Here is a 55,155-nt window from a genome sequence, read left to right as displayed (position 1 = left end):
GGGGACGATGCCGAAGATCTCGGACGCGAACATCGCACCGGTGCGGGCGAAGCCGGACTGCACCTCGTCGGCGATGAAGACGACGCCGTTCGCGTGGCACCACTCGACCAGCGCCGGGAGGAAGCCGTCGGCGGGGACGATGAAGCCGCCCTCACCCTGGATGGGTTCGATGATGACCGCCGCGAGGTTCTCGGCACCGACCTGCTTCTCCATGACGGAGATGGCCTTGGCCGCCGCCTCGGGGCCGGACAGGCCGTCACGGTACGGGTAGGACAGCGGCGCGCGGTACACCTCGGCGGCGAACGGACCGAAGCCGCTCTTGTACGGCATGTGCTTCGCCGTCAGCGCCATCGTGAGGTTGGTGCGGCCGTGGTAGGCGTGATCGAACGCGACGACCGCGTGACGGCCGGTGTGCTTGCGGGCGATCTTGATCGCGTTCTCGACCGCTTCGGCGCCGGAGTTGAACAGCGCGCTCTTCTTCGCGTGGTCGCCGGGGGTGAGGCGGTTGAGGGCCTCCGCCACCGAGACGTACGAGTCGTAGGGCGAGACCATGAAGCACGTGTGGGTGAACGCGGCGACCTGCTCCTGCACGGCGGCGACGACGGCCGGGTGAGAGTTGCCGACCGAGGTCACGGCGATGCCGGAACCGAGGTCGATGAGCGAGTTGCCGTCGGCATCCACGACCACTCCCCCGCCCGCCGCGACGGCGTGGATGGGGACGGTGTGCCCGACACCAGCCGAGACCGCGGCGGCCTTGCGGTCGAGGAGCTCCTGCGAGCGGGGGCCGGGGATGCTCGTGACCAGGCGGCGCTCCTGCGGGAGCGAGGGTCCGCCGACGGGGGGCGCGGTGACGGTGTGCGGTGCGGTCATGTCCGCGAGCGTAGGGAAGGCGGCCGCGGCCCGATACCCTCCGTGCTGTACATTTCCCCTACCCGGCTGTACAAAACGTACAGCGGATTCCGCGGGAGCCCCATGGATGCCACCGACACCCCCACCCTCGGCGCGCTACTGCGTCGCCCCGACCTGCACCTGCGCCTCGAGAACGGCGCGCCCGACGACCTCGCGCGGCCGGTGCGGTGGGTGCACAGCAGCGACCTCGCCGACCCCACGCCGTTCCTCTCCGAGGGGCAGGTGCTCCTGACCACGGGCACGCAGTTCCAGGGGCGGGGGGCGACGTCCGCCGTCGACTACGTCCAGCGACTCACTGCGCGGGGCGTCGCGGGCCTCGGGTTCGGCACGGAGGTGGTGCGCGACGGCATCCCTCCCGAACTCGCCACCGCCTGCCGCGACGCCGGTCTCCCGCTGTTCGAGGTGCCGTACCGCACGCCGTTCATCGCGGTCGCCCGCGCCAACGCCGAGGCGATCGCCGCCGAGGCGTACGCCCGCCGCACGTGGGCGCTGTCGGCGCAGCGCGCGATCGCCCTCGCGGCGCTGCGCCCCGACGGGCTCGGCGCGACGCTCGCGGAACTCGCGCGACAGCTCGGCACGTGGGTGGGACTGTACGACGCGGCCGGTGAACTCACCCGCGAGCATCCCAGCGGCGACCTGGATGCCGCGACCTCGGCGTCGCTCGGCACCGAGGTGGCCACGGTCCTGCGCCGGGGCGCACGGGCGGCCTCGGCGCTGCGCATCGCCGACCGCCCGTTCACGCTGCAGACGCTGGGCCGCGGCGGACACCTGCGCGGCGTCATCGCGATCGCGGCCGGTGAACTCGACCAGGAGGGTCGGGGCGTCGTCACCGCCGTCATCGCGATGGCCGGCCTCGCGTTCGAGCAGCACCAGGGACTCAGCCGGGCCCGCGGCGCGTTGCGGGCGGGGCTCCTGCAGTCGCTCCTCACCGACGATCCGACGCTCGCGCGCCGCATCGCGCGCGACGCGTGGGGACCGCTGCCGACGGCGCCCGTCGTGGTCGCCCTCACCGACGCCGCGGCCACGCGCAGCGGGGGCCTCGCGGAACTCCTCGAGCTGCGCGCGGAGGAGCGCCGCGGCGCGGTGTTCTTCGGCCGCGCGGACGACGGCGTCGTGATCGTGGTGCCGGCCGACGAGCGGCAGGCGATCCAGGAAGCGGCGGAGCGCTTCGGCGCCCGGATCGGGGTGTCCGAACCCACCGGGTACGACCGCTTCGCCGCCGCGGTGGAGCAGGCCCGCGTCGCCCGGGATCGCGGGCGCGATGCCGTGACGACGTTCGGCGAGGTCGCGGCATCCGGAGTCCTGTCCGCGCTCGGGCCCGACGCCCCGACGCTCGCGGCCGCCGAACTCGCCCCCCTCACCTCCCACGACGCGGCCGAGGGGTCGCGCCTCGTCGAGACGCTCCGCGCGTGGCTCGACCACGACTGCTCGCACGAGCTCACCGCGCAAGCGCTCGGCGTGCATCGGCACACCGTGCGCACGCGCCTGGCCCTCGCCGAACGTCTGCTCGACCGCGACCTGTCGTCGTTCGCCACGCGCGCCGAGCTGTGGGCCGCGTTGCGGGTGCAGCCGGCCTGAGTCCTGGCATCCGGCACAACCTCAGTGATCAGCGCAGCGTCAGCCGGATCGGAGCGGATGCCGATGAGGTCGTGCGGATCGCGGAGCGAACGCCCCCACACGCGCGTCACTTCGGGGCGTGGGCCTCCAGGAACTCGTACACCTCGGTCGTGTCGACGCCGGGGAACGCCCCCGTCGGCAGCGTCGCGAGCAGGGTCCGGGGCGTGCGGACGTTGGGCCAGGCGTTGTCGCGCCACGACGCCTCGAGGTCCGCGGGCGGACGGCGGCAGCACACCTCGACCGCGTGCCGCGAGACTCCGCGGTGGGGGGTGTCGCGCCCGCGGAACCACTTGGTGTCGTCGAACCGCACGCCCACACTCACCGAGTGCGCGCCCTCGCTCGACTGCTCCACACGGGCGGTGCACCAGTACGTGCCGTTGCCGGTGTCGGTGTACTGGTAGTACGGGTTGAAGCGGTCGTCCTCGTCGAAGACGACGCGGCTCGTCCAGCGGCGGCAGCACATCTGCCCCTCGATCGACCCCAGCCGATCCGTCGGGAAGTTCACGTCGTCGTTCTCGTACGCCTTCGTGATCGTCCCCGATTCGTGCACCTTCAAGAAGTGCACCGGGATGCCGAGGTGCACCGTCGCGAGATTCGTGAAACGGTGCGCGGCCGTCTCGTACGACACCGAGTACGTGTCGCGGAGGTCCTCGATGCTGAGGACGCGGCGGGCCTTGGCCTCGGTGAGCGCGGCTACCGCGTGCGCTTCGGGGATGAGGAGGGCACCGGTGAGGTAGTTCGTCTCGACGCGCTGGCGGAGGAATTCGCCGTAGCTCTTCGGCTCGGTGTGCCCGAGCATGCGGCTCGACAGCGCCTGGAGCACCGACGCCCGCGGGTCGCCCTTCGCCACCCGCGTCGACAGGTAGAGCCGACCGTTCTTCACGTCGGCGATGCTGCGCGTGGTCTGCGGCAGGTCGGGCACGTAGTGCAGCGAGAAGCCCAGGTACGCGGCGATGTCGCTCGCGGCGCGCTGCGTGAGCGGACCGTCGGGGTGGTCGACGGCGGCGCGGATCTCGGATGCCGTGCGCTCGAGCTCCGGGAAGTGGTTGTCCTGCGTGCGCATGAGGCGGCGGAGCGCGACGTTCGCCCGGCGCGCCTCCTCGGGGGTGGCGGACCGCTCGTCGCGGAGGCGCTCGATCTCGGCCTGCAGCGCGAGCATCGCGGCGAGCGCCTCATCGGGCACGGTCTTTCCGACGCGGAACGGCGTGATGCCGAGGGCCTGGAACGTCGACCCGCGCATGGCGCGCTCGACGGCGACCTCGAGGGAGGCGCGCGCGTCGAGGGGCTCGGCATCCAGGAGAGCGTCCAGACCCGTGCCGAGCGCGCGGGCGATCGCCTGCAGGAGCGTGAGCTTCGCCTCGCGCCGGCCGGTCTCGATCATCGACATCTGGCTGGGCGCGCGGCCGACCGCGGCGGCGAGTTCGTCGAGCGTCATCCCGCGCGCCGTCCGCAACTGCCGGATGCGTTTGCCGATCGTGAGCGTGTCCACGCCCTCATCGTCGGATGCCGCGGCGGGGGCGGTGAGGGAGACTCCGGTGTCCATGTCGGGATGATCTCACCGAAACGGAAGAACGGCAAAACTTCACAGCAGGTTTCTCGGTTCGGGTGGTGATTCTTCGCGGACAGTGGTCTCCACGGGCACCGATGCCCGGCACCCGAAGGAGGACGACATGACGATCCAGGCCACCCCCGCCCAGCCGCCCCTGCGCCCCGGCGACCAGACCGAGACCGCCGATGAGATCCGCGCCGCGTGGGAGAACGACCCGCGGTGGGACGGCATCGAGCGCACGTACACGGCCGAGGACGTCGTCCGACTCCGCGGCAGCGTCCGCGAGGAGTCCACGCTCGCCCGCCGTGGTGCGGAGAACCTCTGGAACCTCCTCCACACCGAGGAGTACATCCGGGCCCTCGGCGCCTACACCGGCGGTCAGGCCGTCCAGCAGGTGCGCGCGGGTCTGAAGGCCATCTACCTCTCGGGCTGGCAGGTCGCCGCGGACGGCAACCTCGCGGGTCAGACCTACCCCGACCAGAGCCTCTACCCCGCCAACTCGGTGCCGGCGGTGGTCCGTCGCATCAACAACGCGCTGCTCCGGCAGGACCAGATCGAGCGCGCCGAGGGAGACATCACCCAGGACTGGCTCGCGCCGATCGTCGCCGACGCCGAGGCCGGCTTCGGCGGCCCGCTCAACGCCTACGAACTGGCGCAGTCGCTGATTCAGGCGGGGGCCGCCGGCATCCACTGGGAGGACCAGCTCGCGAGCGAGAAGAAGTGCGGCCACCTCGGCGGCAAGGTGCTCGTGCCGACGCAGCAGCACATCCGGACGCTCAACGCCGCCCGGCTCGCCGCCGACGTCGCGGGCGTGCCGACCGTGATCATCGCGCGCACCGACGCGTTGGCCGCCGACCTGCTCACGAGCGACGTCGACCCGCGCGACGCGGAGTTCCTCACCGGCGAGCGCACCAGCGAGGGCTTCTACCGGGTGCGTCCGGGACTGGATGCCGTCATCTCGCGCGGTCTCGCGTTCGCCCCGTACGCCGACCTGCTCTGGGTCGAGACGGGTGAGCCCGACATCGAGCTCGCCCGTGCTTTCGCCGAGGCGATCCACGCCCGTTACCCGGGCAAGCTGCTCGCCTACAACTGCTCGCCGAGCTTCAACTGGAAGCGTCACCTCGACGACGCGCAGATCGCCACGTTCCAGGCCGACCTGGCCGCGATGGGATACGCGTTCCAGTTCATCACCCTCGCGGGCTTCCACGCCGTGAACCACTCGATGTTCGACCTCGCCCGCGGCTACGCCGAACGCGCCATGAGCGCGTACGTCGAGCTGCAGGAGGCCGAGTTCGCCGCCGAAGCCAACGGGTACACCGCCACGCGCCACCAGCGTGAGGCGGGCACCGGCTACTTCGACGTCGTCTCGACCGCGCTCAACCCCGACAGCGCCACGCTCGCCCTCGCCGGCTCCACCGAGACCGCGCAGTTCCACTGACACCCCTCTTCGCCTCTCGAGTGTCCAAGACACCGAGGCTCACACGAAAGCCACGATCATGACCCTCATCGAACCCCCACCCACCACCGACCGACGCGGCCCCGAGGCCGCGGCATCCACCCCCGCTCCGCACCTGCGGATCGAGCGCCCGCTCGAGGGCCGCGACCGGGAGATCCTCACGCCCGCCGCGCTCGCCTTCCTCACCGAGCTGCACGACCGCTTCGGTCGTCGGCGTCACGACCGGCTCGCCGCGCGGGAACGCCGCCGCTTCGAGATCGGCAACGGCGACGACCCGCACTTCCGGTCCGAGACGGCGCACATCCGCGAAGACCCGTCGTGGCGCGTCGCCGGCGCCGGTCCCGGCCTCGAGGACCGCCGCGTCGAGATCACGGGTCCGACCGACCCGAAGATGACGATCAACGCGCTGAACTCCGGCGCGCGGGTCTGGCTGGCCGACCAGGAGGATGCCACCTCCCCGACGTGGCGCAACGTCATCGGCGGCCAGCTCTCGCTGTTCGACGCGATCCGCGGGCAGCTGAGCTACACCAGCCCCGAGGGGAAGGAATACCGCGTCACCGCCGAGCGCACGCCCACCATCGTGATGCGCCCGCGCGGCTGGCACCTGCCCGAGAAGCACATCACCGTGATCGATCGCGCGGGCCGCGAGCTGCCGGCATCCGGTTCCCTCGTGGATTACGGGCTGTACGTCTTCCACAACGCGCACGCGCTCATCGCGGCGGGGCGCGGACCGTACTTCTACCTGCCGAAGATCGAGTCCGCCGACGAGGCGCGGCTCTGGGACGACGTCTTCTCGTTCACCGAGGAGCGCCTGGGTCTCGCCCACGGCACGATCCGCGCGACGGTGCTCATCGAGACGCTCCCGGCGGCGTTCGAGATGGAGGAGATCCTCTTCGCCCTCCGCGACCACTGCGCGGGTCTCAACGCCGGCCGCTGGGATTACATCTTCTCGATCATCAAGACCTACCGCGGGCGCGGGGCGCGGTTCGTGCTCCCCGACCGGAGCGAGGTCACCATGACGGTGCCGTTCATGCGGGCGTACACCGAACTGCTCGTGCGCACGTGCCACAAGCGCGGCGCGTACGCGATCGGCGGCATGAGCGCGTTCATCCCCAACCGCCGCAAGCCCGAGGTGACCGAGGCCGCGTTCGAGAAGGTCGCCGCCGACAAGCGGCGCGAGGCCGGCGACGGCTTCGACGGCACGTGGGTGGCCCACCCCGACCTGATCCCGGTGGCCCGCGCGGAGTTCGACGCCGTGCTCGGCGACCGCGAGAACCAGATCGAGCGACTGCGCGAGGACGTCGAGGTGCGCCCCGCGCAGCTGCTCGACCTGCGGATCGGCCTGCCGATCACCGCGGGCGGGGTGCGCGGGAACGTTTCGGTGGCGATCCGCTACATCGAGGCCTGGCTGCGGGGCCTGGGGGCCGTCGCGATCGACGACCTCATGGAGGACGCCGCGACCGCCGAGATCTCGCGCTCGCAGATCTGGCAGTGGATCCATCAGGACCGTTCCACCGCCGACGGCACGCGCATCACGCGCGAGTACGTCGAGGGGCTGCTCGGCGACGTGCTCGCCGAGACGCCCCGCGTCGAGGGCGACCGTTTCGACGACGCCGCCGAGGTGTTCCGCGAGGTGGCGCTGCGCGAGGAGTTCCCCGCGTTCCTCACGCTGCCGGCGTACGCGAAGTACCTCGACTGACGGGGTGCGGAGGGCCGGGGCCGTGTCGCCCCGGCCCTTCGTGCGCGTCAGGACGCCGCGGACCGGAAGCGGCGCGGCTTCCCCTCCCCCAGCTCGACGAGACGCTCGACGCGCTCGATCTCCAGGGGCTGACCGAGCGTCGCCGTGAGCGCACGGGCGATCGCCTCGGCATCCCCTCCCGCGATGCGCACCGCGACGCTCCCGTCCGCGCGCTGTTCGACCGTCCAGCCGAGGGCCCCGTGGCTCTGCAGCTGCTGCGTCAGGTCGACCGAGGGCACGCGCGTGCCGGCCGCCGTGACGAAGTCGACGTGCTCGCGCCCCTCGAGGTCGGCGATCCCGACCCCGCCGTCCGGCAGCGTGACGAGGCGCCCGACGTCGCCGGTCCGGTAACGGACGAGAGGAAGCAGCGGGTTCTCGCCCGCGGTGACGGTGATCTCGCCGCGCTCCCCCTCCGGCACCGGCCGCCCGGAGGGGTCGAGCACCTCGACGAGGACGCGCCGATCGAGCACGCGGAAGGGACCGTCGTCGGTGCGCGCGGCGATCGGACGCGTCTCGTGCAGGCCGTACACGTCGATCACCGGGCACGCGAACGCGGCCTCCAGCGCGGCGCGGAGGGGAGCCGACAGCTCCATCGCGCCGGAGAAGAGCGCGAGCGGCCGGACGACATCCCGCAGGTCGCCGTCGAGCAGCTCGGCGAGGCTCGTCGGATTCCCCGTGATCACCTGCGGATCGGCGTCGCGCAGGAACCTCCGCCGGTGGGACGCCTCCCGCCACGCCCCGGCATCCAGGTTCACGCGGGCCATCGCGCGCTGCGCGAAGCCGCTCACGATCGAGACGTATGTGAACGCCTGCCGCTGCTGCAGGACCCACAGGAGCGCGAGCCGTTCGCCGTCCGGATGCCAGTCGGCCCCGGCCTCGCGCGCGAGCCGGACCAGCAGATGAAAGCCCCGCGCGACCTCCTCGACATCGTCCGGGATCACCAGTGCCGCCCCGGTCGACCCCGAGCTCGTGCCGTGCAGCATCCGATCCAGGTCGGCATCCAGAGGCACGAAGGCCGAGACATCGGCGACGAGATCGGCGCGCGAGACGGTCGGGAAGTCGGACAGGGATGCCAGCCTCCCCCGGCCGCGGTAGAACGGCAGTCGACGCGCGATGTCGAGGTGCGCCTCGAGCCAGCCGTCGAGCGGGAGCGGGTCGCGCGTGCGGGCCACGGCGGCGGCGTCGAGCCGGTCGCCCGTCGCGTGGACCCACCGCGGGGCGGCGGGGTGCGTACGCCACCGCTCGAGACGCCGTGCGCCGTCGGCATCCAGGGTCGGCCAGCGTTCCGCGTCGGTGAGGACCGCCGACGACCCGGGTGCGTACTCGCCGAGCGCGAGCGGGTCGTCCGGGTCACTCACTGGAGTACCTCGCCGACGCCTCGCGCGACCGCGCCTCGGCGAGACGGCGCGCGATCTCCTCGCGGTGCCGGTGGGCGGCGTACGCCTCGGCGAGCGCGGCGCTCCGGCGGAGGGAGTCACGCGCGTCGAGGAGGGCGCGCGCGGTGTCGGCGTCCTCCCCGGCGGGGAGGAACCCCGCCCAGAGGAGGAAGGTGCGGGCCGCTTCCTCGCGACGTTCGGCGTCCGAGAGCCAGTCGAGCGGGTCGGTGACCGCGGCGAGGCGAAGGGCGAGCGCATCGACGGCACGGAGGGCGATGCCCGTGGACAGGGGCGGGTCGAACGGGGCGACGAGGTCCTCGCTCGCGAGCACCCACAGCCCGATGGCCGCGGCGAGACGCACGCGCGGATCCTCGGCGTGGGCGACCGCGGCCGGAGCGCGCCCGGCGATGTCTCCCGCGAGCGCGGCGATCGACACGCCCTCGTCGAGGAACGGCCGCGGCACGCTCGACAGCCGGGCGCCGATCTCGTCGACCGACGGGCCGGGGCGCGCGGCCGCCCACGCGGCGTCCTCGGTCGGGGCGAGCGCCGCCCAGGCCCGCAGCAGGTCGTCCGACTCAGCCACCCAGCACCTCCGCCAGTCGCGCGCAGACGGCCGGGGCATCGTCCATGTGTTCGATGTAGAGCACGTCGTAGCCGGCCGCGTCGGCGAGCTCCGCGACCCGGTGCTGCCCGTCGAGCACGACGAGCGTCGCCGTCGTGAGGGTCCCGCGCACGCGCGCCGCGACGTCGGCGCGCTCGGGATCGCCGTCGCCGAACAGAGACGTGAGCCCGTCGTCCGAGAGCACGACGAGGTGGCGGCGGTCGGCGGCATCCGGGGTCGACAGCCCCGCGTAGCGGCGCTCCAGGAGGTCGAGGGGGAAGGTCGTCCCGCCGCTGTAGAAATAGGCCAGCTCGGTGACCACGCGCGCGGGGTCGCGGGTGAAGTCCTCGGCCCCGGCGACCTGCCCGGGACCGGAGAAGCTCGTCACCCGCACACGCCCTCCCCCGCGGAGCACCGACAGCGCGAGGATCGTGCCCGCGAGCACGGCCGGTGAGCCCGAACGCGGATACGGCATCGATCCGGAGCTGTCGATGTACAGGTCGACCGCGAGGCCCGTGCGCACCGGTGGCGGGTCGTCGACGAGGAACGAGCGGCGCCGCGTCGTCACGCCCGGCACGACCACCCCCGCCGCCTGGAGGCTCGCGGGCCAGTCGACGTCGGCGAGGTCGTCGCCGACCTCCCACGTCTCGAGGGGGCCGGGGAGATCGGGGACGGTCGGTTTCGGCGCCCGCTGCGTGAACGGACGGACCCACCGGCTGGCCTCGGCGCGGTACCACGCGGCCAGGACCTCGTCCGGATTCGCGTCCCGGTACAGCTCGAGCGTGCGCGAGATGCCGAGGGTCTGTCCGCGGCCATCGCTCGGACCACCGGCATCGCCCGGGCGCGACGGCAGGGCCTCCTTCAGCCGCCGGTCGGCGAACACGCGACCCAGCTCCCCCGCGGACGCCGGGGCGGTGTCGGCGGCGCACGCGATCGGGACGCCCGTCATCTCGTCGTCGGCGCGGGGATCGACGAGATACGGCGCGACGATGACGCCGAACCGCAGCGCCCCGGACACGGCATCCCCCGCGAAGGTCCGCACGAGCGCGGCGAGCGAGTCGGCATCCAGGGCCGGGCGCGTGAGGGTCGCGGCCGCCAGTTCGTCGGCCACCCGCTGTGCGTCGCGACGCCGCTCGCGCAGCTTCCGTTCGGCCTCGCGGTGCCTCTCCGGGGTCTGCTCGATCGGGATCTCGGGCTCGGGCGCGGGGGGCGCGGCCAGCGGCGGCGGCTGCGGATCGCAGAGCGTGCCCGCGGCGAGGTTCCACAGCAGCTCGTACGTGCGGAGGTAGACCCACCACAGCCGGCTCGGCGAGTCGCGGGACGCGCGATACAGCGCGCGGGACAGGCGTACGATCCCGGGCTCGCCGGGTCCGTCGCGACGGCGCTGCAGGACCGCGACCCGGGAGTTCACGAGGAGATCGGTCCACAGGTTCGACAGCAGCGACAGATCCGCATCGCGGATCGCGTACGCGCCCGCGGCGTGCAGCGCCCGGGCGAGCTGATGACGGATCTTCAGCGCATCCAGGCGCGTGCTCGGCGCGAGGACGTGGTGGCCGAGCTCGTGCGCGAACACGCTCTCCCACTCGTCGGCACCGCCGAAGGCCGTGACCATGTCGGGGTCCACGGTGATCGACGGCGGGAAGCTGAACCACGCCGGCGCCCCCTGCACCGATCCCGCGCCGGGGTCGAGGACGGCGTCGTGCATACGCACGCCCCACAGCTCCTGCGCGGACTCCCACGCGGCCCGCTCGAGCGACGTCATCGCGCTCATGCCGCGTCCGCCACGTGGATCCAGGCGAGGTAGGAGTCCGGGAAGGTGACGAGGGATGCCGGTCCCCCGAGGCCCTCCTCGGGCTCGTCGACCGCGCGGAGCGGGGTCAACCGCGACCCCCACACGTCGGCGTCGATCCGCCACCACCGCTCGCCCGTGCGCACCGCGAAGGCACCGGCCGGGCCGAGGGGACGGCCGTCCGTCGGGGGCTGCGTCCAGGCTCCACCGAGACCCGCGAAGCCGCCCACCGCGCAGACGTACCCGCGCTGCTCGGCGCGGCCCGGCCACCAGAACCGGTCGGTGCGCTGATGCTCGAGGAAGGGCTCCACGTCCGTGGCATCCATCCCGAGGGTGGCGGCGATCGCGTCCGCGGCCGCGGGCATCGCCGCGGCGATCCGCGACAGCGCGTCCTCGCGCAGGCCCAGGACCCCCGCGCGCCACCCGGCGATGCCCGCGAGATGCTTCGGATCGAGGGCGCTCGAGCCGGCTGCCGCCTGCCCCGCGCCGAACTCGGCGCGGAACCGGTCGGCGGAGCCCCCGGCGGCGGCGACGTTCCGGGCGGCGAGCCCGAGGTCGAGGCCGTCCACGGGCTCCGGTGATCCGACCGGGACCGTGCGGTCCGCGAGGTGTCCGGGCCGACGGATCATGGCCGCCGCTCGACCCACCGGACGTACGCGGTGTAGCGCTGGTGCAGGTACTTCAGCGCCATGAGGTCGTCGAAGTCGCGCCCGTACAGCTTGCCGGTGCCCGCCATCGTGCGCAGCAGCGACTCGATGGCCGTGATGCGACGCCCCGCCTCGAGCGCGGTCACGCCGTCGAGTCCGGCATCCGCCTGCGCGAGGAGCGCCCCGACCGGGTCGTCCTTCCCGCGCCCGAGCGCGTCGTACTGTCGGCACGACTCGGCGAACAGGTCGGTGAGCCAGCTCAGCACGTCCGTGCTCAACTCGCGCTCGGCCCCCACGTCGAAGCGCGGGTGCGTCGGGTTGGGCAGCAGTTTCCCGCGCAGGACGAAGGGCAGGACGGCGGCGACGTCGGCGACCGACACCGCTTCCCGGCCGCGGAACCACGCGATCGCCTTGGCATAGACGACGAGGGTCTGCAGCGCCCGCACCGACAGACCGTTGAGCGTCTGCGCGCCGGGGTCGCTCATGAGGTCGGCACCGGAGTTCGCCTCGATGGCCTCGGCGACCCTGCCGCCGCCCGTGGTCACGGTGTCCTTCGTGCGGTACTCGAACCGGCGACCGCCGCCCTGCACGAACTCGAAGTGGCTGAGGAAGAACTCCAGGCGCCGCCGTACGTCGGCAGGAACGGGGACCGCGCGGATCGCCGCGCGCATCGCGGTCTGCTCCTCGGCCGCGAACACGAGCTCGGACGGGACGTGCTCCTCGGGCTTCTCGCCCGCCTCCACGCGGGCGACCAGCTCGTCGAAGAAGCGGCTGTTGAAGCCGGCGGCCGGCACCGTGACGTCCATGCGGTCGCGCAGCGCCTGGATCACGGGGAACGTGCCGCCGCCCGCGTCGTCGTTCGCGGTGAAGAACCAGCTCTCGACACCGCTCGCGGGTGCGGTGCGGCGCATCTGGTCGTGGCTCTCGACGTACCCCTCCGCGACCATGGTCAGCAGCGCCGACTGCGTCTTCGTCGGGATCCGGTTGTATTCGTCGACGATCTTCACCGGCCGCGTGAGCCACTCGCGCCACGCGATGCCGATGTCCGAGAGCCGCTCGGCGCTCATGAGGTCGCGCGGGAGCGGGATGCCGACGAGGTCGCTGATCGTGAGCTGCGGCTGGCCCTGCTGCACACCGCGGCGCACCTCGTCGGGGCTCGAGCCCGCGAGCACCCCCATGAGGACGGCGACGGTGGTCTTCCCGCGTCCCGGTCCGCCGATGAGGAGGCACTTGCCGCCGACGGCGAAGGTCAGCAGCGGCAGCAGCACGTTCGACGAGTACGACGGCTCACTCGGCAGCGTCAGCTCGGCCCCGGCATCCCCCAGTGTGAACGACAGCGCCGGGCCGGAGGAGAACTCGACGTCGTAGTAGGGCGAGATGACGGCCCGGTTGACGATCCAGTAGTACGTCTGACGCAGCTTCTCGTCGAGAGGGACCGCGGAGTCGTCGGTCTCGGCCCGGAACAGGTCGTCCGCGGTGAGCGGGGCGACCCCGTCCTCCGGATGCGGCGTGGTGGGGGCTTCCGAGAGCTTGTGCCAGCGGTCCGACATCGCGCCAGCCTAACCCGCGGCCCGGCGCCGCAGAGCCTCTTGCTCGGCCAGGGGCCGACCCTCTAGGGGAGCCTCGAACGCGGTCCACCGGGCGACGGCCGCACGCACCTCGGGCAGCGCGGCGGCGAGCCTCTCCGCCACCGACCCGCGCACCTCGAGCCACGGCACGGGCTGCGCCGCGAGCACCGCGCGGAAGCGCTCCTGCATGTCGGCGCGGATGTGCTCACCGTCGCGCATGCCGTCCTGCACGAAGGGGATCTCGTCACCGGTCAGCACATACAGGGCCGGGCGGTGCACGGCCGCGCGCGCGTGGATGCGGTCGGCGACCGTGCCCACGTACCGCTCGTGCCACAGCGCCGTGGCCAGCACGTCCGTGTCGCACACGAGCACCGGGACGGGCACCCGCCGCAGCGCGTCGCGCTCCCACTCGATCTGCCGATCGACGATGAGGTCGAACTCGTCGCTCCGCCACGGCGCGTCGAGACCGCCCTCGCGCGTCACGCTGATCTCGCGGCCGTACTCCGGCACCCACAGCGTTCCGAGCTCGGCGGCGAGCGCCTCCGCCAGCGTCGTCGAGCCGGTCGACTCCGCGCCGAGCACGACGATGCGCGCGGCGAGGTCCGCCCGTGTCGCGGGCGACAGCTCCGACCAGTGACCGGCGAGATCGCCACGGATCGCGGTGCCCGACACCGGGTTCACGACCCGACCCGGGTCGATCTGCACCCACTCGGCATGAAGCCTCCGGGCGAGTTCCGCGCCGTAGTCGTCGGAGGTGAACACCGCGTCGACGGGTTCGTCGAGAAGACCGCGGATCGTCGCGGTGTGCGCGTCCCACGCGGTCTCGGAACCGAAATCGACGGGGGTGTCGTCGACGAGATCGACCACGCGCACGGTCGGGTGCCCCTCGCGGATCCACGCGGCGCGTCGTTCGAGTGGAATGGATTCGACGGATGCCGCGATGACCTCGACCGTGACACGCTCGCACGCCCGCACGGCGGAGCGGATCAGGTGAGCGTGCCCGGCGTGCAGTGGGTAGAACTTCCCCACCACCACCCCGTGGCGGAACCGCCGCTCAGACACGTGCATCCGCGGGCGCCGCGGTCGCCGTCCCCTCGCGCAGCACGCGATGCCAGCCGCGCCACCCGCCGATGCACAGCACGACGAACAGGGCGTAGAGGGCGGCGATGATCCACAGTCCGGTCGCGATCGACAGGGCCACGAAGGCGATGTCGACGGCGATCCACACCGCCCAGTTCTCGATCCACTTGCGGTTCAGCATGTACTGCGCGACCAGGCTCGCCGCCGTCGTGCCGGCGTCGGCGAGCGCGACCTGCGAGTCGGTGAACGTCGCCAGGAGCCACGTCAGGACGGCCATCCCGACGACTCCCGCGACGATCAGCCACGGGACGGCCCGCCGGGGCGTCCGGGCGACGTAGTCGCGGTCGTGCTCGACCCCGCGCGTCCACCGGATCCAGCCGTGGACGCCGAGCGCGAGGTAGACGAGCTGCAGTCCCGCCGACGCGTACAGTCCCGCCGGCACGAACACGACGAGGAAGACGGCGTTGTTGGCGATGCCGATGGGGTAGGTCCAGACATTTCGTCGGGCGGCGAGGAGCACGCACGCGGCCCCCGTCGCGAACCCGAGGATCTGCATCCATTCGGTCAGGATCCACTCGATCACCCGTCGAGCCTACGTGGACGCCGTCGACGTCCGGCGCCTCACTCCCTGCCCGGGTCGCGCGGGGCGAACCGCCGGAGGCTCGCGCGCGAGGTCAGTCGCGCCGCGGCGAGCGACCCGGCGACGGCGAGGAAGATCGGCAGCAACAGGTCGAAGCCCGTGCCGGTGAACTCGATCACGAGCACGATCGCGGTGAACGGCGCGCGCATGTTCGAGGCGAGGAACGCCGCCGCGGCCACGATCGCGAGGCCCGTGGCATCCGCTCCCGGCCACACGAACGCCCAGCCCGCGGCGGCCGCCGCGCCCAGGCTCGCGCCGATCGCGACGGACGGCTGCAGCGTGCCGCCGACCGCGCCGGAACCGAGCGACACCACCGTCGCGGCGTACTTCAGCGCGGCGAGGGCGAGCAGCAGCAGCGCAGGCTGGCTGAGGTCGAAGCCGGCCGTCGCAAGTGCCCGGCCGTTGCCGAGGATCAACGGGAACACGGTGCCGAGCGCACCGACCGCGGCGAAGGTCAACGGCAGCGCGACGAGGAGCTTCCACCCCGTCGGGCGGACCTTCGCCAGGAGCGACGTCACGGCCCCGAAGCTCGTCGCGCCCCACCCCATCAGCGGTCCGATGAGGATCGCCGCCACGATGAGCGACGCGTTCACGTCGAGGGATGCCACGTGGTACAGCGAGTCGTCGCCGACCAGCGGCCGCGCGACGAGGGTCGCGATGGCGCTCACGGCGAGCGCGACGACCGCGGCGCCGACGCTGAACTGCGCGAGGAGGATCTCGATCGCGAAGAGCGCGCCGCCCAGCGGCACGTTGTACACCGCGGCGAGACCCGCGCCCGCGGCGGCGGCGATGAGGATGCGTCCCCAGCGCGCGTCGAGGCGGAACCACCGCACGATCTTCGATCCGGCCATCGCGGAGAGTTCGCGCGGGGCGACCTCCTTGCCGATCGAGGCGCCGAGGGCGACGGAGGTGACCTGGATCACGGTGTCGGCGAGCGTCTCCCACCAGGGCATGTGCGCGCCCGCGACGCCCTGCTCGACCGTCGCGATCCTGCGACCGAAACGGCGCAGCAGGTACCAGCCGAGCGCCGCGACGACACCCGCGCCGCCCACGGTCGCGATCGGCAGCCACCACACCGACGGGTACGCCAGACCGTCGAGGAACGGGCCTTCGTCGTGTCCCCAGACGAGGTGCTCGATCGTGTGCACGATCCAGACGAGCAGCAGCACGGCCAGGCCGGTGCTCACCCCGACGATCGCGGTGGCGAGCCCGATCCGGAGCAGGATGCCGAGCCCCCGACGATGCACGCGCGTCCGGTCCGGGGCCCCTGCTGTCACGACGCCACGCTAACGCACCGGCGACAGCCCGCCCGCCACGCGCTACCGTGACCGCATGGCCTCTGTCTCCCCGGCGGGTCGTCGCGCGAGCGACGGCTTCGGCATCGTCTCGATCATCCTCGCGGCGTTCATCCTGCTGCCCGCGCTGATGATCTTCCTCATCGGGCTCGCCCCGGGCATGAACGCGATCTGGTGGCTCGGCATCGTGCTGCTCCCGATCATGGCGTTCCTCGGGCTGGTCATCGTGATCGTGGGGACGATCGGCATCGTCCTCCGTGTCCGGGCGGGCCGCCGGCCCACCCTCTCGATCATCGGCGCGGCCCTCGGCATCCTTCTGGTCCTGCCCGTGCTCTGGGTGCTGTTCTCCACGGCGGTCTGACCCGGCGCCTCCCGCACCCCGTGAGACGCCCCGGGGCCTCCGGCATCCCGGGCGCGCCGAGTAGGCTCGGTGCCGTGACCGACCGCGCTCCGCTCTCCCGCAAGCTCTCCGCCATCGCCGAATCCGCGACCCTGAAGGTCGACGCCAAGGCCAAGGCCCTCAAGGCCGCCGGCCGCCCCGTCATCTCCTACGCCGCCGGTGAGCCCGACTTCGCGACCCCGCAGTTCGTCGTGGATGCCGCGGCCGAAGCGCTGCACAACCCCGCGAACTTCCGCTACACCCCCGCCGCCGGACTCCCGGTGCTGCGCGAGGCCATCGCCGCGAAGACGCTGCGGGACTCGGGCCTCGAGGTCGCGCCGTCGCAGATCATCGTGACCAACGGCGGCAAGCAGGCCGTCTACCAGGCGTTCCAGACGGTGGTGAACCCCGGCGACGAGGTGCTGCTCCCCGCCCCGTACTGGACGACCTACCCCGAGGCCATCGCCCTCGCCGACGGCGTGCCCGTCGAGGTGTTCGCGGGCGCCGACCAGGACTACAAGGTCACCGTCGCGCAGCTCGAGGCCGCCCGCACCGACAAGACCACCGTCCTGGTGTTCGTCTCCCCCTCGAACCCCACCGGCTCGGTCTACACGCCCGAGGAGACGGCGGAAATCGGCCGCTGGGCCCTCGAGCACGGGATCTGGGTCATCACCGACGAGATCTACCAGAACCTCACCTACGAGGGCGCCCGCGCGGTGTCGATCGTCGAGGCCGTGCCCGAGCTCGCCGGGCAGACGATCCTCGTCAACGGTGTGGCGAAGACGTACGCCATGACCGGATGGCGGGTCGGCTGGATGATCGGACCGGCGGATGCCATCAAGCTCGCCGGCAACCTGCAGTCGCACCTGTCCAGCAACGTCAACAACATCGCGCAGATCGCCGCGGCCGCGGCGCTGAACGGACCGCAGGACGAGGCCGAGCAGTTCCGCGAGGCGTTCGACCGGCGCCGCCGCCTGATCGTGTCGGAGCTGGCGAAGATCGACGGCGTCGAGGTGCCGAACCCGCTGGGCGCGTTCTACGTGTACCCCGACGTCCGCGGCCTGCTGAACCGCGAGTGGGACGGCGTCACCCCCACCACCTCGCTCGAGCTCGCCGACCTGATCCTCGAGAAGACCGAGGTCGCGGTCGTCCCCGGCGAGGCCTTCGGCCCGAGCGGCTACCTCCGCCTGTCGTACGCCCTCGGCGACGCCGAGCTCCTGGAGGGCGTCCAGCGCCTCCAGCGCCTGTTCTCCTAGGGTTCCCTCTCGCGTGAGGGGTCAATTTCTGTCGCTTCAAGGCGCTCCAAGCGACAGAGATTGACCCCTCACGCTGGCTAGAGCTCGACGTTCACCAGTACCGGCTCGGGCTGCAGCAGCAGGCCGAACTCGGACTGGACGCGATTCTGCACGAAACGGGCGAGCTCGGCGATCTCACCCGCCGTCGCGCGGCCGCGGTTGGTGAGCGCGAGCGTGTGCTTGGTGGAGAGGCCGGCGCGCGATCGCGGGAACCGGAAGCCGCGCGACAGTCCCGCGTGCTCGATGAGCCACGCCGCGCTGACCTTCACCTCGCGGCGTTCCGTCACCGGTGTCGGCACGACGCCGTCGAAGGCGGCGAGCGGGATCACGGTCACCGGGTCGATCGCGGGCCCCAGCGGCCACCGCGGGCACTCGGCGGGAAGCGTGCGCGCGAACGCCTCCGAGACGATCGCGTTCTGGAAGAACGACCCGGCGCTCCAGGTGTCGGGGTCCTCGGGGTCGAGCACCATGCCCTTGCTCGCGCGGGTCGCCAGCACGTGCTCGCGGATCCAGCGCAGCGACACCGCCGTGTCGGCATCCAGTCCCAGGGCTCCGCGCAGCTGGCCGCCCCCGATCGGACGGTCGCCGTCACCGACGCGCTGGAGTTCGAGGGTGACCGACAGGATCACGGCCGGGCGTTCGGGGACCGAGCCGTAGTGCTGCTTCAGCACGGAGGTGCGGAAGCCGAGCCCCAGATCGGATGCCGGGACGGTCGAGACCTCACCCGTGGACTCGTCGAGGAGCTCCACCTCGACCAGCGTCTGCACGACCTCCTGGCCGTACGCGCCGATGTTCTGCACCGGGGCGGCGCCGACCGTCCCCGGAATGCCGGACATCGCCTCGATGCCGGCGAGGCCGCGGGCCACCGTCTCGGCGACGAGCGCGTCCCAGTCATGGCCGGCCTGCACCCGAAGCCGAACGGTGTCGGGGCGGGAACCGGGCAGCTCCTCGATGCCGGACGTGCGCACGAGCACCACCGTGCCCTCGAACGGCTCGTCACCGACGAAGAGGTTCGAGCCGCCGCCGACGACGAGCCACGGCTCGCCCGCGCCCCACAGGTCGCGGAGCACCGACACCAGCTCGTCCGGTGTGCGGGCCTCGATGGTCCGCTCGGGCAGACCGCCGGTGCGGAGGGTCGTCAGCTCGGAGAGCGGGACGGGGGTGATGTCGGGCATCAGGCCAGCCGCACGCGCACCTGCGCCTTGCCGAGGACCGTGGTCCCCGCGTGCGTCACGGTGAGATCGATGCGGGCGGCCTCGTCGTCGACCGCGCCCACCTTGGCGCTGACGTGCAGGTCGGCTCCCTCGACGGGGTCGACGACCACGGGGCGCGTGAAGCGCACGCCGTACTCGAGGATGCGGCCGGTGTCGCCGAGCGCCTCGGCGAGCGTCCCGACCGCAATACCCATCGTGAGCATGCCGTGGGCGAGGACGCCCGGGAGCCCCACCTCGGCGGCGACGTCGTCGCGGTAGTGAATGGGGTTGAAGTCGCCCGAGGCACCGGCGTACCGCACGAGCGACTCGCGCGTGAGGTGCACGGAACGTTCGGCGACGACGTCTCCGACGGTGAACGCGGTCATGCGTCGGCCTCCCCGGCCAGCAGCACGCTGGTCGTCGTCACGACGTGGGCGCCGTCGGCATCCACGATCTCCGCCTCGCTCGCGATCATCGCGTTGGCACCGAGGGTCCGGATGCCGGTCACGGACAGCGTCGCGGTGAGTTCGTCGCCGGCCACGATCGGCCGGGAGTACCGGAAGCGCTGCTCGGCGTGGACGAGCCGCGAGAGCTCGATGCCCGACTCGGGGTCGCCGAGCAGCTGCTGGAACGTGAGGTCCTGTACGACCATCGCGAACGTCGGCGGCGCGACGACGTCGGCGTAGCCGAGCGCGCGGGCCGCCTCGGGGTCGGAGTGCTGCGGGGCGTCGGCGAAGACGGCGCGGGCGAACTCGCGCACCTTCTCTCGGCCGACGAGATACGGCGGGGTCGACGGGAAGACACGTCCGACCAGTTCGGGGTTCACGGGCACCCGGCCAGTCTACCGAGCGCTCCCCCGCCGCCTCAGCGCTGGTGGCGACCGCGGACGGCCTTCACGGCCATCTGCGTGGCGATGAAGACGAGGAAGATCGAGAAGAGGACGTTGCCGACGAACGGGTCGACGAGCTTCGCGAGCGAGGCGCCCAGCGCGGTGGTGGTGCACGCCGCGATGCCGACGCACGCGGCAGCGAGAAGGTCGACGTTGGAGCGACGGAGGTTTCCCACGGTCCCCGAGATGGCAGTGGGGATCATCATCAGCAGCGAGGTTCCGCGGGCGACGAGGTCGCTCGTCCCGAAGAGCAGCAGCAGCGCCGGCACGACGATGATCCCGCCGCCGACGCCCAGCAGACCCGCGAGGATGCCGGTGACCACACCCAGCGCGAGGAGGCTCGGCCCCGTGACCCAGGTCAGGGCGAGCTCGGCATCCCGGGAGGGGATGACGAAGTACAGGCTGACGATCACCGCGACGAGGAACGCGACGAACGCCCAGCGCAGCGCGGTCTGCGAGAGCTTCGGGAGCAGCCACGTGCCGATCTGCGCGCCGCCGACGGCGCCCGCGGCGAGGATCAGTGCGGGAATCCACGCGACGTGACCGTCGATCGCGTAGGTGATGACACCGACGGATGCCGTGGGCACGATCGCCGCGAGCGAGGTCCCGGCCGCGAACCGCTGGTCGAATCCGAGCAGCAGCACCAGCAGCGGCACGATCACCGTGCCGCCGCCGACCCCGAACAGACCGGACATGAGGCCCGCGAGGAGCCCCACGCCGACGCAGACGGCGGAGAAGCGGAACGAGCGGGGCGTGCGGGTGCGTTCGATCACGGGGCGGGGGTCCTTGCGACGGGGGCGGGCGGGCCGGCGCCCGCCGACGGACCAGTCTTCCACCTCGGCGGAGGCCGGGACGTCACGGCTGACCGGAGAAGAAAGCGGCCCCCGGTGGTCCGAAGCCGCGTCCACCGGGGGCCGTCGCCCTCACAGGTCAAGCGGAACGGTGACCCGAACACCGGTCTGCGACCACGATCGCGAGGGTGCGACAGGAGAGAAGTTATCCCCCATGTCCCCACCGTAGCTGCCGGTTGACACGAATATCTAGGGATGCTAACTAACTAACTGACTTTTCCTATTTTCGGAGGAATGCCGGCCAGGCCCTCGCCGTTCGATCCAGCATGACCACTGTGGGAATCATCGGAGCAGGAAACATCGGCCAGGCGCTCGCGCGGGGCTTCGTGAAGCACGGATACGACGTCGTGATCGCGAATTCCCGAGGTCCCGAGACGCTCGCGGACTTCGTCGCGGAGCTCGGCGACCATGCCCGTGCGGCGACCGCGCAGGAGGCGGCCGAGGCCGGCGACATCGCGGTCGTCACCGTGCCGCTCAAGGCGTACCGCGACGTCCCGGTCGACGCGCTCCGCGGCAAGACCGTCCTGGACACCAACAACTACTACTGGGAGCGCGACGGGCACATCGCCGAACTCGACGAGAAGCGCACGACCACCGCGCAGATGCTGCAGGAGCACCTGCCGGAGAGCACCGTCGTGAAGGCGTTCAACCACATCGGTGCGGCCGAGATCCTCACGACGGGGTCCCCGGCCGGCACGCCGAACCGTCGCGCCCTCGCGACGGCGAGCGACTCCGACGAAGGCATCGCGCTCATCACCGGCATCTACGACGCGTTCGGCTTCGACACCGTCACCATCGGACCGCTGGCCGACAGCTGGCGCATCGAGCGCGACACCCCCGGATACGGCATCCGCCAGAACCGCGAGGAGCTCGAGCAGAACCTCGCCGCCGCCCAGCGCTGACCCGCGCAGAAGAGCCCGGCCCCGTGACGACGGGGTCGGGCTCTTGTCGTTCCGCGTCAGAGGGCGGCGAGCGCCTGGTCGACGTCGGCCACGAGGTCGTCGGCCGACTCGATGCCCACCGACAGGCGCACGATCGTGTCGGGAACCGCGAGCTCGGTGCCGCGGACGGACGCGTGGGTCATGGCATCCGGGTAGTTGACGAGGGACTCGACGCCGCCGAGCGACTCGGCGAGCGTGAACAGCCGCGTCGATTCCGCGAAGCGGCGCGCGGCGGCGCCGTCGGCGAGCTCGAGCGACACGATGCCGCCGAACGCGCTCATCTGGGCTGCCGCGAGCGCGTGGCCCGGGTGGGACGGGAGTCCCGGGTAGTACACCTTCGCGACGCGGTCGTGGGTGAGCAGGTGCTCGGCGACGGCCTGCGCGTTGAAGCTGTGGCGCTGCATGCGGATGCCGAGCGTCTTGATGCCGCGGGTGGTGAGGTACGCGTCGAACGGCCCCGAGACGGCGCCGGCCGCGAACTGCAGGAACTGCGTCTTCTCCGCGAGGTCGGCGTCGGCGAATGCGAGCGCCCCGCCGACGACGTCGGAGTGACCGCCGAGGTACTTCGTGGCCGAGTGCACGACGACGTCGGCACCGAGGGAGATCGGGCGCTGCAGCGCCGGGGAGGCGAACGTGTTGTCCACGACGACGATCGCGCCGGCCGCGTGGCCGAGGCGCGCGAGACCCGCGATGTCGGTGATCCGCAGCATCGGGTTGCTGGGCGTCTCGACCCAGACCATGCGCGGCGCGCGGTCCTGGATCGCGGATGCCACGGCATCCAGGTCGCTCATGTCGACCACGCGGAGCTTCACGCCCCACGGCCCGAGGACCCGCGCGAGCAGGCGGTAGGTGCCGCCGTACACGTCGTTGCCGAGCAGCACCTCGTCGCCGGGCACGAGCGCCGCGCGCAGCAGCGCGTCCTCCGCGGCGAGGCCGGACGCGAACGAGAGCGCGCGGGCGCCGCCCTCGAGCGCGGCGATCTGCGTCTCGAGCGCCGTACGCGTGGGGTTGCCGCTGCGGCCGTACTCGTACCCGCCGCGGAGGCCGCCGATGCCGTCCTGCGCGTAGGTCGTGGAGAGGTGCACGGGCGGAATCACCGCGCCGGTCGTCGGGTCGAAGGCCTGCCCGGCGTGAACGGCGAGGCTGTCGAAGCCGCGGGCGGCGTCGTGGGTGCTCATGCGGAGTGCTCCTGGGGGTTCGAAACGGGAAGAACGGATGCCACCGGCTCGACGGCGTAGCCGCGCGCCGTCATCCACTGGTCGTCGAAGATCTTGCTGAGGTAGCCGCGGCCGTGGTCGGGGAGCAGGACGACGACGACGGCGTCGGCGGGGAGGTCACGCGCGACGCGCAGCGCCCCGACGACGGCCATGCCGCTCGAGCCGCCGACGAGCAGCCCCTCCTCGCGGGCGAGACGGCGCGTCATCGCGAAGGACTCGGCATCCGACACGCGCTCGTACGCGTCGACCACGGTGGGGTCGAAGGCCGGCGGCCAGAAGTCCTCGCCGACGCCCTCGACGTCGTAGCCGTGGATGTCGTCGCCCGAGTAGATGGAGCCCACCGGGTCGACGCCGACGATGCGCACCGACGTGCCGGCGACCTCGCGCAGGTAGCGTCCGGTGCCGCTGATCGTGCCGCCCGTGCCGACGCCGGTGACGAAGTGCGTGAGGGCGCCCTCGGTGTCGCGCCAGATTTCGGGACCCGTGGTCTCGTAGTGGCTGCGCGGACCGTTGGGATTGGCGTACTGGTTGGGCTTGAACGCGCCCGGGATCTCCCGCACGAGACGATCGGAGACGCTGTAGTACGAGTTCGGATCGTCGGGCTCGACGTTCGTCGGGGTGACGACGACCTCGGCGCCGTAGGCGCGGAGAACCGCGCGCTTGTCCTCCGCGACCTTGTCGGGCACGACGAAGACGCAGCGGTACCCGCGCTGCTGCGCGACGAGCGCGAGGCCGACGCCGGTGTTGCCGCTGGTCGGCTCGACGATCGTGCCGCCCGGGCGGAGCGAGCCGTCGCGCTCGGCGGCGTCGATGATGTTGGCCGCGATGCGGTCCTTGGCGGAGCCGCCGGGGTTGAAGTACTCGATCTTCGCGAGGACCGTGGCGGCGATGCCGTCGGTCACGCGGTTCAGACGGACGAGGGGGGTGTTGCCGACGAGGTCGGCGACGCTCTGGGCGTAACGCACGTTGGAGTCCTGGGGGTCGATGCGCCCGAGGGCGCGGCTGACGGGGTCGTCGAAGAAGAACGCGGGGGCGTTCAGCGACAACAGCGACAGGTCAGCACGCGGTCAGCATACCCGACGATCCGAACGCCCGCGGACCCGGGGGTCACGCGACGGCGCCGAGGAACTCGTCGAAGCTCTGCGCCGGACGCCCGGTGACGGCCTCGACGTCGCCCGAGACGACGGCCATGGCGCCGCTCGCGATCGCGGTGTACGTGGTCACCCACGCCTCCACCTGCCAGGGCGGGGCGCCGTAGACCGCACGCGAGGCGTAGGCGTCGTCGAGCGTCTCGTCGACGTAGCGGACCGGGTGCCCGCGCACCGCCGAGATCTTCTGCGCCACCTCCTCCATCGACAGGGCCTCGGGTCCGGTGAGGTCGTACGTCCGGTCGGCGTGGGCGGCGGGGTCGAGGAGCACCGCGACCGCGGTGGCCGCCACGTCGGACCGCGACACCAGCGAGCAGCGTCCGTCGCCCGCGGGGCCGCGGATGACGCCGTCGTCGCCGGCGAAGAGCTCCATCATGTCCATGTAGAAGTTGTCGCGCAGGAACGTCCACGACATCCCCGAGGCGCGGATGACCTCCTCGGTCACGGCGTGGTCGCGACCGAGCGTGAACACCGCGTCGGGCGCAGCACCGAAGAACGACGTGTAGACGATCGAGCGCACGCCCGCGCGCGCGGCGGCATCCACGAACGTCCGATGGTGGTCCACTCGATCGGCGGACTCGGACGCCGAGACCATGAAGAGCGTCTCGACCCCCGTGAGCGCGGCGACCGCGGCATCCGCGTCCGAATACCCGGCGACGTGGACCTCGGCCCCCTCGAGCTCGGGGGCGCGAGACGCGTCCCGCACGAGGAGGCGCTGCGGAATGCCGCGCGCGGCGAGGTCACGCGCCACACGCCCTCCCACGGCACCGGTGGAACCGGTCACGGCGATCACGGGCTGCGCGGTCATGCATCCTCCGAGGGGCGAGAGTCGGTCCTCTCAGCGTATTGCGCCCCGGCCCGGGGCGGCCGCGAGAACGCTCAGGATCGCGGAGCGACCAGCCGGGCGACCCGGACCCGCACGGTGTCCGTCGGGGCGCCCGCTCCCGCCTGACGCACCGCCTCGGCGACGGCGGATGCCACGGCGGCACTGTCGTCGTCGCTCGAGACGCCGATGCAGACGGTGACGTCGCGCGCCCCCGCCTTCTCGTCGACAGCCGCGAGCGATCCCTCGACCTCCGCCATGCGCTCGTAGGCGCGCGCCACGACCGGGCGCGCGGAGTACGACTCGCGGACACCGGCGACCGCCGTCACGGCCAGATCGATGCGCGGGGCCAGTTCGGCAGCGGTCTCGGTCATCACTCGTCCTCCCGATCGATGTGCACGTCGCCCACGGTGACGTCTACGCGGCCGACCCTCAGGTCTCCATGCCGTTCGACCGCGGCGCGGATGCCGTCCCGCATGCGGTCCACGGCGTCCTGCATCGGGTAGCCGAACAGCACGCTCACGGTCACCCGCACGTCGAGCGGGGCCGTGGGCTCGGGCTGGTCGATGCGCACGCGCCCGACGAGGACCCCCTCGACCTCGTCACCGACGGTGCGGATGAGCTCGTAGAGCGCGCCCTCCGTCACGACCAGCTGCGTTCCGTCCTCGGTCCGGGCGAGCGGAATGTCGCGGCCGGCGCGGAACTCGCGCATCACCTCGCGCATGATCTCGTCGTACCAGGACTCCGCGAGCGGTTCCGCGGCCTGCGCGTCGACGATCTCGCGGGACAGTCGTCCCATTCGCTCCATGGATGCCATCAGGGCCTGGCACTCGGCATTGCGCTCGATCGCGGGGATCCGGGGGGTGCGCCCTCGATGGAGATAGGCGGAGAGATCCTCGAGCGAGTATCCCGAACCGCCCACGTCGTCGGTCTGGTCGACGTCCTCACTCATGCGATCACCTCCACTCCTGCATACGTTCCAACACGGTCTTGCGCGCCCGGGCGAGGCGGCCGCGGACCGTGGCCGCGGTCTCGCCGACCTCGGTCGCGATCTCGTCGTAGCTGTGGCCGCCGACCTCGCGGAGCACCCACACGACGCGCAGTTCTTCGGGGAGATCGGCCAAGACCTTCTTCAACGCGTCCATCTGCGACGATGCCACAACCGAGCGCTCGGGGTCATCCCCGACCGAGACCATCTCCTCGTCGATCTGCTCCGAGATCTTGCGCGACCGCATCCGATCGGTCACCTTGCGGGACACGATCGTGGTGAGCCAGCTGCGGACCTTCTCGGGATCGGCGAGGTCCGGAAGCCGCCGCCACGCCGTGATCAGGGCCTCCTGCACGCAGTCGTCGGCATCCGCGCGCGAACCGGTCAACTTCGTGGCGAACGCGACCAGGAACGGGGCGTGCCGCCGGACGAGGATGCCGAAGGCGATCTGATCACCGTCAGCCGCGCGCGACGCGAGGAACGCGTCGGTCGCGGAGGACAAAGAGGTCATGCCAGTTCCTGTCAGCATCAGCCGGGGCGAGATCGTGACGGTTCACGAACCCGGCTCGTCCCCAAAGCGAAGCACCCCGACTCGTGCGCGAACCGGCGCTTGACGGAATGACCTTCTCACGGCTAGATCCCCGACCGACGCGAGCCGGCAGACTTTCACCCCCGAACCGCCCCGCCGCTACCGAGCGCCGGTAACGTCGAGCGCACACCCCCGACCGAAGGACGCCCATGCGCATCGCCCTCACCGGATCATCCGGCAAACTCGGCACCGTCGTGGCGCGCGAACTGCGCGCGGCCGGACACGAGGTCATCGGCCTCGACGTCCGCGGCGAGCGCGGCCCGGGGTTCGTGCAGGTCGAACTCACCGACTACGGACAGGTCATCGACGCGCTCGCGGGCGTCAACGACCAGCACGACGGCGTCGACGCGCTCGTGCACCTCGGCGCGATCCCGGCACCGGGCCTCCGCTCCGATGTCGCGACCTTCCACAACAACATGGTCAGCACGTTCAACGTGTTCTGGGCCGCCGTCCGGCTCGGCATCCACCGCATCGTCTACGCCTCCAGCGAGACGGTGCTGGGCCTGCCGTTCGACATCGACCCGCCGTACATCCCCGTGGACGAGGAGTACGCGCCCCGCCCCGAGTCGGTGTACTCGCTGGTGAAGGTGCTCGAGGAGCACCTCGCCACCGAGCTCGTGCGCTGGCATCCCGAGCTGTCGATCACCGCGCTGCGATTCTCGAACGTGATGGTCCCCGAGGACTACGCCGAGTTCCCCTTCGACGCCGACGCCCGGACCCGCAAGTGGAACCTGTGGGGGTACATCGACGCACGCGACGGCGCGCAGGCGGTGCAGCGGGCGCTCGAGAACGCCCCGGCCGGCTTCGACCGCTTCATCATCGCCGCCGCCGACACCGTGATGACGCGGCCTGACGCAGAGTTGGTCGCCGAGGTCTTCCCCGACGTCGAGACGCGAGGCGACCTGAGCGGCACCGAGACCCTGCTCTCGATCGAGAAGGCGCGGCGCCTGCTCGGGTACGAGCCGCAGCACTCCTGGCGCGACCACCGCTGACGCGGTACCGCACCCCTGGCGCGATGTCGGGGGCTGAGCGTACGGTGATCCCACTCGGCCGGAGGAAGGTTCCGGCACACCGTGACGCAGTGGCATCCGATCCTCGCCGCCGTCGAGGGCCCCACCGGTACGTGGCGCATGGTCGACCCGCACGGGCACGAGTACGGACGCGTCGAGATCCGGCGCGTCCCGCCCGGCGACCGGGTCGTGTACAAGGCCGTGCACGGCGACGAGGTCATCGGGTGGGCGACGACGTTGCGACTCGCGTGCTTCAAGGTGCACATGGCGTTCCTGTCGTCGCTGCGTCCCGGCGGCGGACCCGCAGCGGACTGGGGAGAACTCACCGGGAATGGCCGTCGAGCGCTGGAATGAACTGCGCAAAGAATCGGAAAATTTCGTTTCCGGCCGATTGATAGTTCATTCAGTACATTTGTTCATGTTTCCGCCACCGTTCATTTCGCGCCGGACTCCCATTGATGCCACGATGGGCGAAGGAGGAAATGAATGGCACGCGCACGAACCATCACGCACGGATACCGTCTCGCAACCGGGTGGGAAAAGATCGACCGGCGTCCCCTGACGCCCGAGGCCGCCGCAGAGCTGCGATCCCACGGATACACGATGGTGATGGCCAAGCGGGGTCTTTTGAACTCCCGAGAGTTCTCGCTCTACCAGCCGCTTCCGCCGTACTGAAACAAATTATTCTGCCCCAAAAAGAATCTCGGCCAAGAAGTTAATCTCGCGAAGGAAATTGCTTTACCGGCGCCGTGCGAATACTCCACGGAAACCCGCAGTGGGAAGGCGCAGCGTCATCGTCGTTCCCCTGTCGGACGTCGTGGCGACGCGGGCGGAGCCGCCGTACCGCGCCACCGCATCCTGCACGAGAGACAACCCGATGCCGAAGCCGCTGCGGGAGGACCCTCCGCCGTCGACCACGTTCGCCGAACGCGCGAAGCGCTCGAACACCCGATCCGGGGCGATTCCCTGAATGCCGGGACCCTCGTCGGCGACGTCGATGCGCACGTCACGGCCCTCCCGCCGAACGGCCACGAGCACCATCCCGCCCGGGGGTGAATGCTTCACCGCGTTGTCGATCAGAGCGATCACCGCGCGCTGCAGACTCGCCGCGGGCATGGCCGCGAAGAGGTCGTGATCGTGGGGTCCGCTGACCAGATCCACCCCGCGATGACGCGCCAGGATGACCATGGTCGACACCGCGGATTCGACGACCTCGACGACCGCCGCGGGTTCGAACGCCGTGCCGGTGGGGATCTCGACCGATTCCAGGAGATCCCCCACGACACCGATCAGCGTGCGGGAATCCGCGCGGAGCCGGCCGACCACCTCCGCGTTGGGGTCCGCGGGGCCGAGGGAGCGCTCGAGCAGTTGGAGTCTGGCATCCAGGATCGCGAGAGGGGTCCGCAGCTCGTGGGAGGCATCCGCGACGAACTCTCGCTGGCGCCGGAGGGCGTCGACGAGCGGTCGCACGGCCCTGCGGGTGACGAGCCACCCGAGGATCCCCGCGGACGCGATCGCACACGCGCCGATTGCGACGGCGCCGAGCAGGATGTCGATGCCGTCGACATCGACGAGGGTGGTGTGCCGACCCGGGTGCAGCAGATCCGTCAGGCGAACCTGGGTCAACACCACGGAGAACGCCGCCACGATCACCGCCAGCACCAGCACCGAGACGGCCACCGTGATCGTGAGCGCCACGCGCCGGGCGGCCGTGCGGACGAGACGTGCATCGGCGTCGGCGGTACGGATCACAGCAGCCCCAACCGGTAGCCGCGTCCGCGGACCGTCTGCACGATCGCGGGGTCGGTCTTCTTGCGCAGGTAGTGGACGTACGTGTCGACCGCGCCGGGGGTGTCGTCGGGCGAGAAGACCTCGCGCAGGATGTCCTCGCGCGAGAAGGTCCGCTCGAGGTGGACGGCCAGGAGCCGCAGCAGAGCGTTCTCGCGCTCCGTGAGGATGATGCGGCCGTCGTACGGCGAGTACACCGCGCGAGACTCGGGGTAGAACTCCCACTCCCCCACGCGCACGAACGGCCCCTCGCCGTTGCTGACCCGGCGGATCGCCCGCAGCCGCGCGAAGAGTTCGTCGAACTCGAACGGTTTGACGAGGTAGTCGTTCGCCCCGGTATCCAATCCCCGCACCTTGTCCTGCACGGTGCCGAGCGCCGTGAGGATCAGCATCGGGACGCGGGATCCGGCCCGGCGCAGGGTCTCCACGATCGTGAGCCCGTCGACGGTGGGCAGACGGCGGTCCACGACCACCACGTCGAACGTCCGGGAATCGGCGAGATCGAGCGCCTCGCCGCCGTCCGCGACGAGAGTCACGTCGTACACCTCGTCGAGGACCGTCGCCATCACGGGTCCGAGCTGCTCATCGTCCTCGATCAGCAGCAGCCGGGGGCGGCCGGCGGCGGGTGTGCTCATGTCCTCTGCTCTCCCCGGTCGGACGGGCGACGACGGCTCGCGTCACCCGGAGTCGATCCGGATGCCACGAGCATGCGCCCGCGGCTCTAAGAAAGCACTGATCTGCGCCTCAGGCCAGGGGCAACGGCATCCCGTCCGCGTGATCCGTGCGGCGCGCCGCACGCGGAGCCGCCTGCATGATCGCGACGAGCACGATCATCACCGCCGTCAGGGCGAGCGACACCCACCCGGTTCCGACCCCGACACCGCCCTCGGTGGCGGGCTTGCCGAGCCAGTCCGCCACCGACGCGCCCAGCGGTCGTGTGAGCACGTAGGCGAACCAGAACCCGAACACGCCGGTCCACCAGGCCATCCGCCATCCGATCACCGGGATAACGATGAGCACCGCGAACACGATGATCGAGGGGAAGTACCCGAGGTCGAACGTCACGGCCGTCAGGTCCCCCACGGCCGTTCCGAGGGCGAACGTCGCCACCACGGCCGCCCAGTAGTAGAGCTCGCGTCGGGTCGTGGTGACGTCGTGCATGGACAGCGTGCCCTCGCTTCGCCGCCAGAACACGAAGACCGCCGCGAGGACGACCGCGTACAGCGCCGCCGACGCGAGGTACGGCAGGCCGATCACGACGTGCGCGACGTCGGCCGCCATCGTCCCGAAGACGCCGACCGCCGCGACCGCCAGCCAGTAGGCGACCGGGACGTAGCGGCGGCGTGTCAGCTGCCACGCCAGTGCGACGACGAACAGTACGAACCCGAGCAGCACGGCCACGACCGGATCGAGCGCCCGGATCGAGAAGTCAGACACCGCCTCGCCCAGCGCGGTGGAGGCGGCCTTGGCGATCCAGAACAGCGGCGTGGGGTCCGGGACGCGGGAGGGTCGGGTGCTCGAGGTCATGTCGGGATGATCGCGGAGTGGTTCTCAGACGGCTCTAAGACGGTCGCCGCGTCAGCGCTGCCGTTCGTCGATGCGAGCCCGTAGCGTCGACGCGCGTAGGAGGCATCCACCGCGCCCCACTTCGCCCACGAAGCAGAAGTGCCCTGCGCGCAGCTACTCCGATGCCGCCCGAAATCTGTGCACGAGTTCGCGATAGACCCAAGCACTCGCTTTGGGTGTTCGCGTGAAGGTTTCGCGATCCACGGAGTAGAGCCCCAGCTTCGGCTCGTACCCGAAGATCCACTCGTACCCATCCAACAGCGTCCAGTGACAGTAGCCGAGGACGGGCAGGCCGCCGGCCACGGACGTCGCCAACGACTCGAGGGATGATCGGAGGAAGCCGACACGAATACGGTCGTCCGGTGTGCTGATCCCGTGTTCCGTCACGAGTACGGGAACGCCACTGACCTCGTGGGCCCACGCGACTGCCTCGCGGAGCGAGTCCGGCTCGACCGCAGTCCCGCCGCCGTTTCGCACCGCACCCGGCAGCGGCGGGACGAGACCGTTCGGTCCGTAGACGAGACGCTCATAGTTCTGCACGCCGACGAAATCATCCGACCGCGCGAGGCGGAGCCAATAGTCGTACACCTCGGCCCGCTTGCGATCGCGGAGCGCCTCGCCCCCCGCTTCGGCAACGTCATCGCACATCGCAAGCGAGAGCCCCACCGGCAGATCGGGGCGCCGGGCCTTGATCGCCGCGACGGCCGCTTCGTGTGCGTGGGTGATTCCTGCGCGCACATCCGAGAAATCCTCCCGGAGGACGACGTTGCCTGCCCTGTAGGCGGGCACCCCGGCGAGAGCGGCCGCCGCAGCGAGCGTCGCCTGCTTGGCTTCCTCCCACTGGGGAGGCAGTTCCGCCCACTCCAGCATCTCTCCGAGATTCGGCTCGTTGAACGTCACGGCGTACCCGATGCGGTCGCCGAAGCGCTCCATCAGAGCGGCGCAGTACCGAGCGAAGGAACGGGCGGCATCCGGTGAGCACCACCCGCCTTTCGCGGCAAACCAGTGCGGCAGAGTGAAGTGATTGAACGTCACGATGGGAGTCAGTCCGCGAGCGACGCATCCGTCGATGATCGCCTCGTAATGGTCGAGAACCCGATCTCGGAAGATTCCCTCGCGGGGCTCGACCCTCGCCCACTCGACCGAGAATCGATACGCGTTCAGGTTCATCCCCGCGACCAGATCGAGGTCGGTCTCCCAGAGCTCCCACGCGTTGGTGGCCTTGCCGGAGCGCTCTGCGAACACGGTGGGAACGAGATTCTCGAGGAACCAGACGTCGCTGTCGACGTTGTCCCCCTCCGTCTGATGCCCGGAGGTCGACACACCCCACAGGAAGGAAGACGGAAAGAGCTGCTGGTCGGTCATGCGTGTGTGCCTCGAGAGTCAGATCGTGCGGGCGAAGGGATCGAAATCAAGAGAGACGGTGGGTACCCGTGGCATCCGGCTCTCGAGGCTCACGAAAGCACCGGTTCGCGCAGATTCTTCGGCGCTGAGCAGGATGTCGAGGACGTGCCGGGCGACCTCACCGGACGCGATATGGGGCCGACCCTCGACGATCGCCCGCGCCATGTCGACAAGACCTACTCCGCGTCCGGCGGGCGTACCGATCGCGGGGATCTCCATCCAGTGCTGGTCGAAGGTGTCGCCGTCGCGAAAGCTCTTCAACGGCTTCAGGTACGCCGACGACCCGTCGAACGTGTTCGGGTCGGGTAACCGGATCGAGCCGTCGGTTCCGTGGATCTCGACGACGCCGCGCCTCTCGAGTGCGGAGTCGAAGCTGAACAGGCTTTGGCCGTGCGCGCCCGACTCGAAGACGCTCAACACGTGGAACGTCGTCGGTACCTCCACGGCGAAGGTGGCCCCGGCGCGCGATCCACTGCGGACGACTCTCTCCTCTCGCGCGATCATCCCCGCGGCCGCGACCCGATCCACCGGCCCGAGGATCCCGACGAGGGCGCTGAAGTAGTAGGGCCCCATATCCAGCAACGGGCCACCGCCCCGGGCGAACAAGAACTCCGGGCTGGGATGCCAGACGTCCGGGCCTTGCGTCTGAAAGGTCGCACCGGCGAAGAGAGGAGTTCCGATCACGCCCTGGTCGATGGCGCGTCGAGCTGCCCGGAACCCGGGGCCGAGCACGGTGTCGGGGGCGCAGCCCACCCGCACGCCCGCGTCATCGGCTGCGTGGAGCAGTTCGTCGACGCTCCGCCTGTTGAGTCCGATGGGTTTTTCACTCCAGACGTGTTTTCCCGCGGCGATCGCTCGGGATGAGATCTCGATGTGTGCGGCGGGCACCGTGAGGTTCACTACGATCGCGACATCGGGGTGAGCAAGGACATCTTCTGGGTTGCCCCACTGCGAGATTCCGTGGGCCTCCGCCTTGACCTGCGCTCGTTCGACGGTTCGGTCACCGACGATCACCACGTCGATGTCCGGGTAGGAGGCGAGATTGCTCAGGTAGGTGTCGCTGATCACACCGCATCCGATGACCCCGACGCCGACGGCGCTCATTCGCCGACTCCAGGCCGGTCGGTCCGATCGTGCGGTATCGGCATGCCGGCCGAATCCCCGCCCTGCCGTTGCCCGTGAGCGGACCGCATCGCTTCGGGGAAGAAGGAGAGTGGAGGTGTCATGACGTCCTTTGTTCGTGGTGGCCGGGGTCCGCGACGCGGGCGGCGCCGGCGACCGGAGGCGCGCTCGGGGCGGAGACGGACCGCTCGTCCTTCTCTGGCGGGGAGTCCGTCACGGACGGGTGCTCCGCCTCCAATCGAGTCCGCGGTGTGGACACGATCTCGGGCGGAGCGAGAAGCGCTTCAGCGATGATCCGTCGCGGGTCGTACTGTCGGGGGTCCAGGGACTTCCAGTCGTCGAAGTCCGTGCCGAGTTCACCCCGCGCTCGGTCTTTCGCTCGATCCGTGAAGTCCCGCAGCTGCCGCACGGTCCGTCCCAACCACGCCGAGGCTGCCGTCAGCCGCGTGGGGCCGAGGAGAAATGCCGCGAGGATCAGCAAGACGAAGAGCTTGGTGCCGTCGACACCGAACATCACGCACCCCCCTGGATCAGCTCAGGCAGCATGACCGTTGGCGAGAGAACCCGAGCGCGCCGCTTGTCGTTGAGTCCCGCCACGCCCGCGGCAACGAGATACAACAGCACCATCGGGGCGGCCAGCAACAGCATCGACAGAACGTCGGCGGCCGGCGTGGCAAGCGCCGTGAAGCACGTGATCGCCAGGATGACGTAGCGCCACGAGCGGATGATCGCGCCGGCGCTCATCACTCCCACCATGTTCAGCAGCACGAGCAGGAGAGGGAGAACGAAGGCGACCCCGACGATCAGCGTCAATCTGAGGATGAAGTCGACGTAGCTGCGCGCATTGAGGATGGAGCTGGAATCGGCCGGCGCGAATCCGATCAGCAAGGCGATCATGTGGGGCAGGACGAGCCACCCCGCCACGCACCCCGCCAGGAACAACGGCACCGCCGCTCCGACGAAGCCGAGGGCGTACATCTTCTCGCGACGATTCAACGCGGGGACGATGAAAGCCCACAGCTGATAGAGCCAGACCGGAGAGGAGAGGATCACTCCGACGGTGAAGGCGATCTGGAGACGGAGGTCGAACGCGGAGGTGATCTCGCCGAAGTTCAGTGTGGCGAGCCTCCGCTGGTCCGTCGCCGCGAGAAGGGCCTGGACCGACGCGAGAATGGTGTCCGAGAGGACGAAGCCGGCGACCATGCCGGCGATGAGCGCTAACGCCGCGATGGTCAGCCGCTTGCGGAGCTCGGCGAGGTGGGCGCCCAGACTCATCCGCCCGTCCGCCTCCGCGCGGTTGCGCGTCGTCCCGAACACCGCCCTCAGACCTCGGCGCTGCCCGGACGCGACGTCGCGCGGGATTCGGGAGCGGGAGACGAAGGCGCCTCCGCGAGGGTCGCCGGTGCCTCGTCGGCATCCGGACCACCGGAGCGAAGGTCCTTCGTCTCCGACTTGAAGATCCGGACGGATTGGCCGAGGCTGCGGGACAGCGCGGGCAGTCGGGTCGCTCCGAAGAGCAGCAGGATGACGGCCAAGATGATCAGCAGGTGCCAACCGGACATATTCGCGAACATGATTCGACTCCTTTGTACGAGATGTGTGGGCGGTGCGAGGTCATCGCCCGGCGAGCGAACCGCCGATTCCTCCGACACTGAAGAACCGGTTCAGCGCGGCGAAGACGACGACGGGTGGAAGCATCATGACGACCGCGATGGCCATCACCGATCCCCAGTCGGTCGCGTTCTGTTGAAAGAACGTCTGGATGCCGATGGGGAGGGTGAAGTTGCCCTCGGATCGGAGGAACACCACCGCGACGAGGTAGTCGTTCCACGAGAGCAGGAACGTGAAGATCGCCGTGGACAGGATGCCGGGCAGGCTGTTCCGAAGAACGATCCGAGCAAAGCTGCCGAAGACGGAGGCGCCATCGATCCACGCGGCCTCCTCGAGGCTGATCGGGATCGAGTCGAAGTACGACGCCATCATCCAGGTGGCGACGGACATGCTCATGCCGACGAAGATGATCATCACGCCGAGCAAGCTGTCCGCCAGTCCAAGGTTGGCGAAGAGCACGAACAGGGGGATCACGGCCGTGATGACCGGAAGCGACTGGATCACGAACAGCAGCAGGGAGTACCCCGACACGAGCCTGCCGCGTCCCCGGGAGAGGACGTAACCGGCCGGTGCGGCCACGGCGACCGCGACGACGACGGTTCCCAGAGAGACCAACAAGCTGTTCATCAGCCACGTCGGGGTCAGCGATGTGGAGAGGATGCGAGCGAAATTGTCGAGAGTGAAGCCGCTCTGACCCGTCACGGCACCGCCCGGGGTCAGGGAGAGGCCGATCACGACGAGGATGGGGACGAGAACGACGGCGGTGACGACGAGGACCGCGGCGAAGCGCCACCATTGGCCCCGCAGCTCCGCCTCCTGGGGCGGGATGGACGCGGCTCGACGTCGCAGCAGGATCGTCCGTGTGGTCGCTGCGTCGGACGTGGGCGGAGACGACAGCGGAACCTGCGCAAGATTGCTCATTCGACGCTCGACTTTCTGATCTGGCGGTACAGGAGCACGGAGACGACCACCAGGACGAACGTCATCATGAACGAGATGGCCACACCGGATCCGGTGTCGAAGTTCTGGAAGACGGTGCGGTAGGCCAGCACCGTCAACGTGGTGGTCGCGTCCACGGGACCACCCGCCGTCAAGAGATAGATGGTGGGGAAGTCATTGACGCAGAAGATGGTCATGAGGATCCAGCTGATGTAGGTGGACCTGGCGATCAGGGGCAGCGTGATCTGCGTGAATTGCTGCCACTTGTTGGCGCCATCCATCCCGGACGCCTCGTACACGGTCGTGTCGACGGCCGCCAGCGCTGCGCTGCTCATCATCATCATGAACGGGAAGCTCACCCAGATCTTGAAGAGGCAGACGGTCACCTGAGCGAGGACGGGATCGGCCAGGAAGTACACGTCACCGAACCCGATCGCGCGCGCCAGGGTCGGCAGCGGGCTCTGGGGCGTCGCCACGAGCCAGTTCCACGATGTCGCCGACACGACGACGGGCACCACCCAGGGGAGCAACAGCAGGACCTTGAAGGTTCCCCGCGCCGGAATGCGCGTGCGCAACAAGAGCGCCAGCCCGAGCCCGACGGCCCACGAACCGAACACCCCCGCGATCGTGAACACCAGGGTGAACCCTGTCGCTTTCCAGAAGGCGGGCGAGGTGAGCGCGTCCGTGTAGTTCTGGAAACCCACGAAGTTTCCGGACGCAATCAGTGAGCCGTCGTTGACGGATTGCTGTGCGCCGATCACCAACGGATAGGCGTTGATGAGCACGAGGAGCAGCACCGACGGCAGGATGAGCCCCGCGTAGGTGCGTCGCGTCTGCGCCTCGATCGTGCTCTTGCGCCGCCGTCGGCCGGCCCCGCTTCCGGAAGATGCGACGCCTTCTCGCGCGCGCTGCACCGGTGTCGGGCGCTTCTGTATGGTCTCCATCGCTGTTGCTCCCCGATGTGGTTAAGCGAGTTCCTTTTCCAGCGCGGACTGGAACGTCTGCAGGGCGCTCTTGGCGTCGGTCTTGCCTGCGAGCATCGTCTGCGTGAACTGCGTGATCGATTGGCCGCCGTCGACGACGGCGAGACCCGCGAAGAGCGTGTCGGAGAGCGTGGCGTAGGGCTTGCTCACGGGCTGCCACTCGTCGATGATCTTCACCCACTGGGTGTTCGCCTGGAACGCCTCACTGGCGACGATGGACTTCAGGACCGGCAGGGCGTTGATCAGGCCCTGATCCCAGAACACGTGGATGCCGTCGAGATAGGCCTCGAGGAACGCCTCGGAGCCCTCCTGGCTCGGGGTGTTCGTGTACATCATGAGGTTGTTGACGAACGCGAGCGTGCCCTTGTTGCCGGAGTACGAGCTGACCGGCGAGGCGACGAAGAGATCCTCATCACCGTTGAGGGTGTTCTGCAGTCCCGCGGAGTTCCATCCCAGACCGATGCGCTTGTCGGCCCACTGCGACTGCAGGTTGTCCGAGGTGTAGGTGAGCGCAGCCGGGTCGATGGCCCCCGCCGCGGACAGCTCGAGCACGAACTCCATCGCCTCGATGTTCGCATCGGTGACGAGATCGGGCTTCCCCTCGGCGTTGAAGATGCCGCCGCCGTTGTTGATCATGAGCGAGGCCATCAGGTGGTTGCCGAGGTTGTTCCCCGCACCGGCGCCGGTACCGAGGCCCACCACGCCGATCTTGGCCAGGGCCTTGGCCGCCTCCAGGTAGGACTTCCAGTCGGTAGGAACGTCCACGCCCGCCTGATCGAGCAGCGACTTGCGGTACCAGAGCACCCGGATGTCGGACTGCCACGGCACGGCTGCGTATCCCTTCGCGGTCTTCATGGACTCGACCGTCCCGGGAAGGAAGTCATCGAGCTTCCCACTGCTGCGGAGCTTGTCGATGAGATTGTCCGCATAGGCGATCGCGCCCTGGTCGGCGAACTGGAACGCCTGGAAGCCGGATCCGCTGCTGACGGCGGGGCCCGTCTTGGATGCGATCGCGGAAGAGAAGGTCTGGTAGAAGTTGTTCCACGGGAGCGACTGGTAGGTTGCGGCGGGCAGCCCGTTCTTGGCGGCGTACGACTCGGTCAGCTTCTTCGCTGCGTCACCGTAGGCCGCGGGTCCCCATTGCATGTCCCAGAACTTCAGTGCTCCCCCGGCGGCACCGCCGCCGCCCGCTGCGCCCGGAGCACACGCGGCGAGAATCGGGACAGCCGCGGCGACCCCGGCGAGGCCGAGGAAACCGCGCCGTGTGAGCGTTGCGGAAGTGGAGGTGTTCATCTTTGGACTCCTTGATCTGTCGGGTGGTGTGGAAGATCGGCGATCGGGTGATCACCGGTTGTAGGACGGTTCGCCCAGGAGGGCGACGACCTCGGAGAAGTCGGCGAGGTCGTCGGTGACCTCGCGGGCCCGGACGGCTCGGGCGAGCCGCCGCCACGAGGCGCGGTGCGGGGACTCCCACACGGTCGGCTGCAGCGTCGCGCCGGAGGCATCCACCGTCGTCACGAGAGCCGGCCGGGCACTGGCCGAGGATGGCAGGTGCAGACGGAGGCCTCCGCCCGATGTCACGACCTTGACCGTCGCTGCCGCGGCTCCCGCCGGCGCGACGTTCACGCTGAACGTGAGGGGGGACGAGGCCGTGCGTCCGACGGCGAGGATCGCGTTCGGCCCCTGCTCGACCAGGTTCGGCTTCGGGATCGGTCCGAACAGCGCCCGCGCGACGACCAGCTGGCAAAGAAGGCCTTCGGCGAGATCCGCCGATCGCTCCACGGCGGCTGCGACGTCGACGAGGACCGGTGCGGACGTCTCGGAGAGGGCCGCCCGAGCGCCGAGGATGGCGGGACTCGACGCCCAGCCGTGATCCAGGACCACGGGTACCCCACGGGCGACCGCGAGCACCGACTCGTCCGCGGATTCCGCGACGGGTGCGACGACGAGGACCCCGCGAGCCCCGCGCTCTGCGGCTTCCGCAACGCGCTGCGGCCATCCCTCCGCGCCGTCGATCGCGTGAAGATCGGCGTCGCGCCCGTGGGGTGCAAGGGCGAGCGACACCGGCAGCGCGGCGACCGACCAGGCGACCGCTCCCCGAGCGGATGCCTTCGGCTCGGCGCGGACGGTGAGAGGAGAGGTCATGACGTGTACTCCCGTCGCACGAGGTCGGCCGCGTCACCCGCGATGGCGAGGGCGAATCGGAGATCGTCGATGAGATGGCGCGGGTCGATCGGTACCGCTTCTCGACGGGCGAGTCTGCCGACGTACTCCCACTCCCCCTCGTAGCCGTTCGAGAGAAACGGCCCGTAGGTCCGCGAACCGTCCTCGGTACGGATCTCCGCCGTGGCGGATCCGCCGTGGACGTACGAGGGCGTGAAGGTCAGCGTCAGCGCCGTCGACGCGCCGATGACCTCCAGCGTCCAGTCGGGTTCCCACGTGGAGGTCATCGCCGCCTGGAGATCGAAGATCCGCCCGCCCGCACTGCCGGACACGGCGTACCCACCGGGCAGGAGCTCGGCTCGGGAGACGCGGAGGTCGTCGAAGGCGGGGAGGAACTGGCGGACGAGGGGCAGATCGTGGATCGCGAGCCCCATGAGCCATCCCTCCAGCGACCGGGCGGCCGACTCCGCGTCGAGCTCGCCGCGCGCGGCGGGGGCGAGGCGTTCGACGACCTCGGTGGCGACGTCCTCGAACCGCTCGTTGAGCGGCAGGACGATCGAGGAGCGGATCGTGTGCGCCTCGTCGATCAGCGGCATCCAGGAGACCTCCGACGCCAACCAGCCGGGATCGAACGTGTGCATGGCCCCGACCACGATGGGGACACCCGTCTCGGCGGAGACGTCCGCGATGGCGGTGGCCTCGTCGCTCGTCACGGCGAACGGCTTCTCGCACAGGACGGCGCGAACACCGCTGCGGCACGCCGCGATGACCTGCTCGGCGTGGAACGCGGACGGGCTGCAGATGGCAACCACATCGATCTCGTCGCCGTCGAGGAGGTCGTCGATCCTCGTGGTGGCGCGAGCCCCGACTCGTCCGGCGACGGACTCGGCCACGGCGGGATTGACGTCCATGATCGTGTGCACCCGGAACTCGTCGGTCATGCGCGAGAGCGTCGGGAGGTGGATCGCCTGCGTCACGGGTCCCGCGCCGAGGATGCCCACTCGCAGGGGACGCTCGCGCGTCGTGGCGTCGGCCGGGGTCATGGCACTCCTCATTGAGTTCGAAATCTGTACGCTCGGTCAGGTTTCGTGAAGCATAACCACATGGACAGGTTTCGCGCAAGACTGACCTATGATGATGTCCGGGAGGCGATCCGGCGATGACAGACCTCGAGGCGGCAATGGTGCGCGGGCCGTACAAGAACGGTGTCGAGCGCCGGAAGAAGATCGTGGCGGCCGCCGCCGAGCTCTTCGGCCAGTACGGCTACCACGGTGCCTCGCTCCAAGCGATCGCCGATCTGGTCGGCACGACCAAGGCGACGCTCGTCTCCTACTTCGGCAGCAAGGAGGGGCTCCTCATCGCCGTCCTCGACTACTGGCGCCGCGAGTCGTCACCGGAGACGGCGGTCTACCACGGCCTGGACTTCTTCCGCTCGCACATCGCGCTGATGCACTATCACCTCACCCGGCGAGGCCTCATCGAGCTGTTCCTCACCATGTCGGTCGAGTCCTCGCGCGAGGATCATCCGGCGCGTCCCTCCATCCTGGAGCGGCAGGAGACCACCTTCCGCGGGATGGTGACCAACCTCCGACACGCCGTCGCAGCGGGCGAGATTCCGCCGATGCCCGAAGAGCAGATGGAGCGGGATGCACGCCTCCTCATCGCGGTGATGGACGGGATCGAGCTGCAGTGGATCCTCGACCCCCGCGTCGATCTCGAGGGCCTCGTCTGCGCCCACGTCGACGACGCCATCTCGAGATGGTCGGGGACACCCATCGACGAGGTGAGGACCGAAACGGCAGAGTGGCTGGCCCGTCACCGCATCCCCCCGGCGACGGGCTCCACCTCAGCAACAGTGACGCGCTAGCGCTCGCGCCCTCCGGCGATGGATGGACGTCCGGCCGGGGCCGGCTCGAGCGTCACGCGCGACCCCGGAGCGGCACCTCCTTGATCACGCTGGCCGCAACCAGGCTGAGAGCGGCGGCCACGGCGACGATGACGAAGATCGTCCGGATGCTCGCGGCAACCCCTTCATTCAGCACCGTCCCCGTCAGCCCGTCCGTGTTCGCGGTGTATATCGTCCCGAACACCGCCACGCCGATGGAACCGCCGAGCGTCCGCAGCAGCGTCACGACCCCCGATGCCGCACCGATGTCACGCGGCTCGACACTGTTCTGAGCGATGGTCGTGGTCATCTGCTGCGTGAGGCCGGATCCGATTCCGATGAACACCATGAAGGCACTGGTCACGAGGGCCGTCGTGTCAGCGGTCATCGTCGCGAGGAGAAGACCTCCGACGACCATCGACGCCGCCCCGATGACCGGAAAGATCTTGTACTTGCCGGTAGCCGTCATGACTCGACCGGCGACTTGAGAGACGATCACGACGGGAATCATCATGGGCAGGAGCAGCAAGCCAGAAGCGCTGGCCGAGGCTCCCTGGACGGATTGCTGGAAGAGCGGGAGGTAGAGGACGGCCGCGAACATCACGACACCCGAGACCAGTCCGAGGATCGTCGCCATCGTGAAGTTGCGCGATCCGAACACACGGAGCGGAATGAGGGGCTCGGGAGAACGGCCTTCCCACCAGGTGAACGTGATGCCACTGATCACCGCGACGGAGGCGAGAAGCAACGTCTGCCACGAGACCCAGTCGAACGTCGATCCACCCCAGGTCGTGAGCAGGACGATCGCAGACACCGCAGTCCCGATCAACACCGCGCCGACCCAGTCGATGCGAACACGGCGAGTGACCTTGGGCAGCCGGAGGAAGATCGCCGTCCACGCGATGGTGAGGATGCCCAGCGGGAGGTTGATGAAGAACGCCCACCGCCAGCCGAGACCATCGGTGATGAATCCTCCCACCAGCGGTCCTCCGATCGTTCCCACGGCCACGACGATGGCCGTCATGCCTTGGTATCGCCCGCGCTCCCGCGGGGGCACGAGGTCGCCGATCACCGCGAAAGCGCTGACGGCGAGCCCTCCGGCGCCGATGCCCTGGAACGCACGCGCGGCAATCAGGAGCTCCATCGTCGGCGACGCCGCAGCCAGCACACTGCCGACGATGAAGAGCAGCACGGCGACGTGGAACACCCGCTTGCGGCCGAAGAGATCGCCCAGTTTTCCCCAGATCGGCGTCGTGATCGCCGTCGTCAAGGCGTAGACCGTCACCACCCACGACAGCAGATCGTGGCGTCCGAGGTCTCCCACGATCGTGGGCATCGCCGTGCCGACGATGAAGTTGTCGAGCATGGAGAGCAGCAGCCCGAACATCACCCCCAGGATGGCGACGCCGACGTGCCGCGTCTCCTGCGCGGCGGCGCGTGCGGAAGTAGTCATGAGCGGTCCTCTCGTCCGTGGCCCGTCCTGCACCGACCGGCACAGTGACGAACATGTTCGTCGAAACGGTAACACGAACTTGTTCGTAACGAACATGTTCGTTATTGTGGAGACATGACCGAGACGACCCGCAGCCGACGTGAACGTCCAGCGAAGCCCGCGCTCTCCCGCGAGTGGATCATTTCCCAGACGATCGAGATCGTCCGCACCGAGGGCCTGGAGAAAGCCACGATGCGTCGTGTCGCCCAGGCGCTGGACACGGGGCCGGCCTCGCTCTACGTGTACGTCGCGAACACCGCCGAACTACGCGCCGCCGTCCTCGACGAGCTCCTGGGCTCACTCCTGGCCGACGCGGACGGACCCTGGATGACGCGGCTCCAGACCGTGCTCCACGACTACGGCGAAGTCCTGCTCGCCTACCCGGGCTTGGCGCGCTCCGCATTGACGCTCCGGCCGACGGGACCGAACACCATTGCGCTGTTCGATCGGGTCCTCGGGCTCCTCCTCGAAGGCGGCATCCCCGCCGACCGGGCGTCGTGGGGTGCAGACATCCTCATCCAGCACATCACGGCGTCGGCCGCCGAACACGGGATGCCGAGCCCCGGTGACGTCGACTCCCCCGTCGACCGCGAGGCGGAGTTCGGCGCCCTCGCGCACGCCGTGCGCTCCGCCGACCCCGACGCGACGCCGCACGTCGCCGCGCACGCCGACGCGATCCTCGGGGGGACGCCCGGCGCGCGACAGGCCTGGGCCGTCTCCGCCCTCGTCGCCGGCATCGCCGCGACGCCGATCCCGCCGGCCGCCGACTGATTCCTGAACCACACCCGATTCGACCGCCAGCAACAGCGGTCTTTCCGCAGAGGGAGAAACATCATGACGAACCACTACCCCATCGCGATCCTCGGCGCGGGCCTCGGCGGCCTGACCGCCGCACGCGTGCTCCACGTCCACGGAATCGAAGCATCCGTTTTCGACCTCGAAGTCGATCGGCACGCCCGGGTCCAGGGCGGAATGCTCGACATCCACGAACACAACGGGCAGCTCGCGGTGCGCTCCGCCCAGCTCTGGGAGGAGTTCACGCGCATCATCCACCCGGGCGGGGAGGCGATGCGCATTCTCGACCACACCGGCGCCGTGCTCTATGAAGACTTCGACGAGGGTCAGCTGAGCCGTCCCGAGGTCGAACGCGGACAGCTTCGCGACCTGCTCATCGACTCGCTTCCGGAAGGCACTGTGCGGTGGGGGCACAAGGCGATCGACATCCGCCCCGTCGACGATCGACCCGGTCGGCACGCGATCGAGTTCGCCAACGGCGAGAAGATCACCACCGATCTGCTGATCGGAGCGGACGGCGCGTGGTCGAAGGTACGGCCACTTCTGACCGATGCATGGCCGGCCTACACCGGTATCTCGTTCGTCGAGGCAGACCTCTTCAACGCCGATGCGGCTCACCCGGTCGAGGCGGACGTGATGGGACAGGGGATGCTGTTCGCTTTCCAGGGCAACACCGGGGTCCTGGGCCACAAGGAGAGCGACGGCTCGCTCCACGTCTACCTGGGCTTCCGTGTTCCCGAGACGTGGGTCGACACGATCGATTGGGACGACGACGCGGCGGCGAAGCACGACGTGCTGGCACTGCTGGACGGATGGGGCCAGGGCCTGCGCGGGCTCGTCGCGAACGCCGACACCGCGCTCACCCCCCGTCGGATCAACGCGCTTCCGGTCGGCATTCGCTGGGACCGCGTGCCCGGCGTCACGCTGCTCGGCGACGCTGCTCACGTCATGAGCCCGTTCGCCGGCGAGGGCGCGAATCTCGCGATGTACGACGGCGCGCAACTCGCGCTCGCACTCGCCGGCAACGTCGGCGACACCGAAGTCGCTCTGAGCTCCTATGAAGCCGAGCTCTTCCCGCGGTCGGAAGAGTCCGCGCGGGACTCGGCCGAGAGCCTGGAGATGATGTTCCGCCCCGACTCCCCCGCCGGCCTTGTCGAGATGTTCGAGCAGATCCAGGAACAGATCGCGTCGGGGTCTGCGGAGCAGCGATGACGTCGCGCATCGTCGCTCCGTACCCCGGAGTCTCCTACGCACTGTCGGAACAGGGCAGTGGCCCGACGGTTCTGGTGCTGCACGGCGGCGCCGGACCCGACAGCGTCGACGCTCTCGCTCGGCATCTGTCCACGCGGCACCGGGTCTTCGTCCCCACGCACCCCGGATGGGGAGACAGCGCGCGGCCGGCATGGTTCACCGGAATCGGCCGGCTTGCGGAGATGTATCTGGAGTTGCTCGACGACGACGGGGCGGACGACGTCGTGCTCGTCGGCAGCTCGATCGGCGGCTGGCTCGCGAGCGAGATGGCCCTCCGTGACCGTGGCCGACGCATCTCGGCGCTCGTTCTCGTGGACGGGGTCGGCATCGCGCCCGTCAGCGCACCCGCTCGCCCTGCCGACGCTTCCCAGACCGGACGCGGACCCGCGGCATCCGTCTTCGACGCGCTACACGCCTACGGGGGTGACAGCCTGCACGACGAGAGCCTCCTTGCGCGACTGCCTCGGATCTCCATCCCGACTCGGGTGGTGTGGGGCGCAGACGATCGCGTCGCCGATCTCGCGTTCGGGGAACGCTACGCTGCGGCGATCCCGGGGGCGGACTTCGTCGTCATCCCGGACGCCGGGCACGTCCCCTTCCGGGAACAGCCGGGCGCCACGTTCGCCGCGATCGACAGCTTTCTGGCATCCGTTCTCCACACCGACCGACCCGATTGAACTGAGGACCCTCATGACCCTGAAGATCGCCATCATCCTCGGCAGCACCCGCCCCGGCCGGAACGGTGAGGCCGTCGCGCAGTGGGTGCTCGAGTCAGCACGCGAACGAGGCGACGCCGAGTACGAGCTCGTCGACCTCGCCGATCACCACCTCCCGGACATGGACGAACCGATCCCGCCGGCGGCCGGGCGCTACACCCAGCCGCACACCGTCGCGTGGGCGGAGGTCGTCGGACGCTACGACGGGTTCGTGATCGTCACGCCGGAGTACAACCGTTCGTTCCCCGGCTCGGTGAAGAACGCCCTCGACCGGGTGTGGGCGGAGTGGAACGATAAAGCCGTGGGATTCGTCTCGTACGGCTTCGACGGCGGCGTCCGCGCGGTCGAGGCGCTCCGCGTCGTCGCGGGCTCGCTCCGGCTCGCCGCGGTCGGCCCCCAGGTCGCCTTGAGTTCCGTGGCGGACTGGGACGGATTCCGCGGCCCGTTCACCCCGCGGCCCCAGAGCGCGAAGGCGCTGACCACGACTCTGGATGCCGTGGTGTCGTGGTCCGGCGCCCTACGCGGGCTGCGGAAGTCGGACCGGCCCGATGGATAACGCCGTCATTGCTGCACTCGGCGCACTCGGAGCGTGGCTCCTCGTCGCCGGGCCACTCCACCAGGCCAGCAAGGAACTGACCGAGCAGGGCCGGTCGGGGCGCGGCTCCCTTCCGCCGGACGTTCCGCCGCCGTCCCCCATCTCGGGATGGTGGTGGCTGCTTCCTCCCGTCGCGTACATCCTCCACCGGGCACAGAGGGAGCGTCTGCGGCGGGCGATGGTCGTGGAACTCCCAGAGGAAGACGTCCGGAAGATGCTCGCCTTCTCCAGTACCGCCGTGGGCTGGCTCCTCGTCGCGGGCGGCGCATCCCTCATCGCTGTCAAAGAAACGTGGGAGTTCGTCGAGATCGCGCACTGGCCCGAGTTCACGACATGGATCTTCGTGGGCACGGCCGTGGTTCTCTCGGCGGGAAACGCTGTCCTCTCTGTCCTTCGCGACGAGAAGGTTCTCAGCGTGGCCCGGGCGAAAGGCGGCGGCGCGCCCGAAAGATGATCGCGCTCACGGGGACGAATTAGGGGCGATCTTCCGAGGCGCAGCCAGGCAGGGGCTGCCTCCGGAGAGGTCTCTTGTTCGAGGAAGACAGCTCACCTGTCTGAGATGTAGAGCCAGTACGCCACTACTCGAATAAACCGGTGCTCTTGGCGCCACCCCTGTTCGAACTGCAGAAACTGGCTGATCTGAGTCCAAATTTTGTCGCCTTTGCTTCGCCAGTCGAGCAGGTGAGCCGACCGATTCGTCGGCGTCTCGAACCGGCCCTGGTCAAACAGATCGTCACCGAATACGAAGCGGGCGCAACGACACCGAGTCTCTGTGAGACCTACGGACTCTCTAAGACCGGCATCATGCGCTTGCTCCGAGACGAGGGAATCGCGCTATGACGCCAGCCACTCACCCACGACCAGGTCAAGGTCGCACAAAGACTGTACGAGTACGGCCATCCGATCGCCGCCATCGCAACCCGCCTCGACACCAGCTACAACAACGTCCGGCAACGACTCATCAAAGACGGAGTCCAGCTACGCGCACGCGGCGGTCGCTACCGGTGAACTGCACACCACGACGTCCAGCGTTCGCCCGGGATGGATGCGAAACCTGCATCGTCAGTTCTTCGGGCGCATCTGCTGCAGGATGTCCGGGTCGTTCAGCTCCTGCAACCAGATGTCCCGCACCCGATTCGCGTTGCGACGGTTCGGCAGAAGGGCGATGACCGCGTCGGCTTCGGAGTCGTACAGCACCGACTGACGCAGGGCGCGAGAGCCGTGCACGTCGACCGCGCGACGAAGAACACGCTCGACATCCTCGGTAGCGGGGAGATCATCCTCGTCCGGGCCGAGGGCCGCGGCCAGGTGGTTCCACTCGTTGAAGGTGACTTCGTAGCCGTCCCCTTCCCACCTCTTTGAGACCCGGACGATCTCCGTCGGCGTGGACGCCACCGGGCTCACCGACCACGATCGCCCGAGCGCCTTCGCCTCCTGAACCAGTTCGAGGGTGAGCCCGGGAGTCCCCACCGCGTTCACGCGACCGTGCGAGAAGTCCAGCAGTCGCTCCGGCTCCTCGAGCTGCGTGACGAAAGCCATCTGCACCTCCTCCAAGGAGGGGAGGTGTCGGAGCGCTTCGACACCCGAGACGCGCTTGCACATCCGCAAGCTCACGTTCTGCAGGTCCGTAAATCCCACCAGATCGTTCAGATCGACGTGGCGAGCCCGCTCGATCTGGAGTCGTCGCAGCCCTTTGGAGTTCTCCAGTGCTTTCGCGTCAAACCGGGCGATATCGAGGACGGCGTATGTCAGGGCGGGCCCCGTGCGAATGCCGTCAGGCAAACTCTCCCCCATGTAGTGCAGATCCTTCAGGTGCGGCAGCCCAAATCCGCTGAGGAAGGCGTCCTGACCGGTGACGAGCTTTCTGAGCTCGGTCAAGTGGGAGATATTGATTACACCTTCAACACCGACGAACGGTGTCATGAGGCACCTCAGCGACGAGGCCTCCTCAATTCGTTCGAGGTGGCCCGTCTGTTCAGCCGTCGGAGAGCACATGAGCGCGGTGATGTAGCGGATATCAGAAGAGAGCCACTCGAGATCGAAGTAGGAGCCCCACGCGACCCCTACGCCCATTCGCGCCGCGAGCCGCACCTCGTTGAGTGAGGGAGAACCTTCGGGGGTCCACCCGTCTGGGAGGCGCATCACGATTCCACCAAAATCCTGACTGGGAATCTCAAACGGATCCCAGAGGAGTTCGATGACGCTCTCCGGAAGTCCACGCAGCCTCAAGACCAGGGACTCAAGCGAGATCATTTCACCGTCGGTAGGCGTGCTCATCGCAGCATCATCTCGAGCATCCCGAAGCCACCTCCCGGCAATATGCCTCCTCGCATGAGGGCCCCCAGCAAATGAAATACTGGGCATCCGCCAACTGTCGACCCGGGTTGGCCCAGTGGGCCGCAAGGGGTTAGCCTTGTGGCCCGAACCCCCGAAACAGTTTCGCTGACAGTGGCGCTTTCCGAGCTAATTCTTCCACCTGGGAGGTATCTGGACACGGATAGGTGTGCGGAAGTCCGGCCCTGTCGCCCGGGCACTCGTGGTTAGGCGCAGGTAGACACGAAACCGATTGGCCTCGGCTGACTCAGTCTCGCCCTTCGAGACCACCTGCCCGTTTGGCGGCCTTCGAGCGCATGAACCGGATCAACTCACCGTTTGCAAGGATCATAATGAGCGGTACCGAAAGGATCCAGATCCAATAGTAATTGCCGGCCAAGTAGTAGAACGTGAGTAGGACCGAAGACACGCCTAGGCAGAAGTACCAGAACAGAGCGCGTCTCCTGGAGAAACCCGCGAAGAATTTCTTGTAGTCGTCACTCAAAATGCACGCCACCCTCCTTTGAGAGATCGTACCGCGCGGTACGCAGCGCTGGCGCCGGACTTGACGGCGCCGGTAAGCGACCCAAGGACTGACCTCACCGCATCTATAGCAGCGCTCAGAGCCTTTCGTTGGATCTCCCGCAACGGCACGCCAGTTGCTCCGCGAATCGGCGCCGCCACGACATAGCTAATCGCTTCCCTTGCTGTAGTCCGGTGGCCCATGGCGCGGTCCAGGACGAAGTGGGGTACCACATTCGTCAAGAGCCCGAATGCAGCTCCGGCGGCGAACACGCATCCTACGGCGACAGTCCCAGCACAGACAGCGACTGTCGCCGCCACGGTCAGCACGCCTGCCGCAATACCCACAGCGGTGTGCGCCAGCATTAGCCTGTTGTCCCAGACCCACTTGGCAGCGACGCCCATAGCGCTTCCAATGCCTGCGGTCACGTCGTCCCACCAAGCACGGCCGCTGAGGTCGTTCCGGCCGATGGGGTCGGTGGGCCAGACATAGTCGTTGTCGACGCCGCCCTCGACGGGGTCCACCTGCAGGAATCGTCCGAGCGCGGGTACGTACAGTCGCGCGCCCATTTCGATCAGAAGACTCGTTCCTGCTGTTTCGGCGAGCTTCTGAGCGGAGTCGTGCCACCCGGTCGTCTCGTTGACCGAGCCTGAGTCGTCGGCGTCGGCCGTACCGATGGCCAGGGTCCCAGGTGCGAGGGGCTGACGCGACTTAGAAACCGCAGCCCTTCGCCCGTAGCGAGACAGGTGACGTGTTCCGGGTTCACCAGCAGGCAGATCAAGTCGCACTCACGCCCCACGCGGCTCGGACGGCTCCACGTCAGCGCGAGCCCAGCTTGTAGCAAGCCATCCCGGAGTGCGCCACACGGCCGGACCAAAAGGCCATTCACAGGTGGACTCGGCGAGCTGCGGGGCCCTGCCCAAACCCGTGCAACGGTATGGGAATTGTTCGAGTAAGACAGCTAACCCGTCCCAGAAGTAGAGCCGGTACACCGCTACTCGAATAAATCGGTCCTGCTGCCGCCGCCCCTGGTGGAACTGCAGAAATTGGCTGATCTGACGCCGAATTTCGCCACCTCTGCACTGGTCGAGCAGGTGAGTCGATCGCTTCGTCGGCGTCTCGAACCGACCCTGGTCAAGCAAATCGCCGCCGAGTACGAATCGGGTGCGACGACACCGAGTCTCTGCGACACCTACGGACTCTCTAAGACAGGCATCCTCCGACTACTCCGAGACGAGGGGGTGGCACTGCGCCGCCAGCCACTCACGGACAATCAGGTCGAGGTCGCACGAACGCTGTACGAGCACGGCCACCCGATCGCCGCCATCGCAACCCGTCTCGACACCAGCTACAACAACGTCCGGCAGCGGCTGATCAAGGTAGGGGTTCAGCTACGCCCACGTGGCGGCAGTTACAAAGATGGAAGCCACCTCGTCGGGAGAGGTGAACCTTGACCTGCGGCCCGAGGAGGCAAATGTACAAGTGGGTTGGTGCGAGCCCACCGCGGCGCCGCGACCGGGCCAAAACCGATCGGCTCGCACAACCCTGAGTACACAGGATTCTTAATTCAGGGAAACGTGTAATATCGCCGCATGCCTTCCGCGACTCTCACGGCCTCGGTGACGCACACCGCTGCGCTCGCCCGCCTCGGCCACGCTCTCTCCGACCCGACGCGAGCTGGCGTGCTGCTCGCACTGCGAGAGGCCCCGGCGTACCCCTCAGATCTGGCCGACGCCCTCGGGGTCTCACGACAGGTTATGTCGAACCAGTTGGCGTGCCTTCGAGGGTGCGGGCTCGTGGAGGCCGTACCGGACGGTCGACGCACCTGGTACCGCCTCGCTGACTCGCACCTCACTCCCGCCCTCGATGAGCTGCTGCGCGTCGTGCTCTATGTCGAACCGGGCTGCTGCGCCGGAGAAAGCTGCACCTGCGCATGACCACCACCAGCCCTCGCCCCACAGACGACCGCCGGCACGCTCTCCAACAGCGCATCAAGTGGATCGTCACCGCAACGATCGCCTACAACCTCGTTGAGGCCGTCGTCGCAATCACCGCCGGCACCGTCGCCTCCTCGGCTGCACTGATCGGTTTCGGGCTGGACTCCACGATCGAGGTTCTTTCCGCGGCGGCTGTCGCCTGGCAGTTCACCCGCCGCGATCCCGAACGGTGGGAGAAAGGCACGTTGCGTGTCATCGCCGTGGCCTTCTTCGCCCTCGCCACCTACGTCACCGCAACGTCGGTGCTGGCCCTGATGGGTCAGGTCGACGTGCAGCACTCCACGGTCGGCATCGTGCTCACCGCGCTGAGCGTCGTCATCATGCCGTTCCTGTCTCTGGCCGAACGCCGAGCAGGCCGCGAGCTGGGATCGGCAACCGCCGTTGCCGACTCCAAGCAGACCCTCATCTGCACGTACCTGTCCGCCGCGGTGCTCGTCGGCCTCGTCGTCAACAGCCTGTTCGACTGGTGGTGGGCCGACGCGATCGCTGGCCTGATCATCGCCGCCTTCGCGATCCGCGAGGGTGTCGAGGCGTGGAGAGGCGACGCCTGCGCCACCTCGGTCGGAATGCTTTTGGAGGATGAGCACGAGCACGTCCACCACGAGCATTGAGCCGTGAGGGCTAACGCCAAGCCGCTGATTGCAGCGGCTACCGTTCTGGTCGTTGTCGTTCTCGCTGGCCTGGTCTACTTCCTCATCAATCGCGCACAGGCACCCGATCCCGCATCGGCCAGCGTCGTCCGATCGGACTCGCACGTACTCGACGACGGCGGCGCCGATGCCGTGACCGTCGTGGAGTTCCTGGACTTCGAGTGCGAGGCGTGCGGCGCGTACTATCCGGTTGTCGAGGAGCTGCGCGAGAAGTACGCCGGTCGCATCACCTATGCGGTGCGGTATTTCCCGCTCCCGGGGCACTTCAACGCCACCCATGCTGCGGTCGCCGCCGAAGCCGCCGCCCGGCAAGGCCGCTTCGAGGACATGTATCACCGACTGTTCGAGACACAAGAAGCGTGGGGCGAAGCCCAGGAATCTCGCGCCGCCGTGTTCCGGGACTACGCCGAGCAGCTCGGGCTCAACATGTCCGCGTACGACGCAGCGGTCAGCGACCCGATGACCGAAGAGAGAGTGCGCTCCGACTTTGAGAAGGGCGCACGTTGGGGGTCGGCAGCACCCCGACCTTTTTCGTCGATGGCGAACCGCTCGTGATTGAGCGGTGGAACGACCTGGATACAGCGATCGGGTCGGCTCTGCGCGGCTAGACGACGACCGACCGAACCTCCCGCTCCCACGCCTGTGTCGCCATTTGCACGGCGTCCCACGGCGAGCCCAGCGGCGGGGTGTACGAGAGGTCGAGGTCGCTCATTCCGGCGACGGTCATGCGGTGGTGCAGGGCGGTGGCGTAGGTGTCGACGCGCTTGGAGATTTCGGCTCCGCGGGTGCCGACGAGCTGCGCGCCGAGGAGGCGGCCGTCGCGGGTGTCTCCGGTGATGCGGATGCTGATAGGGGTGGCTCCGGGGTAGTAGCGCTTGTGGTCGTCCGCAACGGCGCTGTAGCTGTGCGGGGCGTAGTCCGCGGCGGCGGCTTCGTGGTCACGGAGGCCGGTGCGGGCGGCTACGACGTCGAAGACTTTCACCACCTGGGTACCAAGGCTCCCGGCGAATCGGGCGTCGCCGCCGATCGCGTTCTCTCCGGCGACCCGGCCTTGCTTGTGTGAGGTGGTGCCGAGGGGCAGGTAGGTGACGCCGAGGAGGCGGTGGTGGGTGACGACGCCGTCTCCGGCTGCCCACACGTTCGGCAGGCCGGTGCGCATGTGCTCGTCGACGACGACCGCGCCACCGGCCCCCGTGGTTGCGCCGGCCGCGGTGAGGAGGCTGGTGTTGGGGCGCACACCCACGACCACGAGCACGACGTCGGCGCTGCGGGAGAAAGCGTCACCGTCGCGGGTGCCGGTCACGGTGAGCTGGCCCGCGTCGCGGGTGACGGCTTCGATGCGGGTTCCGGTGAGCACGTCCACGCCGTGGCGGGTGAGTTCGTCGCGGACGAGGGAGCCGAGTTCAGGGTCGAGGGTGGAGAGCACCTCGGGCCCCCGTTGGAGCTGCGTGACGTGAAGGCCGCGGACGGTGAGAGCTTCGGCCATCTCCAGGCCGACGTAGCCTGCGCCGACGATGATCGCGGTTTCAGGCTGGTGCTCGTCGAGGTAGCGCTCCAGCGCGAAGGTGTCGCCCATCGAGTGCAGCAGGTGCACGCCGTCGTCCGGGCCGACCTGGTCGAGCCCGGCGATGCCAGCAGTGGACGGGGATGCTCCGGTGCCGACCATCAGGGCGTCGTAGGCAATCGTGGATTCAGTACCGGCGGCGTCGCGGACGGTGAGTCTGTGGCCGCCGACGTCGATGCTGGTGGCGAGGGTGTCCAGGCGCAGGTTCATGCCGGTTGCTTCGAGGTCGGCGTGTGTGCGGTGGGCGAGGGATTGCCAGGGCTGCACGTCGCGGGAGAAGTAGTACGGGATGCCGCAGATGGAGAAGTTCGGGTAGGCGTCGGCCACGACGACGGTGACGTCGACGGAGGGGTCGAGCTCGCGGGCACGCAGGGCGGTGGAGATTCCGGCGTCGCTTCCGCCGATCGCTACGAGGTGCATGGTGTGCCTTTCAGGACGTGGTTTCGGGTTGCGTGGGCACCACGACGTCGCCTGCGGTGTGGGCGGCGGTCGGGTAGAAGACGAGCAGCAGCGCGAGCCCGAGAGCGGCGCCGACGAGCTGGGCGAGGATGAACGGTGCCACGGCAGCGGGCGCGATGCCGGCGAACGTGTCGGTGAACATGCGGGCGATGGTCACGGCGGGGTTGGCGAACGATGTGGAGCTGGTGAACCAGTACGCGGCTCCGATGTAGGCCCCGACCGCGGCCGCGGTCACCGAGCCTTTCCCGGTGCGGGCGAGGGCGAAGATCAGCAGCACGAGCCCGGCGGTGGCGACCACTTCCCCGACCAGGTGCCCGCCGGTCGCGCGGTCGTTGCTGGAGAGCGCGGGCGCGGTGTCGAACATCACCCCGGCGAGGAGGGTTCCGGCGGTGCCGCCGAGAACCTGTGCGGCCAGGTACGGGGTGAGGTCGCGCAGCGGCAGACCAGTTCTCTCGCGGCGCCCGAGCAGCCAGTCCGCAAGCGACACCACGGGGTTGAAGTGCGCTCCCGACACCGGCCCGAGCATCAGGATCAGAACCGTCAGGCCGAGGGCTGTGGTCAGGCTGTTCTCGAGCAGCTGCAACCCCACATCGTCCGGGGAGAGCCGCTGCGCGGCGATCCCCGATCCGACGACGACAGCGACGAGCAGCCCAGTTCCGACGAACTCGGCAGCGGCACGGCGCAGCACGTTCGGCCGAGTCGCAGACGGGTGAGAGCGGGTGGTGGTTTTCATGTCGGCTCATCTTGACCCGAGCAAGGTGAATCAGTCAAGATTGAATCAATGAACACTGAACGAATCGACACGGTGGAGGCGCGGGCCGCTCGGCACGCGGCGTTGGGCGACCCGTCACGCCTGCGGATTGTTGACCTCCTGACGCTCGGTGATCTGTCGCCATCGGAGATTCAGACCGCTCTGGGCATGCCGGGAAACCTGGTGGCGCATCACCTGAACGTGCTGGATGCGGCGGGCATGGTGGCCCGGTCCCGGTCGGAAGCGGACAAACGACGCAGCTACGTCCATCTGACTGACACCGCGTTGCAGGGCCTCACTCCCGGTCGCGTGGAGCGGGCGAGCCGGGTGGTGTTCGTGTGCACGGCGAACTCGGCCAGATCGCAGTTAGCAGCGGCGCTGTGGTCGACTCGCAGCAGCATCCCTGCCGCGTCTGGCGGCACACACCCCGCAGACCGGATCGATCCCGCCGCGATCGCCGCGGCGGACCGTCACGCGCTCGACCTTCCCGATAAAGCGCCGCGAGCGCTGAAGACGGTGCTGACCGGTTCGGACTTCGTGGTCACCGTGTGCGACAACGCGCACGAAGAACTCGGCGTGACCGGGCATCTGCACTGGTCGATCCCGGACCCGGTCCGCGTCGGCACCGACGACGCCTTCGACACCGCCTACGACGAGCTGGAACGCCGCATCAAAGAACTCGCTCCCCGGCTCGCTGCCATCTGACCCTCCCAGAAAGAGAACCCGTGACTGACACCACCCCGACCGTCCTGTTCATCTGCCAGCACAACGCCGGCCGCTCCCAGCTTGGCGCCGCGCTCTTGGAGCACCTGGCCGGCGACCGGTTCACCGCGACATCGGCGGGACTGTCGCCCGCGGGCGAAGTGAACCCCGCCGTAGCTGCGACGGTTGCTGAACTCGGTATGGACATCACCGACCGGGTGCCCCGTGCAGTCACCAGCGAAGACCTCGATACGGCGGACGTCGTGGTCTTGATGAAACCCGGCCTCGATCTGCCGTC

The 55,155-nt window shown here is 69.4% G+C and carries 60 protein-coding genes (1 of these 60 only partly in view); 22 read left to right on the top strand and 38 right to left on the bottom strand.

Going from position 1 to position 55,155, the window contains the following annotated elements:
- A protein-coding gene (gene gabT / locus AVW09_RS03490; protein ID WP_063256690.1) for a 4-aminobutyrate--2-oxoglutarate transaminase crosses the window boundary here: on the bottom strand, positions 1-870 show its 5' portion. The gene continues 489 nt to the left of window position 1, outside the view; only the first 870 of its 1,359 coding nucleotides appear in the window; its start codon is at positions 868-870; its stop codon lies beyond the left edge, outside the window.
- 102 nt (positions 871-972) lie between these two features.
- On the opposite strand from gabT, the gene AVW09_RS03485 reads away from it, so the two are divergent.
- A complete protein-coding gene (locus AVW09_RS03485) occupies positions 973-2,487 on the top strand; it encodes a PucR family transcriptional regulator (protein WP_063256689.1) in 1,515 nt (504 codons plus the stop codon).
- 106 nt (positions 2,488-2,593) lie between these two features.
- On the opposite strand, the gene AVW09_RS03480 is transcribed toward AVW09_RS03485, so the two are convergent.
- Positions 2,594-4,069 carry a helix-turn-helix transcriptional regulator gene (locus AVW09_RS03480; RefSeq protein ID WP_063256688.1) on the bottom strand — a complete coding sequence of 492 codons (1,476 nt, stop codon included), beginning with the start codon at positions 4,067-4,069 and terminating at the stop codon, positions 2,594-2,596.
- Between the two features lie 127 nt (positions 4,070-4,196).
- On the opposite strand from AVW09_RS03480, the gene aceA reads away from it, so the two are divergent.
- Both aceA and aceB read left to right on the top strand, forming a co-directional pair.
- On the top strand, positions 4,197-5,513 hold the full coding sequence (gene aceA / locus AVW09_RS03475) for an isocitrate lyase (RefSeq protein ID WP_063256742.1): 1,317 nt from the start codon (positions 4,197-4,199) through the stop codon (positions 5,511-5,513).
- A gap of 58 nt (positions 5,514-5,571) precedes the next feature.
- Positions 5,572-7,230, top strand: coding sequence for a malate synthase A (aceB, locus tag AVW09_RS03470; RefSeq protein ID WP_063256687.1), 1,659 nt, complete (start codon positions 5,572-5,574; stop codon positions 7,228-7,230).
- 47 nt (positions 7,231-7,277) lie between these two features.
- Here the strand turns inward: aceB and AVW09_RS03465 are convergent, their stop codons facing one another.
- The 8 genes from AVW09_RS03465 to AVW09_RS03430 are packed head-to-tail and all read right to left on the bottom strand — an operon-like array spanning position 7,278 to position 16,247.
- A complete protein-coding gene (locus tag AVW09_RS03465; RefSeq protein WP_063256686.1) occupies positions 7,278-8,627 on the bottom strand; it encodes an AMP-binding protein in 1,350 nt (449 codons plus the stop codon).
- Positions 8,620-9,228, bottom strand: coding sequence for a hypothetical protein (locus tag AVW09_RS03460; RefSeq protein ID WP_063256685.1), 609 nt, complete (start codon positions 9,226-9,228; stop codon positions 8,620-8,622). Before AVW09_RS03460 ends, AVW09_RS03465 begins: the two co-directional genes overlap by 8 nt.
- Positions 9,221-11,017, bottom strand: a complete 1,797-nt coding sequence (locus AVW09_RS03455; protein WP_063256684.1) for a hypothetical protein — start codon at positions 11,015-11,017, stop codon at positions 9,221-9,223. Before AVW09_RS03455 ends, AVW09_RS03460 begins: the two co-directional genes overlap by 8 nt.
- A complete protein-coding gene (locus AVW09_RS03450; RefSeq protein WP_063256683.1) occupies positions 11,014-11,664 on the bottom strand; it encodes a hypothetical protein in 651 nt (216 codons plus the stop codon). Before AVW09_RS03450 ends, AVW09_RS03455 begins: the two co-directional genes overlap by 4 nt.
- The gene (locus AVW09_RS03445; RefSeq protein ID WP_063256682.1) at positions 11,661-13,232 is read right to left on the bottom strand and encodes an AAA family ATPase; all 1,572 of its coding nucleotides are present in this window, start codon (positions 13,230-13,232) and stop codon (positions 11,661-11,663) included. Before AVW09_RS03445 ends, AVW09_RS03450 begins: the two co-directional genes overlap by 4 nt.
- Positions 13,233-13,241: 9 nt before the next feature.
- Positions 13,242-14,318, bottom strand: a complete 1,077-nt coding sequence (locus AVW09_RS03440) for an AAA family ATPase (RefSeq protein ID WP_231901759.1) — start codon at positions 14,316-14,318, stop codon at positions 13,242-13,244.
- Positions 14,305-14,913, bottom strand: coding sequence for a nicotinamide riboside transporter PnuC (gene pnuC, locus AVW09_RS03435; protein WP_063256680.1), 609 nt, complete (start codon positions 14,911-14,913; stop codon positions 14,305-14,307). The genes AVW09_RS03440 and pnuC overlap by 14 nt, the downstream gene beginning before the upstream one ends.
- A gap of 38 nt (positions 14,914-14,951) precedes the next feature.
- The gene (locus tag AVW09_RS03430) at positions 14,952-16,247 is read right to left on the bottom strand and encodes a chloride channel protein (protein ID WP_063256679.1); all 1,296 of its coding nucleotides are present in this window, start codon (positions 16,245-16,247) and stop codon (positions 14,952-14,954) included.
- Positions 16,248-16,302: 55 nt separating this feature from the next.
- Between AVW09_RS03430 and AVW09_RS03425 the strand changes: the two genes are divergently transcribed.
- A complete protein-coding gene (locus AVW09_RS03425) occupies positions 16,303-16,626 on the top strand; it encodes a hypothetical protein (protein ID WP_063256678.1) in 324 nt (107 codons plus the stop codon).
- 74 nt (positions 16,627-16,700) lie between these two features.
- Positions 16,701-17,900: a pyridoxal phosphate-dependent aminotransferase gene (locus AVW09_RS03420; protein ID WP_063256677.1), complete on the top strand. Its 1,200-nt coding sequence runs from the start codon at positions 16,701-16,703 to the stop codon at positions 17,898-17,900.
- 77 nt (positions 17,901-17,977) lie between these two features.
- Here AVW09_RS03420 and AVW09_RS03415 read toward each other — a convergent pair whose 3' ends face one another.
- From AVW09_RS03415 to AVW09_RS03400, 4 genes are read right to left on the bottom strand one after another with little or no spacing between them, the layout of a single operon-like run.
- Positions 17,978-19,114, bottom strand: a complete 1,137-nt coding sequence (locus AVW09_RS03415) for a UDP-N-acetylmuramate dehydrogenase (RefSeq protein ID WP_063256676.1) — start codon at positions 19,112-19,114, stop codon at positions 17,978-17,980.
- On the bottom strand, positions 19,114-19,518 hold the full coding sequence (locus tag AVW09_RS03410; RefSeq protein WP_063256675.1) for a MaoC/PaaZ C-terminal domain-containing protein: 405 nt from the start codon (positions 19,516-19,518) through the stop codon (positions 19,114-19,116). The genes AVW09_RS03415 and AVW09_RS03410 overlap by 1 nt, the downstream gene beginning before the upstream one ends.
- Positions 19,515-19,964: a MaoC family dehydratase N-terminal domain-containing protein gene (locus tag AVW09_RS03405; protein ID WP_063256674.1), complete on the bottom strand. Its 450-nt coding sequence runs from the start codon at positions 19,962-19,964 to the stop codon at positions 19,515-19,517. Before AVW09_RS03405 ends, AVW09_RS03410 begins: the two co-directional genes overlap by 4 nt.
- Positions 19,965-19,996: 32 nt before the next feature.
- Positions 19,997-20,794 carry a sulfite exporter TauE/SafE family protein gene (locus AVW09_RS03400; RefSeq protein ID WP_063256673.1) on the bottom strand — a complete coding sequence of 266 codons (798 nt, stop codon included), beginning with the start codon at positions 20,792-20,794 and terminating at the stop codon, positions 19,997-19,999.
- A gap of 344 nt (positions 20,795-21,138) precedes the next feature.
- Between AVW09_RS03400 and AVW09_RS03395 the strand changes: the two genes are divergently transcribed.
- Positions 21,139-21,774: an NADPH-dependent F420 reductase gene (locus AVW09_RS03395; RefSeq protein ID WP_063256672.1), complete on the top strand. Its 636-nt coding sequence runs from the start codon at positions 21,139-21,141 to the stop codon at positions 21,772-21,774.
- A 56-nt stretch (positions 21,775-21,830) separates the two neighbouring features.
- On the opposite strand, the gene AVW09_RS03390 is transcribed toward AVW09_RS03395, so the two are convergent.
- The 6 genes from AVW09_RS03390 to AVW09_RS03365 all read right to left on the bottom strand — a co-directional run bounded on the left by AVW09_RS03390 (position 21,831) and on the right by AVW09_RS03365 (position 26,500).
- Positions 21,831-22,991: a cystathionine gamma-synthase gene (locus AVW09_RS03390; RefSeq protein WP_063256671.1), complete on the bottom strand. Its 1,161-nt coding sequence runs from the start codon at positions 22,989-22,991 to the stop codon at positions 21,831-21,833.
- Positions 22,988-24,076, bottom strand: coding sequence for a pyridoxal-phosphate dependent enzyme (locus tag AVW09_RS03385; RefSeq protein WP_231901758.1), 1,089 nt, complete (start codon positions 24,074-24,076; stop codon positions 22,988-22,990). Before AVW09_RS03385 ends, AVW09_RS03390 begins: the two co-directional genes overlap by 4 nt.
- Positions 24,077-24,137: 61 nt before the next feature.
- The gene (locus AVW09_RS03380; RefSeq protein WP_063256670.1) at positions 24,138-24,986 is read right to left on the bottom strand and encodes an SDR family oxidoreductase; all 849 of its coding nucleotides are present in this window, start codon (positions 24,984-24,986) and stop codon (positions 24,138-24,140) included.
- Between the two features lie 71 nt (positions 24,987-25,057).
- The gene (locus AVW09_RS03375; protein WP_063256669.1) at positions 25,058-25,375 is read right to left on the bottom strand and encodes a hypothetical protein; all 318 of its coding nucleotides are present in this window, start codon (positions 25,373-25,375) and stop codon (positions 25,058-25,060) included.
- Positions 25,375-25,953, bottom strand: coding sequence for a hypothetical protein (locus AVW09_RS03370; RefSeq protein WP_063256668.1), 579 nt, complete (start codon positions 25,951-25,953; stop codon positions 25,375-25,377). The genes AVW09_RS03375 and AVW09_RS03370 overlap by 1 nt, the downstream gene beginning before the upstream one ends.
- 4 nt (positions 25,954-25,957) lie before the next feature.
- A complete protein-coding gene (locus AVW09_RS03365; protein WP_063256667.1) occupies positions 25,958-26,500 on the bottom strand; it encodes an RNA polymerase sigma factor in 543 nt (180 codons plus the stop codon).
- A 227-nt stretch (positions 26,501-26,727) separates the two neighbouring features.
- Here AVW09_RS03365 and AVW09_RS03360 point away from each other — a divergent pair, with 227 nt between their 5' ends.
- The 3 genes from AVW09_RS03360 to AVW09_RS03350 all read left to right on the top strand — a co-directional run bounded on the left by AVW09_RS03360 (position 26,728) and on the right by AVW09_RS03350 (position 28,263).
- Positions 26,728-27,570: an NAD-dependent epimerase/dehydratase family protein gene (locus AVW09_RS03360; protein ID WP_063256666.1), complete on the top strand. Its 843-nt coding sequence runs from the start codon at positions 26,728-26,730 to the stop codon at positions 27,568-27,570.
- Positions 27,571-27,651: 81 nt separating this feature from the next.
- On the top strand, positions 27,652-27,942 hold the full coding sequence (locus tag AVW09_RS03355; RefSeq protein ID WP_063256665.1) for a hypothetical protein: 291 nt from the start codon (positions 27,652-27,654) through the stop codon (positions 27,940-27,942).
- 132 nt (positions 27,943-28,074) lie between these two features.
- Positions 28,075-28,263 carry a hypothetical protein gene (locus tag AVW09_RS03350; RefSeq protein ID WP_063256664.1) on the top strand — a complete coding sequence of 63 codons (189 nt, stop codon included), beginning with the start codon at positions 28,075-28,077 and terminating at the stop codon, positions 28,261-28,263.
- Positions 28,264-28,326: 63 nt separating this feature from the next.
- On the opposite strand, the gene AVW09_RS03345 is transcribed toward AVW09_RS03350, so the two are convergent.
- The 13 genes from AVW09_RS03345 to AVW09_RS03285 all read right to left on the bottom strand — a co-directional run bounded on the left by AVW09_RS03345 (position 28,327) and on the right by AVW09_RS03285 (position 40,207).
- Positions 28,327-29,340, bottom strand: a complete 1,014-nt coding sequence (locus tag AVW09_RS03345) for a sensor histidine kinase (protein WP_063256663.1) — start codon at positions 29,338-29,340, stop codon at positions 28,327-28,329.
- The gene (locus AVW09_RS03340; protein ID WP_063256662.1) at positions 29,337-30,011 is read right to left on the bottom strand and encodes a response regulator transcription factor; all 675 of its coding nucleotides are present in this window, start codon (positions 30,009-30,011) and stop codon (positions 29,337-29,339) included. The genes AVW09_RS03345 and AVW09_RS03340 overlap by 4 nt, the downstream gene beginning before the upstream one ends.
- A 109-nt stretch (positions 30,012-30,120) precedes the next feature.
- Positions 30,121-30,903 carry a COG4705 family protein gene (locus tag AVW09_RS03335; protein WP_063256661.1) on the bottom strand — a complete coding sequence of 261 codons (783 nt, stop codon included), beginning with the start codon at positions 30,901-30,903 and terminating at the stop codon, positions 30,121-30,123.
- 153 nt (positions 30,904-31,056) lie between these two features.
- Positions 31,057-32,307 carry a glycoside hydrolase family 1 protein gene (locus AVW09_RS03330; protein ID WP_063256660.1) on the bottom strand — a complete coding sequence of 417 codons (1,251 nt, stop codon included), beginning with the start codon at positions 32,305-32,307 and terminating at the stop codon, positions 31,057-31,059.
- 18 nt (positions 32,308-32,325) lie between these two features.
- On the bottom strand, positions 32,326-33,450 hold the full coding sequence (locus AVW09_RS03325; RefSeq protein ID WP_063256659.1) for a Gfo/Idh/MocA family protein: 1,125 nt from the start codon (positions 33,448-33,450) through the stop codon (positions 32,326-32,328).
- A gap of 118 nt (positions 33,451-33,568) precedes the next feature.
- Positions 33,569-33,982 carry a hypothetical protein gene (locus tag AVW09_RS03320; protein WP_197462548.1) on the bottom strand — a complete coding sequence of 138 codons (414 nt, stop codon included), beginning with the start codon at positions 33,980-33,982 and terminating at the stop codon, positions 33,569-33,571.
- Positions 33,982-34,743, bottom strand: coding sequence for a twin-arginine translocase subunit TatC (gene tatC, locus AVW09_RS03315; RefSeq protein WP_063256740.1), 762 nt, complete (start codon positions 34,741-34,743; stop codon positions 33,982-33,984). Before tatC ends, AVW09_RS03320 begins: the two co-directional genes overlap by 1 nt.
- Before the next feature lie 47 nt (positions 34,744-34,790).
- A complete protein-coding gene (gene tatA / locus AVW09_RS03310; protein ID WP_063256657.1) occupies positions 34,791-35,042 on the bottom strand; it encodes a Sec-independent protein translocase subunit TatA in 252 nt (83 codons plus the stop codon).
- Between the two features lie 40 nt (positions 35,043-35,082).
- Positions 35,083-36,000 (bottom strand): carbohydrate ABC transporter permease, encoded by a 918-nt coding sequence (locus AVW09_RS03305; protein ID WP_082822795.1) that lies wholly within the window; start codon positions 35,998-36,000, stop codon positions 35,083-35,085.
- Entirely contained in the window at positions 35,997-36,962 is a 966-nt protein-coding gene (locus tag AVW09_RS03300; RefSeq protein ID WP_063256656.1) for a carbohydrate ABC transporter permease, read from the bottom strand. The genes AVW09_RS03305 and AVW09_RS03300 overlap by 4 nt, the downstream gene beginning before the upstream one ends.
- Positions 36,963-36,983: 21 nt before the next feature.
- Complete coding sequence (locus AVW09_RS03295) at positions 36,984-38,294, bottom strand: ABC transporter substrate-binding protein (RefSeq protein WP_063256655.1); 1,311 nt, start codon at positions 38,292-38,294, stop codon at positions 36,984-36,986.
- A gap of 51 nt (positions 38,295-38,345) precedes the next feature.
- On the bottom strand, positions 38,346-39,146 hold the full coding sequence (locus tag AVW09_RS03290) for a hypothetical protein (protein ID WP_063256654.1): 801 nt from the start codon (positions 39,144-39,146) through the stop codon (positions 38,346-38,348).
- Positions 39,143-40,207, bottom strand: coding sequence for a Gfo/Idh/MocA family protein (locus tag AVW09_RS03285; protein ID WP_231901757.1), 1,065 nt, complete (start codon positions 40,205-40,207; stop codon positions 39,143-39,145). The genes AVW09_RS03290 and AVW09_RS03285 overlap by 4 nt, the downstream gene beginning before the upstream one ends.
- 116 nt (positions 40,208-40,323) lie before the next feature.
- Here AVW09_RS03285 and AVW09_RS03280 point away from each other — a divergent pair, with 116 nt between their 5' ends.
- Positions 40,324-41,031 (top strand): TetR/AcrR family transcriptional regulator, encoded by a 708-nt coding sequence (locus AVW09_RS03280; RefSeq protein WP_082822794.1) that lies wholly within the window; start codon positions 40,324-40,326, stop codon positions 41,029-41,031.
- A gap of 52 nt (positions 41,032-41,083) precedes the next feature.
- Here the strand turns inward: AVW09_RS03280 and AVW09_RS03275 are convergent, their stop codons facing one another.
- Positions 41,084-42,502, bottom strand: coding sequence for an MDR family MFS transporter (locus AVW09_RS03275; RefSeq protein WP_156495948.1), 1,419 nt, complete (start codon positions 42,500-42,502; stop codon positions 41,084-41,086).
- Positions 42,503-42,616: 114 nt separating this feature from the next.
- Here AVW09_RS03275 and AVW09_RS03270 point away from each other — a divergent pair, with 114 nt between their 5' ends.
- The 6 genes from AVW09_RS03270 (at position 42,617) to AVW09_RS18420 (ending at position 46,906) form a co-directional block, all read left to right on the top strand.
- A complete protein-coding gene (locus AVW09_RS03270; protein WP_063256651.1) occupies positions 42,617-43,312 on the top strand; it encodes a TetR/AcrR family transcriptional regulator in 696 nt (231 codons plus the stop codon).
- 63 nt (positions 43,313-43,375) lie between these two features.
- On the top strand, positions 43,376-44,548 hold the full coding sequence (locus AVW09_RS03265) for an FAD-dependent oxidoreductase (RefSeq protein ID WP_063256650.1): 1,173 nt from the start codon (positions 43,376-43,378) through the stop codon (positions 44,546-44,548).
- The gene (locus AVW09_RS03260) at positions 44,545-45,264 is read left to right on the top strand and encodes an alpha/beta fold hydrolase (RefSeq protein ID WP_063256649.1); all 720 of its coding nucleotides are present in this window, start codon (positions 44,545-44,547) and stop codon (positions 45,262-45,264) included. Before AVW09_RS03265 ends, AVW09_RS03260 begins: the two co-directional genes overlap by 4 nt.
- Positions 45,265-45,277: 13 nt before the next feature.
- A complete protein-coding gene (locus AVW09_RS03255; protein ID WP_063256648.1) occupies positions 45,278-45,859 on the top strand; it encodes an NADPH-dependent FMN reductase in 582 nt (193 codons plus the stop codon).
- Positions 45,852-46,352, top strand: coding sequence for a hypothetical protein (locus AVW09_RS03250; RefSeq protein ID WP_063256647.1), 501 nt, complete (start codon positions 45,852-45,854; stop codon positions 46,350-46,352). The genes AVW09_RS03255 and AVW09_RS03250 overlap by 8 nt, the downstream gene beginning before the upstream one ends.
- A 428-nt stretch (positions 46,353-46,780) precedes the next feature.
- Complete coding sequence (locus AVW09_RS18420) at positions 46,781-46,906, top strand: helix-turn-helix domain-containing protein (RefSeq protein WP_442922731.1); 126 nt, start codon at positions 46,781-46,783, stop codon at positions 46,904-46,906.
- Positions 46,907-46,960: 54 nt separating this feature from the next.
- On the opposite strand, the gene AVW09_RS03245 is transcribed toward AVW09_RS18420, so the two are convergent.
- Together AVW09_RS03245 and AVW09_RS17535 are read right to left on the bottom strand one after the other, a co-directional pair.
- Positions 46,961-48,175 (bottom strand): hypothetical protein, encoded by a 1,215-nt coding sequence (locus AVW09_RS03245; protein ID WP_063256646.1) that lies wholly within the window; start codon positions 48,173-48,175, stop codon positions 46,961-46,963.
- Between the two features lie 537 nt (positions 48,176-48,712).
- Positions 48,713-49,258 (bottom strand): hypothetical protein, encoded by a 546-nt coding sequence (locus AVW09_RS17535; protein ID WP_156495947.1) that lies wholly within the window; start codon positions 49,256-49,258, stop codon positions 48,713-48,715.
- A 507-nt stretch (positions 49,259-49,765) separates the two neighbouring features.
- Here AVW09_RS17535 and AVW09_RS17530 point away from each other — a divergent pair.
- The 4 genes from AVW09_RS17530 to AVW09_RS03225 all read left to right on the top strand — a co-directional run bounded on the left by AVW09_RS17530 (position 49,766) and on the right by AVW09_RS03225 (position 51,936).
- Positions 49,766-50,188, top strand: coding sequence for a helix-turn-helix domain-containing protein (locus AVW09_RS17530; RefSeq protein WP_156495946.1), 423 nt, complete (start codon positions 49,766-49,768; stop codon positions 50,186-50,188).
- Between the two features lie 138 nt (positions 50,189-50,326).
- The gene (locus tag AVW09_RS03235) at positions 50,327-50,671 is read left to right on the top strand and encodes an ArsR/SmtB family transcription factor (RefSeq protein ID WP_063256644.1); all 345 of its coding nucleotides are present in this window, start codon (positions 50,327-50,329) and stop codon (positions 50,669-50,671) included.
- Positions 50,668-51,342 carry a cation diffusion facilitator family transporter gene (locus AVW09_RS03230; RefSeq protein ID WP_063256643.1) on the top strand — a complete coding sequence of 225 codons (675 nt, stop codon included), beginning with the start codon at positions 50,668-50,670 and terminating at the stop codon, positions 51,340-51,342. Before AVW09_RS03235 ends, AVW09_RS03230 begins: the two co-directional genes overlap by 4 nt.
- A 3-nt stretch (positions 51,343-51,345) precedes the next feature.
- Positions 51,346-51,936: a DsbA family protein gene (locus tag AVW09_RS03225; protein WP_331709246.1), complete on the top strand. Its 591-nt coding sequence runs from the start codon at positions 51,346-51,348 to the stop codon at positions 51,934-51,936.
- A gap of 49 nt (positions 51,937-51,985) precedes the next feature.
- Here the strand turns inward: AVW09_RS03225 and AVW09_RS03220 are convergent, their stop codons facing one another.
- Both AVW09_RS03220 and AVW09_RS03215 read right to left on the bottom strand, forming a co-directional pair.
- The gene (locus tag AVW09_RS03220; protein ID WP_063256642.1) at positions 51,986-53,365 is read right to left on the bottom strand and encodes an FAD-dependent oxidoreductase; all 1,380 of its coding nucleotides are present in this window, start codon (positions 53,363-53,365) and stop codon (positions 51,986-51,988) included.
- 10 nt (positions 53,366-53,375) lie between these two features.
- Positions 53,376-54,137 (bottom strand): aquaporin, encoded by a 762-nt coding sequence (locus AVW09_RS03215; RefSeq protein WP_063256641.1) that lies wholly within the window; start codon positions 54,135-54,137, stop codon positions 53,376-53,378.
- Positions 54,138-54,185: 48 nt separating this feature from the next.
- On the opposite strand from AVW09_RS03215, the gene AVW09_RS03210 reads away from it, so the two are divergent.
- Positions 54,186-54,860, top strand: a complete 675-nt coding sequence (locus AVW09_RS03210; RefSeq protein ID WP_063256640.1) for an arsenate reductase/protein-tyrosine-phosphatase family protein — start codon at positions 54,186-54,188, stop codon at positions 54,858-54,860.
- A gap of 20 nt (positions 54,861-54,880) precedes the next feature.
- The coding region (locus tag AVW09_RS03205; protein ID WP_063256639.1) for an arsenate-mycothiol transferase ArsC at positions 54,881-55,155 on the top strand (275 nt) is incomplete at its 3' end.

Origin of the sequence: Microbacterium sp. T32 (assembly GCF_001619615.1) — a bacterium.
Classification (GTDB): domain Bacteria; phylum Actinomycetota; class Actinomycetes; order Actinomycetales; family Microbacteriaceae; genus Microbacterium.
The sequence above is the reverse complement of the archived record's forward strand: the minus strand, read 5'-3'. Positions and strand labels throughout refer to the sequence as shown.

Bases quoted from the DNA above. Each gene is read 5' to 3' on its own strand.
- AVW09_RS03215 (WP_063256641.1), bottom strand. From the start codon at position 54,137: ATGAAAACCACCACCCGCTCTCACCCGTCTGCGACTCGGCCGAACGTG.
- AVW09_RS03295 (WP_063256655.1), bottom strand. From the start codon at position 38,294: ATGAACACCTCCACTTCCGCAACGCTCACACGGCGCGGTTTCCTCGGC.
- aceA (WP_063256742.1), top strand. From the start codon at position 4,197: ATGACGATCCAGGCCACCCCCGCCCAGCCGCCCCTGCGCCCCGGCGAC.
- AVW09_RS03350 (WP_063256664.1), top strand. From the start codon at position 28,075: ATGGCACGCGCACGAACCATCACGCACGGATACCGTCTCGCAACCGGG.
- AVW09_RS03440 (WP_231901759.1), bottom strand. From the start codon at position 14,318: ATGCACGTGTCTGAGCGGCGGTTCCGCCACGGGGTGGTGGTGGGGAAG.
- AVW09_RS03210 (WP_063256640.1), top strand. From the start codon at position 54,186: ATGAACACTGAACGAATCGACACGGTGGAGGCGCGGGCCGCTCGGCAC.
- AVW09_RS03380 (WP_063256670.1), bottom strand. From the start codon at position 24,986: ATGACCGCGCAGCCCGTGATCGCCGTGACCGGTTCCACCGGTGCCGTG.
- AVW09_RS03390 (WP_063256671.1), bottom strand. From the start codon at position 22,991: ATGAGCACCCACGACGCCGCCCGCGGCTTCGACAGCCTCGCCGTTCAC.
- AVW09_RS03235 (WP_063256644.1), top strand. From the start codon at position 50,327: ATGCCTTCCGCGACTCTCACGGCCTCGGTGACGCACACCGCTGCGCTC.
- AVW09_RS03370 (WP_063256668.1), bottom strand. From the start codon at position 25,953: ATGAGTGAGGACGTCGACCAGACCGACGACGTGGGCGGTTCGGGATAC.
- AVW09_RS03455 (WP_063256684.1), bottom strand. From the start codon at position 11,017: ATGAGCGCGATGACGTCGCTCGAGCGGGCCGCGTGGGAGTCCGCGCAG.
- AVW09_RS03265 (WP_063256650.1), top strand. From the start codon at position 43,376: ATGACGAACCACTACCCCATCGCGATCCTCGGCGCGGGCCTCGGCGGC.
- AVW09_RS03425 (WP_063256678.1), top strand. From the start codon at position 16,303: ATGGCCTCTGTCTCCCCGGCGGGTCGTCGCGCGAGCGACGGCTTCGGC.
- AVW09_RS03375 (WP_063256669.1), bottom strand. From the start codon at position 25,375: ATGACCGAGACCGCTGCCGAACTGGCCCCGCGCATCGATCTGGCCGTG.
- AVW09_RS03320 (WP_197462548.1), bottom strand. From the start codon at position 33,982: ATGTTCGGTGTCGACGGCACCAAGCTCTTCGTCTTGCTGATCCTCGCG.
- AVW09_RS03410 (WP_063256675.1), bottom strand. From the start codon at position 19,518: ATGACCGCGTTCACCGTCGGAGACGTCGTCGCCGAACGTTCCGTGCAC.
- tatA (WP_063256657.1), bottom strand. From the start codon at position 35,042: ATGTTCGCGAATATGTCCGGTTGGCACCTGCTGATCATCTTGGCCGTC.
- tatC (WP_063256740.1), bottom strand. From the start codon at position 34,743: ATGAGTCTGGGCGCCCACCTCGCCGAGCTCCGCAAGCGGCTGACCATC.
- AVW09_RS03415 (WP_063256676.1), bottom strand. From the start codon at position 19,114: ATGCCCGACATCACCCCCGTCCCGCTCTCCGAGCTGACGACCCTCCGC.
- AVW09_RS03450 (WP_063256683.1), bottom strand. From the start codon at position 11,664: ATGATCCGTCGGCCCGGACACCTCGCGGACCGCACGGTCCCGGTCGGA.
- AVW09_RS03245 (WP_063256646.1), bottom strand. From the start codon at position 48,175: ATGAGCACGCCTACCGACGGTGAAATGATCTCGCTTGAGTCCCTGGTC.
- AVW09_RS03300 (WP_063256656.1), bottom strand. From the start codon at position 36,962: ATGGAGACCATACAGAAGCGCCCGACACCGGTGCAGCGCGCGCGAGAA.
- AVW09_RS03340 (WP_063256662.1), bottom strand. From the start codon at position 30,011: ATGAGCACACCCGCCGCCGGCCGCCCCCGGCTGCTGCTGATCGAGGAC.
- AVW09_RS03220 (WP_063256642.1), bottom strand. From the start codon at position 53,365: ATGCACCTCGTAGCGATCGGCGGAAGCGACGCCGGAATCTCCACCGCC.
- AVW09_RS03395 (WP_063256672.1), top strand. From the start codon at position 21,139: ATGACCACTGTGGGAATCATCGGAGCAGGAAACATCGGCCAGGCGCTC.
- AVW09_RS03335 (WP_063256661.1), bottom strand. From the start codon at position 30,903: ATGACCTCGAGCACCCGACCCTCCCGCGTCCCGGACCCCACGCCGCTG.
- AVW09_RS03325 (WP_063256659.1), bottom strand. From the start codon at position 33,450: ATGAGCGCCGTCGGCGTCGGGGTCATCGGATGCGGTGTGATCAGCGAC.
- AVW09_RS03270 (WP_063256651.1), top strand. From the start codon at position 42,617: ATGACCGAGACGACCCGCAGCCGACGTGAACGTCCAGCGAAGCCCGCG.
- AVW09_RS03230 (WP_063256643.1), top strand. From the start codon at position 50,668: ATGACCACCACCAGCCCTCGCCCCACAGACGACCGCCGGCACGCTCTC.
- AVW09_RS03285 (WP_231901757.1), bottom strand. From the start codon at position 40,207: ATGACCCCGGCCGACGCCACGACGCGCGAGCGTCCCCTGCGAGTGGGC.
- AVW09_RS03330 (WP_063256660.1), bottom strand. From the start codon at position 32,307: ATGACCGACCAGCAGCTCTTTCCGTCTTCCTTCCTGTGGGGTGTGTCG.
- AVW09_RS03255 (WP_063256648.1), top strand. From the start codon at position 45,278: ATGACCCTGAAGATCGCCATCATCCTCGGCAGCACCCGCCCCGGCCGG.
- AVW09_RS03480 (WP_063256688.1), bottom strand. From the start codon at position 4,069: ATGGACACCGGAGTCTCCCTCACCGCCCCCGCCGCGGCATCCGACGAT.
- AVW09_RS03250 (WP_063256647.1), top strand. From the start codon at position 45,852: ATGGATAACGCCGTCATTGCTGCACTCGGCGCACTCGGAGCGTGGCTC.
- aceB (WP_063256687.1), top strand. From the start codon at position 5,572: ATGACCCTCATCGAACCCCCACCCACCACCGACCGACGCGGCCCCGAG.
- AVW09_RS03365 (WP_063256667.1), bottom strand. From the start codon at position 26,500: ATGACCTCTTTGTCCTCCGCGACCGACGCGTTCCTCGCGTCGCGCGCG.
- AVW09_RS03360 (WP_063256666.1), top strand. From the start codon at position 26,728: ATGCGCATCGCCCTCACCGGATCATCCGGCAAACTCGGCACCGTCGTG.
- AVW09_RS03305 (WP_082822795.1), bottom strand. From the start codon at position 36,000: ATGAGCAATCTTGCGCAGGTTCCGCTGTCGTCTCCGCCCACGTCCGAC.
- AVW09_RS03275 (WP_156495948.1), bottom strand. From the start codon at position 42,502: ATGACTACTTCCGCACGCGCCGCCGCGCAGGAGACGCGGCACGTCGGC.
- AVW09_RS03280 (WP_082822794.1), top strand. From the start codon at position 40,324: ATGACAGACCTCGAGGCGGCAATGGTGCGCGGGCCGTACAAGAACGGT.
- AVW09_RS03485 (WP_063256689.1), top strand. From the start codon at position 973: ATGGATGCCACCGACACCCCCACCCTCGGCGCGCTACTGCGTCGCCCC.
- AVW09_RS03290 (WP_063256654.1), bottom strand. From the start codon at position 39,146: ATGACCTCTCCTCTCACCGTCCGCGCCGAGCCGAAGGCATCCGCTCGG.
- AVW09_RS03260 (WP_063256649.1), top strand. From the start codon at position 44,545: ATGACGTCGCGCATCGTCGCTCCGTACCCCGGAGTCTCCTACGCACTG.
- AVW09_RS03445 (WP_063256682.1), bottom strand. From the start codon at position 13,232: ATGTCGGACCGCTGGCACAAGCTCTCGGAAGCCCCCACCACGCCGCAT.